The sequence below is a fragment of the Flavivirga aquimarina genome, assembly GCF_030540835.1.
Lineage (GTDB): Bacteria > Bacteroidota > Bacteroidia > Flavobacteriales > Flavobacteriaceae > Flavivirga > Flavivirga aquimarina.
In genome coordinates this window covers 1-52,862 of record NZ_JAUOEK010000148.1, presented here as the reverse complement: position 1 = coordinate 52,862, position 52,862 = coordinate 1, and the positions used below count along the sequence as shown (strand labels likewise).

At 33.4% G+C, this 52,862-nt stretch carries 54 protein-coding genes; 41 read left to right on the top strand and 13 right to left on the bottom strand.

Annotation, left to right across the window (positions count from 1 at the left end):
* Positions 1-189: 189 nt before the first annotated feature.
* The 5 genes from Q4Q35_RS15810 to Q4Q35_RS15790 all read right to left on the bottom strand — a co-directional run bounded on the left by Q4Q35_RS15810 (position 190) and on the right by Q4Q35_RS15790 (position 11,841).
* Positions 190-1,605 carry a RagB/SusD family nutrient uptake outer membrane protein gene (locus Q4Q35_RS15810; protein ID WP_303278972.1) on the bottom strand — a complete coding sequence of 472 codons (1,416 nt, stop codon included), beginning with the start codon at positions 1,603-1,605 and terminating at the stop codon, positions 190-192.
* Between the two features lie 10 nt (positions 1,606-1,615).
* Positions 1,616-4,768 carry a SusC/RagA family TonB-linked outer membrane protein gene (locus Q4Q35_RS15805; RefSeq protein ID WP_303278971.1) on the bottom strand — a complete coding sequence of 1,051 codons (3,153 nt, stop codon included), beginning with the start codon at positions 4,766-4,768 and terminating at the stop codon, positions 1,616-1,618.
* Positions 4,769-5,058: 290 nt separating this feature from the next.
* A complete protein-coding gene (locus tag Q4Q35_RS15800; RefSeq protein ID WP_303278970.1) occupies positions 5,059-6,624 on the bottom strand; it encodes a RagB/SusD family nutrient uptake outer membrane protein in 1,566 nt (521 codons plus the stop codon).
* A 10-nt stretch (positions 6,625-6,634) separates the two neighbouring features.
* Positions 6,635-9,712, bottom strand: coding sequence for a SusC/RagA family TonB-linked outer membrane protein (locus Q4Q35_RS15795; protein WP_303278968.1), 3,078 nt, complete (start codon positions 9,710-9,712; stop codon positions 6,635-6,637).
* Positions 9,713-10,149: 437 nt separating this feature from the next.
* On the bottom strand, positions 10,150-11,841 hold the full coding sequence (locus Q4Q35_RS15790) for a POTRA domain-containing protein (RefSeq protein ID WP_303278967.1): 1,692 nt from the start codon (positions 11,839-11,841) through the stop codon (positions 10,150-10,152).
* A 306-nt stretch (positions 11,842-12,147) separates the two neighbouring features.
* Between Q4Q35_RS15790 and rpsL the strand changes: the two genes are divergently transcribed.
* From rpsL to ctlX, 37 genes are all read left to right on the top strand, one after another.
* Positions 12,148-12,522: a 30S ribosomal protein S12 gene (rpsL, locus tag Q4Q35_RS15785; RefSeq protein ID WP_102756994.1), complete on the top strand. Its 375-nt coding sequence runs from the start codon at positions 12,148-12,150 to the stop codon at positions 12,520-12,522.
* Positions 12,523-12,544: 22 nt separating this feature from the next.
* Positions 12,545-13,021 carry a 30S ribosomal protein S7 gene (gene rpsG / locus Q4Q35_RS15780; protein WP_135877589.1) on the top strand — a complete coding sequence of 159 codons (477 nt, stop codon included), beginning with the start codon at positions 12,545-12,547 and terminating at the stop codon, positions 13,019-13,021.
* Positions 13,022-13,027: 6 nt separating this feature from the next.
* The gene (gene fusA / locus Q4Q35_RS15775) at positions 13,028-15,154 is read left to right on the top strand and encodes an elongation factor G (protein WP_303278965.1); all 2,127 of its coding nucleotides are present in this window, start codon (positions 13,028-13,030) and stop codon (positions 15,152-15,154) included.
* A gap of 11 nt (positions 15,155-15,165) precedes the next feature.
* Positions 15,166-15,471 (top strand): 30S ribosomal protein S10, encoded by a 306-nt coding sequence (gene rpsJ, locus Q4Q35_RS15770; RefSeq protein ID WP_007650482.1) that lies wholly within the window; start codon positions 15,166-15,168, stop codon positions 15,469-15,471.
* 231 nt (positions 15,472-15,702) lie between these two features.
* Positions 15,703-16,320 (top strand): 50S ribosomal protein L3, encoded by a 618-nt coding sequence (rplC, locus tag Q4Q35_RS15765; protein WP_303278964.1) that lies wholly within the window; start codon positions 15,703-15,705, stop codon positions 16,318-16,320.
* Positions 16,320-16,949 carry a 50S ribosomal protein L4 gene (gene rplD, locus Q4Q35_RS15760; RefSeq protein WP_303278963.1) on the top strand — a complete coding sequence of 210 codons (630 nt, stop codon included), beginning with the start codon at positions 16,320-16,322 and terminating at the stop codon, positions 16,947-16,949. Before rplC ends, rplD begins: the two co-directional genes overlap by 1 nt.
* A 7-nt stretch (positions 16,950-16,956) precedes the next feature.
* The gene (rplW, locus tag Q4Q35_RS15755; protein WP_303278962.1) at positions 16,957-17,247 is read left to right on the top strand and encodes a 50S ribosomal protein L23; all 291 of its coding nucleotides are present in this window, start codon (positions 16,957-16,959) and stop codon (positions 17,245-17,247) included.
* Positions 17,248-17,257: 10 nt separating this feature from the next.
* On the top strand, positions 17,258-18,085 hold the full coding sequence (rplB, locus tag Q4Q35_RS15750; RefSeq protein WP_303278961.1) for a 50S ribosomal protein L2: 828 nt from the start codon (positions 17,258-17,260) through the stop codon (positions 18,083-18,085).
* 3 nt (positions 18,086-18,088) lie between these two features.
* Complete coding sequence (rpsS, locus tag Q4Q35_RS15745) at positions 18,089-18,367, top strand: 30S ribosomal protein S19 (RefSeq protein WP_303278960.1); 279 nt, start codon at positions 18,089-18,091, stop codon at positions 18,365-18,367.
* A gap of 6 nt (positions 18,368-18,373) precedes the next feature.
* The gene (rplV, locus tag Q4Q35_RS15740) at positions 18,374-18,781 is read left to right on the top strand and encodes a 50S ribosomal protein L22 (protein WP_303278959.1); all 408 of its coding nucleotides are present in this window, start codon (positions 18,374-18,376) and stop codon (positions 18,779-18,781) included.
* Between the two features lie 8 nt (positions 18,782-18,789).
* Positions 18,790-19,518 (top strand): 30S ribosomal protein S3, encoded by a 729-nt coding sequence (gene rpsC / locus Q4Q35_RS15735; RefSeq protein ID WP_303278957.1) that lies wholly within the window; start codon positions 18,790-18,792, stop codon positions 19,516-19,518.
* A gap of 21 nt (positions 19,519-19,539) precedes the next feature.
* Positions 19,540-19,959: a 50S ribosomal protein L16 gene (gene rplP / locus Q4Q35_RS15730; RefSeq protein WP_303278956.1), complete on the top strand. Its 420-nt coding sequence runs from the start codon at positions 19,540-19,542 to the stop codon at positions 19,957-19,959.
* 99 nt (positions 19,960-20,058) lie between these two features.
* Entirely contained in the window at positions 20,059-20,250 is a 192-nt protein-coding gene (gene rpmC, locus Q4Q35_RS15725) for a 50S ribosomal protein L29 (RefSeq protein ID WP_303278955.1), read from the top strand.
* A gap of 12 nt (positions 20,251-20,262) precedes the next feature.
* Positions 20,263-20,520: a 30S ribosomal protein S17 gene (rpsQ, locus tag Q4Q35_RS15720; protein ID WP_139001948.1), complete on the top strand. Its 258-nt coding sequence runs from the start codon at positions 20,263-20,265 to the stop codon at positions 20,518-20,520.
* Positions 20,521-20,522: 2 nt separating this feature from the next.
* Positions 20,523-20,891 carry a 50S ribosomal protein L14 gene (gene rplN / locus Q4Q35_RS15715; RefSeq protein ID WP_019386277.1) on the top strand — a complete coding sequence of 123 codons (369 nt, stop codon included), beginning with the start codon at positions 20,523-20,525 and terminating at the stop codon, positions 20,889-20,891.
* A gap of 14 nt (positions 20,892-20,905) precedes the next feature.
* Positions 20,906-21,217, top strand: coding sequence for a 50S ribosomal protein L24 (gene rplX, locus Q4Q35_RS15710; protein WP_303278954.1), 312 nt, complete (start codon positions 20,906-20,908; stop codon positions 21,215-21,217).
* 2 nt (positions 21,218-21,219) lie between these two features.
* Entirely contained in the window at positions 21,220-21,771 is a 552-nt protein-coding gene (rplE, locus tag Q4Q35_RS15705; RefSeq protein WP_303278953.1) for a 50S ribosomal protein L5, read from the top strand.
* A 3-nt stretch (positions 21,772-21,774) separates the two neighbouring features.
* On the top strand, positions 21,775-22,044 hold the full coding sequence (gene rpsN / locus Q4Q35_RS15700; protein ID WP_042499141.1) for a 30S ribosomal protein S14: 270 nt from the start codon (positions 21,775-21,777) through the stop codon (positions 22,042-22,044).
* Positions 22,045-22,112: 68 nt separating this feature from the next.
* Positions 22,113-22,511: a 30S ribosomal protein S8 gene (gene rpsH, locus Q4Q35_RS15695; RefSeq protein WP_102757008.1), complete on the top strand. Its 399-nt coding sequence runs from the start codon at positions 22,113-22,115 to the stop codon at positions 22,509-22,511.
* Positions 22,512-22,528: 17 nt separating this feature from the next.
* Positions 22,529-23,071 carry a 50S ribosomal protein L6 gene (gene rplF / locus Q4Q35_RS15690; protein ID WP_303278952.1) on the top strand — a complete coding sequence of 181 codons (543 nt, stop codon included), beginning with the start codon at positions 22,529-22,531 and terminating at the stop codon, positions 23,069-23,071.
* Between the two features lie 10 nt (positions 23,072-23,081).
* Entirely contained in the window at positions 23,082-23,438 is a 357-nt protein-coding gene (gene rplR / locus Q4Q35_RS15685; RefSeq protein ID WP_303278951.1) for a 50S ribosomal protein L18, read from the top strand.
* A 6-nt stretch (positions 23,439-23,444) separates the two neighbouring features.
* A complete protein-coding gene (rpsE, locus tag Q4Q35_RS15680) occupies positions 23,445-23,969 on the top strand; it encodes a 30S ribosomal protein S5 (RefSeq protein ID WP_303278950.1) in 525 nt (174 codons plus the stop codon).
* A gap of 11 nt (positions 23,970-23,980) precedes the next feature.
* Positions 23,981-24,163: a 50S ribosomal protein L30 gene (rpmD, locus tag Q4Q35_RS15675; RefSeq protein WP_274184822.1), complete on the top strand. Its 183-nt coding sequence runs from the start codon at positions 23,981-23,983 to the stop codon at positions 24,161-24,163.
* A 13-nt stretch (positions 24,164-24,176) separates the two neighbouring features.
* Positions 24,177-24,629 carry a 50S ribosomal protein L15 gene (gene rplO, locus Q4Q35_RS15670; RefSeq protein ID WP_303278948.1) on the top strand — a complete coding sequence of 151 codons (453 nt, stop codon included), beginning with the start codon at positions 24,177-24,179 and terminating at the stop codon, positions 24,627-24,629.
* A 15-nt stretch (positions 24,630-24,644) separates the two neighbouring features.
* The gene (secY, locus tag Q4Q35_RS15665; RefSeq protein ID WP_303278947.1) at positions 24,645-25,997 is read left to right on the top strand and encodes a preprotein translocase subunit SecY; all 1,353 of its coding nucleotides are present in this window, start codon (positions 24,645-24,647) and stop codon (positions 25,995-25,997) included.
* Between the two features lie 12 nt (positions 25,998-26,009).
* Positions 26,010-26,225: a translation initiation factor IF-1 gene (gene infA, locus Q4Q35_RS15660; protein WP_007094967.1), complete on the top strand. Its 216-nt coding sequence runs from the start codon at positions 26,010-26,012 to the stop codon at positions 26,223-26,225.
* A gap of 4 nt (positions 26,226-26,229) precedes the next feature.
* Positions 26,230-26,346 carry a type B 50S ribosomal protein L36 gene (gene ykgO / locus Q4Q35_RS15655; RefSeq protein ID WP_010181906.1) on the top strand — a complete coding sequence of 39 codons (117 nt, stop codon included), beginning with the start codon at positions 26,230-26,232 and terminating at the stop codon, positions 26,344-26,346.
* Positions 26,347-26,348: 2 nt separating this feature from the next.
* On the top strand, positions 26,349-26,723 hold the full coding sequence (gene rpsM, locus Q4Q35_RS15650; protein ID WP_303278943.1) for a 30S ribosomal protein S13: 375 nt from the start codon (positions 26,349-26,351) through the stop codon (positions 26,721-26,723).
* Between the two features lie 135 nt (positions 26,724-26,858).
* Entirely contained in the window at positions 26,859-27,242 is a 384-nt protein-coding gene (gene rpsK / locus Q4Q35_RS15645; protein ID WP_135877609.1) for a 30S ribosomal protein S11, read from the top strand.
* Between the two features lie 175 nt (positions 27,243-27,417).
* A complete protein-coding gene (gene rpsD, locus Q4Q35_RS15640) occupies positions 27,418-28,023 on the top strand; it encodes a 30S ribosomal protein S4 (RefSeq protein ID WP_303278942.1) in 606 nt (201 codons plus the stop codon).
* A gap of 94 nt (positions 28,024-28,117) precedes the next feature.
* Positions 28,118-29,110 carry a DNA-directed RNA polymerase subunit alpha gene (locus Q4Q35_RS15635; protein WP_303278941.1) on the top strand — a complete coding sequence of 331 codons (993 nt, stop codon included), beginning with the start codon at positions 28,118-28,120 and terminating at the stop codon, positions 29,108-29,110.
* Between the two features lie 165 nt (positions 29,111-29,275).
* Entirely contained in the window at positions 29,276-29,752 is a 477-nt protein-coding gene (gene rplQ, locus Q4Q35_RS15630) for a 50S ribosomal protein L17 (RefSeq protein ID WP_303278940.1), read from the top strand.
* Between the two features lie 84 nt (positions 29,753-29,836).
* Positions 29,837-30,940, top strand: coding sequence for a glutamine-hydrolyzing carbamoyl-phosphate synthase small subunit (gene carA / locus Q4Q35_RS15625; RefSeq protein WP_303278939.1), 1,104 nt, complete (start codon positions 29,837-29,839; stop codon positions 30,938-30,940).
* A 305-nt stretch (positions 30,941-31,245) separates the two neighbouring features.
* A complete protein-coding gene (gene eno / locus Q4Q35_RS15620) occupies positions 31,246-32,538 on the top strand; it encodes a phosphopyruvate hydratase (protein WP_303278938.1) in 1,293 nt (430 codons plus the stop codon).
* 174 nt (positions 32,539-32,712) lie between these two features.
* A complete protein-coding gene (locus tag Q4Q35_RS15615; RefSeq protein ID WP_303278937.1) occupies positions 32,713-33,999 on the top strand; it encodes a citrate synthase in 1,287 nt (428 codons plus the stop codon).
* A gap of 137 nt (positions 34,000-34,136) precedes the next feature.
* Positions 34,137-35,051 (top strand): dimethylarginine dimethylaminohydrolase family protein, encoded by a 915-nt coding sequence (locus Q4Q35_RS15610; RefSeq protein ID WP_303278936.1) that lies wholly within the window; start codon positions 34,137-34,139, stop codon positions 35,049-35,051.
* Positions 35,052-35,143: 92 nt separating this feature from the next.
* Positions 35,144-36,079 carry a citrulline utilization hydrolase CtlX gene (gene ctlX / locus Q4Q35_RS15605; RefSeq protein ID WP_303278935.1) on the top strand — a complete coding sequence of 312 codons (936 nt, stop codon included), beginning with the start codon at positions 35,144-35,146 and terminating at the stop codon, positions 36,077-36,079.
* On the opposite strand, the gene Q4Q35_RS15600 is transcribed toward ctlX, so the two are convergent.
* The gene (locus Q4Q35_RS15600) at positions 36,076-38,148 is read right to left on the bottom strand and encodes a tetratricopeptide repeat-containing sensor histidine kinase (protein ID WP_303278934.1); all 2,073 of its coding nucleotides are present in this window, start codon (positions 38,146-38,148) and stop codon (positions 36,076-36,078) included. The two genes, ctlX and Q4Q35_RS15600, sit on opposite strands and share 4 nt — an antisense overlap.
* Positions 38,149-38,629: 481 nt before the next feature.
* Between Q4Q35_RS15600 and argS the strand changes: the two genes are divergently transcribed.
* Positions 38,630-40,414 carry an arginine--tRNA ligase gene (argS, locus tag Q4Q35_RS15595; protein WP_303278933.1) on the top strand — a complete coding sequence of 595 codons (1,785 nt, stop codon included), beginning with the start codon at positions 38,630-38,632 and terminating at the stop codon, positions 40,412-40,414.
* Between the two features lie 192 nt (positions 40,415-40,606).
* Here argS and Q4Q35_RS15590 read toward each other — a convergent pair whose 3' ends face one another.
* The 7 genes from Q4Q35_RS15590 to Q4Q35_RS15560 all read right to left on the bottom strand — a co-directional run bounded on the left by Q4Q35_RS15590 (position 40,607) and on the right by Q4Q35_RS15560 (position 47,940).
* Entirely contained in the window at positions 40,607-41,890 is a 1,284-nt protein-coding gene (locus Q4Q35_RS15590; RefSeq protein ID WP_303278932.1) for an Lcl C-terminal domain-containing protein, read from the bottom strand.
* A gap of 12 nt (positions 41,891-41,902) precedes the next feature.
* A complete protein-coding gene (locus tag Q4Q35_RS15585; RefSeq protein ID WP_303278931.1) occupies positions 41,903-43,168 on the bottom strand; it encodes an Lcl C-terminal domain-containing protein in 1,266 nt (421 codons plus the stop codon).
* A 133-nt stretch (positions 43,169-43,301) separates the two neighbouring features.
* Positions 43,302-43,478, bottom strand: a complete 177-nt coding sequence (locus Q4Q35_RS15580; protein ID WP_303278930.1) for a hypothetical protein — start codon at positions 43,476-43,478, stop codon at positions 43,302-43,304.
* A gap of 96 nt (positions 43,479-43,574) precedes the next feature.
* The gene (locus Q4Q35_RS15575; RefSeq protein WP_303278929.1) at positions 43,575-43,952 is read right to left on the bottom strand and encodes a hypothetical protein; all 378 of its coding nucleotides are present in this window, start codon (positions 43,950-43,952) and stop codon (positions 43,575-43,577) included.
* A 62-nt stretch (positions 43,953-44,014) separates the two neighbouring features.
* A complete protein-coding gene (locus Q4Q35_RS15570) occupies positions 44,015-46,321 on the bottom strand; it encodes a TonB-dependent receptor plug domain-containing protein (RefSeq protein ID WP_303278928.1) in 2,307 nt (768 codons plus the stop codon).
* Positions 46,322-46,358: 37 nt separating this feature from the next.
* On the bottom strand, positions 46,359-47,270 hold the full coding sequence (locus Q4Q35_RS15565; RefSeq protein WP_303278927.1) for a FecR family protein: 912 nt from the start codon (positions 47,268-47,270) through the stop codon (positions 46,359-46,361).
* Positions 47,271-47,424: 154 nt separating this feature from the next.
* Positions 47,425-47,940, bottom strand: a complete 516-nt coding sequence (locus tag Q4Q35_RS15560; protein ID WP_303278926.1) for an RNA polymerase sigma factor — start codon at positions 47,938-47,940, stop codon at positions 47,425-47,427.
* A gap of 148 nt (positions 47,941-48,088) precedes the next feature.
* Between Q4Q35_RS15560 and Q4Q35_RS15555 the strand changes: the two genes are divergently transcribed.
* The 3 genes from Q4Q35_RS15555 to Q4Q35_RS15545 all read left to right on the top strand — a co-directional run bounded on the left by Q4Q35_RS15555 (position 48,089) and on the right by Q4Q35_RS15545 (position 52,619).
* Positions 48,089-49,843, top strand: coding sequence for a hypothetical protein (locus tag Q4Q35_RS15555; RefSeq protein WP_303278925.1), 1,755 nt, complete (start codon positions 48,089-48,091; stop codon positions 49,841-49,843).
* A gap of 359 nt (positions 49,844-50,202) precedes the next feature.
* On the top strand, positions 50,203-51,531 hold the full coding sequence (ffh, locus tag Q4Q35_RS15550; protein ID WP_303278924.1) for a signal recognition particle protein: 1,329 nt from the start codon (positions 50,203-50,205) through the stop codon (positions 51,529-51,531).
* A 209-nt stretch (positions 51,532-51,740) separates the two neighbouring features.
* Positions 51,741-52,619, top strand: coding sequence for a bifunctional 5,10-methylenetetrahydrofolate dehydrogenase/5,10-methenyltetrahydrofolate cyclohydrolase (locus Q4Q35_RS15545; protein WP_303278923.1), 879 nt, complete (start codon positions 51,741-51,743; stop codon positions 52,617-52,619).
* The last annotated feature ends 243 nt before the right edge of the window (positions 52,620-52,862 follow it).

The window sequence follows — 52,862 nt, the reverse complement described above, 5'->3', positions numbered from 1 at the left end:
TTTTGAAGCATTTTTTAACTTCATATATAAGCCCATATCAAAAAATTACACAAAACATAAAAGCGATTAAGAAATATTACCTTTTTCTTAATCGCTTTTAAAATTACATTTGAAAAAGAACTACCTTTTTCAGTGGCCTCGAAAATCTCAGCCTCTTTTAAATTAAATATGTCTTAAAAAAGAATACTTTTATCTACCGTCATTAACACTTTCGTCAATATTATCATTAGCATCGATTTCTTTCTGAGGGACCTTTAAAAAGAATTTTTTATCATCAGGCTCTAGATCAGAATTTATAAGTCTATGATTAGCTGTTCTTGGAATACCTCTTCTTAATCTTTTTGCATCAAACCATTCTACTCCAAGTTCTGCATAAAGCTCTTTTCTTCTTTCAACAAGTATTTCTTCGTACAGGTCGTTACCGGTATTTGTTGATTTTACAGCATTTACATCTCTGTTAGATTGCAATTCAAATAACAGATCATGAGCTGTAGGGTCTCCTTGTTTAAATTTAGCTTCAGCTTCTATTAGTATCATTTCAGCAGTACGCATTAAAGGCATATCTGAATCAAATTTGAAGGTGAATTTGGTTGTTGTTAAATGAAACCAATCATTTGGCCCTCCTCCATAGGTATTGTCAAATAGGTTTCTTACATCATCATCAGAAAATAATTCTGCAAATTCTCTATTTACATAAGTTCCAAAATAGCCGTCATTAAAATGGTCAGTAAAAGCATGCGGTGCTATGTAGAAAAAATTTGATTGATCGTTAGTTTGTGGGCTACCCCAAATCCACTCGATATTAGAAATATCATCAAAACCATCATCATAGGTACTGGCATCTAAGACAGAAGAAACATCTCCACCGTATGCAGCTCTTGCTGCAGCTTCTGCTCCTGGCCAATTTTCTATTACTTGATATACTCGTGCTAAAATACCATTAGCTACTTGTTGGTTAACATAAGATTTTCCTAATCTGGAATCTCCTAATCCTGCAACTGCATCTGTTAAATCTGAAACTATTTGATCATAGATCTGCTCAAGGGTACTCATTGGTTTCCCTTCTAAAGACAACTCTGTATAAATAGGAGGTGCAGGTAAAGAAGAATCATATGTGTAAGTGTGTTGAAACTCCATAGCAAGCTGAAAATAGAAAAACCCTCTTAATGCCTTACCTTGCGCAATTAATTCCGTTTTGTCAATATCAGATAATGAGCTAGCTTCAACACCGTTAATTAGAGTATTAGCCTGATTAATTAAATAATAAGGAAACTCCCAGTTAAAAATAGTTCTAGTATAGTTTGGTTCTCTATTGTCATTGTCATAATCAAAATTATACCAAGAATTTTGAATAAAGTCATTACCTTTTACGGTACGTGCAAAATATAAACTGTAAACACCTCCAGCATCTGTTCTTGTAAATTGTCTTCTAAAATTTCTTTGTATTCCAGATAATAAAGCTTCTGCTCCAGCTCTGGAACCAAAAATCACAACATCTGCAACAGAAGCAGTAGGCTGAGGATCGTCTAAAAAGTCTTTTTCACAGCTAATGAACATTAAGGCCACTAGCAATAAAATTTTGAATTTGAATATATTAGTTTTCATAGTTTTTTTTTTAAAAATCTAAATTAACACCGAAAGAAATTATTCTTTGGTTATAAGATCTGTTATTGGTAGTTCCTGCAAAACTTTGCTCAGGATCAATTCCTTCGTGAGATTGGAAAGTAAGTAAATTATCTCCTTGTATGAAACATCTTAATCTGGAAACGCCAAATTTTTCTAAAGTTTCAGTTGGGAAACTATAACCTAGTGTAAGTGCTTTTAACCTTACATAATCATTTTTGAAAAGAAATCTATCAGATCGACTAGAAAAATCATTTTGATTTTGTAATAATAATGGAACATCTGTAATGTCACCAGGTTGTTGCCATCTGTTTGCTAAATCAACAGTCCCAGGTCCTCCCGCAGTTTCAAATGCACCAAATAACCCAGCATAAATCGAATCATAGACATAAGCACCAAAGCTAAAGTTAAATAAAAAGTTAAAATCAAAATCACCAAAAGTAAAACTATTGTTGAATCCACCAATAACATCAGGTAACGATGATTTATTGACATAATTTCTAGAAGCATCGGCATATTCTTGTGTAGTTGTTTGTTCTCCAGTAGGATTTCCTTCGGTATCTAATACATCTACGTACCACTGAGCATAACCAGTATCTGGATTTACACCAGCCCACTCAGCCATATAAAATTCATATAGAGATCTGCCAACTTCCCATCTTTTAGTACCATTGATAAAAGATTCTTGAGTTAGTTCTGTAATTTCATTTTTATCGAAAGAGAAGTTTACACTAGAATTCCATTTAAATTTCTCATTATTAATGATATTTGCTCTTAAGGATACTTCTATACCATAATTTTTTAATGCTCCTACATTAGTTTTTATAGATTCGTTTCCTGTTGAAACAGCTAGAGGTTGATCGTATATTAAGTCAACAGATTCTTTGCTATAATAATCAACAGAACCAGAGATAATATTTTTAAATAATCCAAAATCTAATCCAACATTTATGGATTCTGTTTTTTCCCATGTTAAAAATCTATCAGCAACAGAACCTAAAAGAACTCCTGTATTGGTTAGTTCATTTTGCCCTGTCTCAAATAACGATAAATAAGGGAAATATGATGCAACTAATGTGCCAGTACCATCATCAACTAACGTTCTATTATTTCCTAACTCACCATAGGAACCTCTTAATTTTAAGAAATTTAAAACATTATTATCTCTTAGGAAATTCTCTTCCGAAACTATCCAACTACCACCAATTGAGTAAAAATTACCCCATCTAACTTCTCGAGCAAATCTACTTGAGCCATCTGTTCTAAATGAACCTTCTAAAAAATAACGTTCTTTGAAATTGTAAGAAACTCTACCTAGATAAGATTCTAATGTCTCATCGGTAAAAGCGCCACTTATGTTTTCAGGTGTAGTACTTCCGTTAAGTACTTTAACATTAGGTAAAAAACCAACACCTTGAGCTCCTAACTCATCATTATTTCTTTCAAAAGCTTCATGAATGGCATCAATATTAAATGTATGATCACCAAATGTCTTTTTATAATTTAATGAATTAATAATGTTTTTAGTTGTAGTAAAGTCTCTGTCTTGATCTACTCTACCACTAACACTTGCAGCAACACCAAACTCATTATGGTTATATTCGTAAGTGTCTAAAGTGTATTTTTCGTAAGATAGTTGAGTTTTAAAACTTAGATCCTCAAGTATTTGTACTTGTGCATAACCATTTGCTGTAAAGTTGTCTCTTTTGTTTCTAACTTCATACAAGTATAGGGAACCAACGATATTTTCTCCTTGAAATTGAGGACGGGCAGCATTTACTGGTTGCCCACCACTTGTGTTTCCGTAATCATATACTTTTTCACCATTAGAGTTAAGATCTAAAGCTCCATTGGCATCTCTTCTATAGAGAGGGTAGAAAGAAGAAAGATTATTTATCCATTGAATTGTACTTGTAAATGATGTACCGCTTTGATCTGGTACATTTTGTTTAGATGTAGAATAAAATGCACTTAATCCTGCTTTGAACCAACTGTTTACTTTTGTGTCAATACTTAATCTAGTAGTGATCCTTTCAAAATCAGATGTTTTTATAGTACCCTCTTGGTCTAAATAATTTCCAGAAAAATAGTATGAAGTATTCTCACTACCTCCAGATACTGCTAAAGTATGTTCTTTTCTAATAGCAGCTTCATTTATTAATAGATCTGCCCAATCTGTATCCCATGCTTTATTTGTAGATACTAACTTTCCATCAGTTCCAACTGGGTTAGCTATACCATAAGGGTTATACCCCAAAGTAGGAATTAAGTTGTTTGTTGCTGAGGTAGCTGCAACTTCAGCAGTATTACCGTCCTCGTATTGTGATGCATTTCTTAAGGCCTCCCAAGTATATTCTGTGAAGGTATCTGTATCTGTTAACTTATGTCTGTCAACTGCTTGATTTGCAAATCCTATAGTCGATCTAAAACTAACAGTGGTAGGCGTATTAAATTTACCTTTTTTAGTAGTTATTAAAATTACACCATTGGCACCACGAGAGCCATAAAGAGAAGTAGAAGAGGCATCTTTTAATACATTTATACTTTCTATTTGATCGGCGCTAATTGTATTGATGTTTCCATTGAAAGGTGCTCCATCTAAAATAATTAAAGGATCTGCAGAAGCATTAATCGAAGAAGTACCTCTGATACGGATTGTAGGACTATTTCCTGGTTGGCCACCACCTGATATAATATTAACCCCAGGAACACTTCCTTGTAATGCGGAAGTCACAGATATGGTTTGTTGATTTTCAATTATATCTGAAGAAACAACTGTTAAAGCACCTACAATTGATTTTTTTGTTTGAGAACCATAGGCAACTACAACAACCTCTTCCAAGGATTCTGTGTCTTCTTGTAACGTAATATTAATTGTATTGGAAGCGCCTACTGAAACTTCGGTTGTCGTATACCCTACGAAACTAAAAACAATTGTTGCACCTTGAGAAGCACTAATTGAATATTTACCATCGAAATCTGAAGATGTACCAGAACTGGTACCTTTAACTAAGACAGTTGCTCCAGGCAACGGTAAGCCAGAATCATCTGAAACTGTACCTGAAATTGTCTTTTCTTGTGCAAACGCAAGTTGCACTACCAACGCTAGTAATAGCGTTAGAATTCCACTAAACTTTGTTTTCATTTTATAATTATTTGAATTAGTCAATGCCAAAAATCCTAATAAAAAGTTAATAAAACAATAAATATTGGTTAAAATTTGCTTTTTTATGAGGTATTTTGAAAAAATGAAGGTAAAACATAACAGGCTTTGACACAGGTTTCTTGGTGTCTTTGGAGAAAAATAGGCAGTAGTATTTATAGCTCCAATGACTGCTCTAATACCAAAATTTTGTGTTTGATCTTGTATGAGGTACAAGGTATAAAAAAACCATCCTAAAAAAGGATGGTTTTAAACTAATAAATAGATTTTTTTTAATTAAAAGTTGGTATGTTTGTGTCGTCAGCTCTAGCAGGTGCAGCACTAATATCAAAATGTGGTACAACACCGGTTGGATCTGCAGTTACACCTCCCAATGTATATAATTCCTCTTGAATTACCTGCAACTCTGTAGCGGGTACAGGGAAGTGTCTAAAAGTTCCAACTTGTAATTGATTGGTTCTTCTTCTGTCAAAGAATCCAGATCCACAACCTGAATTGAATAATTCTACATAACGCTCGTAAAAAATAGCATCCATTATTTCTGTTTTGGAAGCTCCGCCTGCTAAAGGAGGTAATTCACCTCTAGTCACTCTAGAGCTTTCATTAACAGTGCTCACAGCTCCTCCAAGATCATCTAATCTGGCTTGTGCTTCAGCTAATAATAATCTATTGTCCTCAAGCATAAATGATTTAAGTTGCTTAGAATCTGCCCCGTCTGAAAAGTTATCATCATTAGCATAACGCATACTAATATAGTGGGAAAAATGAAACTGACCTCTATCAGGGAAGAAGACAATATTTGATCTAAATTCAAAATCCTTGCCATCTCCAACTCTAGCATCAGGTGTGGTCATTTCTGGGTTATCTAAAACATCACCAGGTGTGGCTGGATAGAATTCTGGTTGACTAGGATCCAGTAAATTAACAACTCTCATGTCTAATCGTCCTCCAAAAGTTCCAAAACCATTTGGAGATTCGCTAAAAACAAAAACATTACTCCACCAAATTACTCCGTTATCTCCTGTTGGCCCAAAATCTTGGGTTATACCATTTTCGACAAGGGTCTTTATAGTGTTCCAGTCAATAGCATTAGTCTCATCAAGATTTCTAGCTGATTGTACAATAAACCGTGCTTTAAAAGAATTAGAGATCTTTATTAATTCTGCACTTGTTGGCATAATGCCATTTATAAAGTTGTCAGTAATTGTAAAGTCGTTACTATTTGCTATAGCGATTGCTGCGTCTAAATCTGTTATGGCTTGTGCAATTAACTCTTGGTAACCAACAAATGGCAATTTTAGTGAAAGGTCAGTATTCTCATCAACAATAAAACCTTTTTCAAAAAGTAATCCCAAATAACCATAGGCAAGACCTCTTAAAAAATGTGCAGAAGCCTCAACCTGAGGTGTTCTGTCTACATCGCCTTCAATCCATTCAATACCGTCGTTATTTATGGCTCCTAAAACATCGTTTGCAGACGAGATAGATGCATAATTACCTTGCCATGGTTGTTCAACAACGTTTGCATCTGCCCAAGAAGCAGCATTAAGTATCGGGTTTCTTGGCTCCCATGATAAAGATCTCATCCCATAGTTCCCCCAAGAAGCAGTTCCATGATCAGCGGCCACCGCCAAAGCTGCATATGTGTCTCTATTATTGGCTTGCCACCAGGTTGTATAGCCGCCTCCTACAACTGCATTTAAATCAGAACCGACAGATAGTACCTGCTGAGTATCTGGATTGTTAAGGTTTTTAACCGCATCCATTTCATCAGCACATGATATAAACATGAGTATAAAACCCATGTACATGATATTGTTAAATTTTAATATTTTCATTTTGTTTTTTTTAAAAGTTTAATTGTATAGAAAAGCTATACGATCTGGTAGTAGGATAAGGAAAGTTATCTACCTTAAATACATTAGGGTCACCCCCAGGTGTATTTGCATCATTACCAAGACCATTAGTATCTCTACTAGTTAAGTCTGATCTACTTGCTTCAGCTTGATTTGTAATTTCAGGGTCGAAACCAGTATAGTCAGTCCAAGTAATTAAGTTTCTTCCTATGAATCCTATTCTCATACTCTCTATAAAGTTACCAATGTTCCCCATACTTTCACCGTAAAGTGTGTAGTAAAGAGAAAGTTCTCTCAGTTTTACAAACGAACCATCTTCTATAAAGCCAGAACTTGGATTCCCCGTATTATAAAGTCCTGCATAGAAACTAGCTGGAACTTGTGAATTTGCAGAAACTGCATGTCTTGTATCACGATACAGCCATTGATTGGTTCTATTATAAATGTCACCACCTTGTTTCCAATCAAACAGTGTGTATAATGAGAAATTTTTATATTTTAAAGTGGTATTTATACCCATTCTAAAATCTGGAGTAATATCACCAATCACAAAAAATGCGTTACCTTCATCATCAACTCTTGCCACAGGGGTCGATCCAGTTGCCGCATCAACTACATAACCCTCAGCATTTACTTGGTAATCATTAGCATCAAGACCAGCTGGCAAATCTGATAAAGATTGAATAAAATCAGTACCATACATAATACCAAAGTTTTGGCCTTCTTCTACTCTAAAGAAGGTTGTGTTCTGAGTCCCTGGTCCAGTGAGGTATGCTGGTACATCTAGACGAGTAATTTTTTGCTTAGATTTATCCCAAACTATGCCCAAATTCCATGAGAAGTTATCATTTCTAATAATATCATAGTTTAAAGAAGCTTCAAACGTTGTACCTTCTATTTCTCCAGCATTTCGCCACTGAGAACCAAAACCTGTAGCCGCTGATAATGGCACATTAAGAATTTGATCATCAGTTATAGCTTTAACATAGTTAAATTCAAAATTAAAACGATCTAAGAAATCTATATTAATACCTAATTCCATCTCACCTGTTTTTGCAGGTTTTAATTTATTATTACCTATAGTAGACTTACTAGCTGCTCCATTTCTTAATGAAAATGTTTCAAAACGCATTTCATAAGTTGGTCTAATACCAGCCGTACCGTAAGATGCTCTTAGTTTTAATTCTTGAATACCTGGAATTTCGAAGTCCTCAGTTAATCTGTAAGCTAAACTTGCTCTAAAGTAATTAGCCCATCTGGTGTCAGGTCCAAATAAAGAAGATCCTTCTCGTCTTACAACCCCACTAAAAATATATTTCTTTTTGTAATCAATATCAGCAATTGCAAAATAACTATCAGAAATGATAGTCTGAGATTCAGAAGCTAAAGCAGGCCTGTCTTTAATATTGTCTAATGAACGAATACCAGACACTGACAAATTATACCCTTCTGAATTATTAAAAGCACTATTATACCTTTCATTTAAGTAACTTAATCTTAAGTTTAAATTAAAAGCGTCATCTTCACCAAATCCCTTAGAAAATAACGCATTGAATCTTATATTTTGTGCACGGCCGTTGAAATTGGACCTTTGAATAAATCCTATATTTTGAGCCTGCCCATCAGGACTATCAGATAAAAAGCCTTTTGGTATATAGTTTTCAAAGGCATTGTTTTCGTAGTCGTAAGAATATGAGCCGTTTAAAGTTAGCCATGGCATAACTTCATAATCTAACGCCACATTACCTAAAACTCTATTTCTTCGTTCTTCCCTGTCATTATTAGCCAAAGAATAAAGTGGGTTTCTGTTATTACCATCAATAGTATCAAAATCATAATTGTAAGGCGAGCCATCTTCTTCATTAGGAGCTAACATATCATGTATTGGCTCTGTCATTAATGTAGCGAAAAGAGCATTTAATGTAGAGCCAGAATTAATTCCAGCATCTCTTCTTGAATTACCATAAAAAAGCGACGTTTTCAAGTTTAGTTTCTCAGATATTTTGCTGTCTAAGTTTAACCTGAAGTTATCTCTTCTATACTTATCAACCTCTTTAATAATTCCTTCATCATCAAGTCTTGAATAAGAGAATAAATATCTAGCATTTTCACTTCCTCCATTTATAGAAGCAAAATGACTGTTGAAATGACCAGTTTGAAAGATTCTATCTTGATTATCATATAAGGTGCTACTAGTTGGATATGGATTATCAGCAAACCCATCTGGATCAAGTTGTCTTGAACCTGTTGATAAATCAAAATCAGAACCATCAGGAAGCATTAAGAACTTATGTGTTGTCGCCAAGTCATATTCAGAATTCACATTTCTCCAACCAAGTTCAGATCTATACGTAACGTTAACTTTATCACTGTATTTACCGCGTTTAGAAAATATTTGGATAACACCATTTGCTGCTCGAGATCCATATAGTGAAGCTCCCGCTGCACCTTTAGCTACCTCAATACGGTCAATGTCTTCCGTGTTGATGTCTGCAAGTCCTCCTTCTAAGATTACTCCATCTAATATAATTAGAGGGTTTTGACCTGTAGCTATTGAATTAGCCGTTCTTAATTGGATACTGACATCACTACCTGGCTGTCCTCCAGAAGGAGAAATCGTTAGACCTGATATTTTACCTTGAAGCGCTTGACCCGCCGATGTGGCTGGAACATTATCCAAAAGCTCATTGTTTACTTGCCCTAAAGCAAAACTCAATTCTTTAATGGATCTACCTTTTGCGGTACCCGTAACAATTACTTCCTCTAAAGATTCTGCACTTTCTGGCAATGTAACATTAACTGTGTTGGAAGCACCAACAGTAACCTCAGTAGTAGTATACCCTACAAAGCTAAATACAAGAACACTACCTTGGCTAGCTTGAATTGAGTAATTACCATCAAAATCTGAAGATGTACCTGATGAAGTGCCTTTAACTAAGACCGTAGCTCCAGGTAACGGTAAGCCAGAATCGTCTGAAACAGTACCTGAAATTGTCTTTTCTTGTGCAAACGCAAGCTGCACTACTAACACTAGTAATAGTGTTAGAATTCCACTAAACTTTGTTTTCATTTTATAATTATTTGAATTAGTCAATGCCAAAAATCATAATAAAAAGTTAATAAAACAATAAATAATGGTTAAAATTTGCCTTTTAACGGGGAAATCTAAGAAAAAATGCAAAAATAACGGGGTTTTATTGGAATATTGACTTTTAAATAAAAAGAAGCTGCCTTTTTTAAACAGTTCTAAAATTTGTTTTCATTTTATATTTATTTTGAATTAGTCAATTATAAAAGTTGGATATAAAATTTGGCTTAAAAGTGTAATGAATTTTTTTTCAATGTGTTGTATGTGTTTTTTTAGTGAATGTTTTAAACAAGATAGGTTAATTTGAAAAACAACTTGTAGGACAGCCGTAAAATGACATAAAAAGGATGCTTAATTAAGTTGCTAAAATGGTGTTATTTATGATTTCAATTTAAAAATATGAAAATACACAGTGAAAGTTAAAAATTAGCTATCAGGCTTAAGTGTATTTTAGAATTGGAGAGTTTGAATTTTTGATTTTCATTTTTTCCATTAGCGTAGTTAAATTTAAATAACCCGGCTTGAGTAAGAATACCAAAGCCTAAACCGTATCCAAAAAGTTTTTCCTTGGTATTTAAAATTTTATTTTCAAAATAGGCAGCATCTATAATTGAATGAATATAAATTGAGTTGTTAAGTTGATACCTGTATTCTGTATTGATTAAACCAAATAAAGAAGAAAATAGGCTGTTTTCTTCAAACCCTCTAATGGAATTGATACCTCCAAATCGGAATAATTCATTTTCGAAATAAGTATTAGAATTTAAAGAAGCGCCGTTCAGTCTTAAAAATAGGCTGTTTTTTCTGTTTAAGTTAAAGATTTTAAATGCGTCCATATAGAACTGAGATTGTTTTTCTTGGGTGTTATTTGCTTTTCTTTCTCCAAAATTTGCTTCCAGATATAGTTTAGAATGTATTGAGAAAAGAAGATTGTAAGGTTGTGACTTTATATACTCGTAAGCAAGTGTGTAGTATTGTGTTTTATAATCTAAAATAGATAATGTGCCTTCTGTTAATAGATTATTTGACTCAGTAAAAAGAAGCCCAGCATATAATTTATGTTTTGGATTTATTTGATAATGTAGTTTTAATGACTGATTTACAGTTGTGAATGATGAATCTTTTTTAAAAATCTGTAATTGTAAATCGACACCTATTGGAGAATTAAATAAATAAGGTAAGGTTAAATCAGTTTGAAAGGTGTCTTGATCGTTCTCATCACTTTTGTAAAGGAGTTTAAATGACTCACCAAAATTTAAGTTATTGGTTAAATTTAAGTTTAAATAGCCATCAAAGTCCAGTTTATTTGTTTCTTCATTGGTACCAAAACCTAAGAAACCATCAAAAGAATTACTTTTTGCTTTTTCAAGATATAAATACAACGTTGTCGAGTCTTTAGAAAATAAAACTTCGGGAGATTTTATTTCGTTGGCAAATTTTAAATTGGTTAATTGGTTGGTCTTGTTTTCAATTTTAGCTAAATCGAAAACTTGAGATGGTTTAATTTTTAAATAATGTTTTAGGTAGGAGCGTGGAAATTTTTCATAACCTTTAATGATGATATTATTAATAACTCTTTTGCTTTTTTTCGATTCAATTATCAAATGTGCAGATAAATTGAAGTTGTCCTTAATTTTAATATTAGACAAACGTAGTTTAGAAAAAGGTAGTCCTTCCTCTGAAATTTTAGAATTAATAAAGTTTAAAGCCTTTTCAATGTTTATAAATTCTAATTCAAAATAATCATCAAAAACGTTTTTTGAAATGACTTCTAAAAAAGAACGTTTAACCTCTGTTTTGTCATAGTATATATATATGGTGTTAAATTTCTTTTTTAAATGAACTTGAGTTTTAAATGACGAATCATTTATTTTAATGATTTCTTTAAAGCCGTTTTCAATGTATCCCATTTTAAAAAGCCTTTTTTGCACTGAGTCTGCCTCATGTTTAATTGAAGCATAATCCTTATGAGCTTTTAAATAGTTTAAAGAATCTATAACATCGGTTTCAAATTCGGTATGGCCATTAATTTTAAGATATAAATTTTGGCAAAACAGTTCCGAAGAAAAAAGTATATATATAATAAAGAATAAAAAAGAAGTTTTTTGCACTTTATAACTAGCTGTTTATTGTGTAAATCTAACGGAAAACGTAGACTTATAATATAGAGGATGAGATAATTTTTAAATTCTATGTAAAATAACTCAGGTATTTTATGAAAAAAGGACAAGTAATCTATGTCATTTTAAAGACGAAATTAGACAAATAGATGGAGAAATGAGGGAGTTCCTCATTACATAAAAAACAAAAAATCATTACGATATGAAAATTAATGATTTAGGGTTTGAATTATTCATTTTAATTTCTACCTTTGCAGCCCTCTTAAAAGAGGATTTTAAAATTTATATATATTATATATGCCAACAATTTCACAATTAGTAAGAACAGGAAGAGCCAAAATAACCAAGAAGAGTAAATCGGCTGCTTTAGATTCTTGTCCGCAAAGACGTGGTGTGTGTACTCGTGTTTACACGACAACTCCTAAAAAACCAAACTCAGCGATGCGTAAGGTAGCAAGGGTTCGTTTAACAAACGGTAACGAGGTGAATGCATACATTGGTGGAGAAGGACATAATCTACAAGAGCACTCGATAGTATTGGTTAGAGGTGGAAGGGTAAAAGATTTGCCAGGAGTTAGATATCATATCGTTCGTGGAGCTTTAGACACAGCAGGTGTTTCAGGTAGAACACAACGTAGATCTAAGTATGGTGCAAAACGCCCTAAGAAGTAATTTAAAACTTTAAGAAGAAGACATGAGAAAAAGAGCAGCAAAAAAAAGACCGCTTTTACCAGATCCACGTTTTAACGATCAGTTAGTAACTCGTTTCGTTAACATGATGATGTGGGATGGAAAGAAGTCTGTCGCTTTTAAAGTATTCTACGATGCAATTGATATTGTAGATTCGAAAAAAACTGACGAAGAAAAAACAGCATTAGAAACTTGGAAAGATGCTTTGTCAAATGTGATGCCTCACGTAGAAGTACGTAGTCGTCGTGTTGGAGGTGCAACATTCCAAATCCCAATGCAGATTCGTCCAGATCGTAAAGTTTCTACGGCAATGAAATGGCTAATTAGCTACGCAAGAAAGAGAAACGAAAAATCTATGGCTAATCGTTTAGCTTCAGAAATTTTAGCAGCAGCTAAAGAAGAAGGAGCAGCAGTTAAGAAAAGAGTTGATACTCATAAAATGGCGGAAGCTAATAAAGCATTCTCTCACTTTAGATTTTAATACGACATGGCAAGAGATTTAAAATTCACTAGAAATATAGGTATTGCTGCGCACATTGACGCAGGAAAAACTACTACTACAGAGCGTATTCTTTATTATACAGGCGTATCTCATAAAATTGGAGAAGTACATGATGGTGCTGCAACAATGGACTGGATGGAGCAAGAGCAAGAAAGAGGTATTACAATTACTTCTGCTGCGACTACTTGTGAGTGGAAATTCCCAATTGAAAATGGGCAACCAACTTCTGAAACAAAAGGATATCACTTTAATATAATTGACACACCCGGTCACGTAGATTTTACAGTTGAAGTAAATCGTTCATTACGTGTACTTGATGGTTTAGTATTCTTATTTAGTGCGGTTGATGGTGTTGAGCCACAATCTGAAACTAACTGGAGACTAGCAGATAACTATAAAGTGCCTAGAATTGGTTTCGTTAATAAAATGGACCGTCAAGGGTCAAACTTTTTAGGTGTTTGTCAACAAGTAAAAGATATGTTAAAGTCTAACGCCGTGCCAATCGTTTTAAACATTGGTGATGAGGCAGACTTTAAAGGGATTATCGATTTAGTAAAAAACCGTGCTATTGTATGGCATGACGAAACTCAAGGGGCAACTTTTGATGTGATTGATATTCCAGAAGATATGAAAGAAGAAGCTCGTAAGTACCGTGCACTTTTAATTGAAGAAGTTGCGACTTACGATGAGAACCTTTTAGAGAAATTCATGGAAGATGAAGATTCTATTACAGAAGAAGAAGTGCATGCTGCACTTAGAGCTGCTGTAATGGATATGGCTATCATTCCTATGATTTGTGGTTCTGCTTTCAAAAATAAAGGGGTGCAGTTCTTATTAGATGCTGTTTGTCGTTACTTACCTTCTCCAACAGATAGGGATAACATTGTAGGGACAGACCCAAGAACAGGAGATGAAGCTATACGTAAGCCAGATGTTAAAGATCCATTTGCGGCTTTAGCGTTTAAAATTGCTACAGATCCTTTCGTTGGTCGTTTAGCATTTTTTAGAGCTTACTCTGGTCGTTTAGACGCAGGTTCTTATATATTGAACAACCGTTCAGGTAAAAAAGAACGTATCTCACGTATCTACCAAATGCACTCTAACAAACAAAATGCTATCGATTATATCGAAGCAGGAGATATTGGAGCAGCAGTTGGATTTAAGGATATCAAGACAGGAGATACTATGTCTGATGAAAAGAATCCTATTGTTTTAGAATCTATGGACTTCCCAGATCCAGTAATTGGTATCGCAGTTGAGCCTAAAACTAAAGCAGATGTTGATAAATTAGGAATGTCTTTAGCTAAATTAGCAGAAGAAGATCCAACATTTACAGCGAGAACAGATGAAGCTTCAGGACAGACTATTATTTCTGGAATGGGTGAGCTTCACTTAGATATTATTGTAGACCGTCTTAAACGTGAGTTTAAGGTTGAAGTAAATCAAGGTCAACCACAAGTTGAGTACAAAGAAGCTATTACACAACGTGCAGAACACAGAGAAGTTTATAAGAAACAATCTGGTGGACGTGGTAAATTCGCAGATATTGTATTTACACTTGAGCCTGCTGAAGAAGGAAAAGTAGGATTAGAGTTTATTTCTGAAATCAAAGGTGGTAACGTTCCTAAAGAATTTATTCCATCTATTGAAAAAGGATTCAAAATGGCTATGCAAAATGGTCCATTGGCAGGATACGAAGTTGATGCTATGAAAGTAACATTAACGGATGGTTCTTACCATGATGTGGATTCAGATCAATTATCATTCGAATTGGCTGCGAAACTTGGATTTAAAAACTCTGCAAAAGCTGCAAAAGCGGTGATTATGGAGCCTATCATGAAACTTGAGGTAATTACACCTGAAGAAAACATGGGTGATATTGTTGGAGATTTAAATAGAAGAAGAGGGCAAGTAAGTGATATGGGTGATAGAGCTGGTGCGAAAACTGTAAAAGCTACTGTGCCATTATCTGAAATGTTTGGTTATGTAACAACATTAAGAACATTATCATCAGGTCGTGCAACGTCAACAATGGAATTTTCACATTATGCTGAAACACCTTCAAATATATCTGAAGAAGTGATCAAGGCAGCAAAAGGTGTTGAAGCTTAAAATCTAAGAAAATGAGTCAAAAAATCAGAATAAAATTAAAATCTTACGATCACAACTTAGTAGACAAATCTGCTGATAAGATTGTAAAAACAGTAAAAAGTACTGGAGCTGTTGTAACTGGACCAATTCCATTACCAACGCACAAGAAAATTTTCACTGTATTACGTTCACCACACGTAAACAAGAAATCAAGAGAACAATTTCAATTAAGCTCTTATAAGAGGTTATTAGATATCTACTCTTCGTCATCAAAAACAATTGATGCGTTAATGAAGCTTGAGTTACCAAGTGGAGTTGAGGTGGAAATTAAAGTTTAATTTCCATTCCCACGAAGGTGGAAATCTCATTAAAAGTAAGAGATTAGAAGTATAAGATTTCCGTTTTTACGGAAATGAAAATGTCCCACCGATGCGGTCGCGGGAAAAACGGAAAAATACATTTCAGGGACGAAAAGTATTTTGTCCCTGAATTTTTTTAAATAAGTAAATTAATAACAAAGATTGAAGATTTTAAATTTAAAAATCAACAATCGTAAATCGTAAATTAAAATGTCTGGGTTAATTGGAAAAAAAATCGGTATGACCAGCATCTTTGATGACAACGGGAAGAACATTCCTTGTACAGTTATCCAAGCTGGACCATGTATCGTTACCCAAGTCAGAACCGAAGAAATTGATGGCTATGAAGCTGTTCAATTAGGTTTCGATGACGCGACAGAAAAAAGTGCTACTAAAGCAGACTTAGGTCATGCAAAAAAAGCAGGTACTTCTGTAAAGCGTAAAATCGTCGAATTCAAAGGTTTTGAGGAGGAGTACAAATTAGGTGATGCAATCACTGTAGAGCACTTTGAAGAAGGTGAATTTGTTGATGTTTCAGGAACATCAAAAGGAAAAGGATTCCAAGGGGTTGTAAAACGTCATGGTTTTGGTGGTGTAGGTCAAGCGACTCACGGTCAACACAATCGTTTAAGAGCACCTGGTTCTATTGGAGCAGCTTCTTACCCTGCAAGAGTTTTTAAAGGAATGAAGATGGCAGGAAGAATGGGTGGAGACACAGTAAAAGTTCAAAATTTAAGAGTTTTAAAAGTAGTTGCTGAAAAGAATCTACTTGTTGTTAAAGGATGTGTTCCTGGACATAAAAGCGCTTATGTAATTATTAGAAAATAATGAAAGTAGCAGTTTTAGATATAAACGGAAAAGACACAGGTAGAAAGGCAGACCTTTCTAAAGATGTGTTCGCTATTGAGCCTAATAATCACGCTGTATATTTGGATGTTAAACAGTATTTAGCAAATCAAAGACAAGGAACTCACAAATCTAAAGAAAGAGGTGAGATTACTGGAAGTACGCGTAAAATTAAAAAGCAAAAAGGAACTGGTACCGCAAGAGCAGGTAGTATTAAGTCAGGTATATTTAAAGGAGGAGGCCGTATGTTTGGCCCAAGACCAAGAAATTATAGCTTCAAACTTAATAAAAATGTTAAGCGTTTAGCACGTAAATCTGCATTAAGTATTAAAGCAGGAGAAAAGTCAATTACAGTTTTAGAAGACTTTAATTTTGATGCTCCAAAAACTAAAAACTTTACAGCAGTTTTAAAAGCATTAGAGCTTGAAAACAAAAAGTCTTTGTTTGTGTTGGGTGGGTCAAATAATAATGTATATTTGTCATCGCGTAATTTAAAAGGTTCTGAAGTTATAACGTCTTCAGAATTAAGTACTTACAAAATTCTAAATGCAAATCAAATAGTGCTTTTAGAAGGTGCCTTAGAAGGAATTGAAACAAACTTAAGTAAATAAGAAACAGATGAGTATCTTAATTAAACCTATAATCACAGAAAAAGCGACTGCAGATAGCGAGTTAAGAAACTGCTATACTTTCGCGGTGAATACAAAGGCGAACAAGGTAGAAATCAAAAAGGCAGTGGAAGCTGCTTATGGTGTTTCTGTTGAAAAAGTTCGTACTATAAATGTCCGTCCAGATCGTAGTACCAAGTATACAAAAACTGGTATTCAACATGGTAAAACAAATGCTGTTAAAAAAGCAATTGTACAACTGGCGGAAGGTGAAATGATTGATTTATACAGTAACATGTAATTAGACAACAATGTCAGTAAGAAAATTAAAACCAATCACACCAGGACAGCGATTTAGAGTAGTAAATGGATTTGACGCCATAACTACTGATAAGCCGGAAAAGAGTTTACTCGTTCCGAATAAAAGGTCTGGTGGTAGAAACAGTCAAGGAAAAATGACCATGCGCTACAAAGGCGGAGGTCATAAAAGAAAGTATCGTATTATCGATTTTAAACGTGACAAAACCGGTATTCCGGCAGAAGTTAAGTCAATTGAATACGATCCAAACAGAACAGCTTTTATCGCTTTATTGAATTATCAAGATGGCGAAAAAAGATACATCATTGCTCAAAATGGTTTACAAGTTGGGCAAAATGTTGTTTCAGGTGCATCAAGTGTTGCTCCAGAAATCGGAAATGCAATGCCGTTAAGTGAAATTCCATTAGGAACTATCATTTCTTGTGTAGAGTTACGTCCAGGTCAAGGTGCGGTAATGGCACGTAGTGCTGGAGCTTTTGCTCAGTTAATGGCAAGAGATGGTAAATTCGCAACTATTAAATTACCTTCAGGAGAAACAAGATTAATTCTTGTTAATTGTATGGCAACGATAGGTGTTGTGTCTAACTCAGATCATCAATTATTGGTGTCTGGTAAGGCAGGTAGAACAAGATGGTTAGGAAGAAGACCACGTACTAGACCAGTAGTAATGAATCCGGTTGATCACCCAATGGGAGGTGGTGAAGGTAAATCTTCAGGAGGACACCCGCGTTCTAGAAATGGTATACCGGCTAAAGGTTATAGAACTCGTTCTAAGACTAAAGCAAGTAATAAATATATTGTAGAACGTAGAAAGAAATAAGATATGTCAAGATCATTAAAAAAAGGACCTTACGTTCATTATAAATTAGAGAAAAAAGTGGCTGCAAATCTTGAAGCTAACAAAAAAACAGTAATCAAAACTTGGTCTAGAGCCAGTATGATTACTCCAGATTTTGTTGGACAAACAATAGCAGTACATAATGGCCGTCAATTTGTACCAGTATATGTAACAGAAAACATGGTAGGTCATAAATTAGGAGAATTTTCACCAACACGTTCATTCCGTGGGCATGCAGGTGCTAAAAATAAAGGTAAAAAGTAGTAAGCTATGGGAAGTCGTAAAAAACAAATGGCAGACGCTATTAAGGAAGCAAAAAAGCAAGTTGCTTTTGCTAAACTTAATAATTGTCCTACATCACCGAGAAAAATGCGTTTAGTAGCCGATTTAGTAAGAGGTGAAAAAGTAGAACATGCACTTAATATTTTAAAGTTCAACCAAAAGGAAGCATCAGGTCGTTTAGAGAAATTGTTGTTGTCTGCAATTGCAAACTGGCAATCTAAAAACGAAAATGCTGATGTTGAAGCAGCTGAATTATTTGTAAAGGAGATTAAAGTTGACAGCGGATCTATGTTAAAAAGATTGCGTCCTGCTCCTCAAGGTCGTGCACACAGAATAAGAAAACGTTCTAACCACGTAACGATCGTAGTTGGAGCTAACAATAACACACAAAGCTAAGATAAGATATGGGACAAAAAACAAATCCAATCGGGAATCGCTTAGGTATTATCAGAGGATGGGAATCTAACTGGTACGGAGGTAATGATTATGGAGATAAGCTTGCCGAAGACGATAAAATTAGAAAATACGTTCACGCACGTCTATCTAAAGCTAGTGTAAGTAGAGTAATTATTGAAAGAACTTTAAAACTTGTAACCGTTACTATCACTACTGCCAGACCTGGTATCATTATTGGAAAAGGTGGACAAGAGGTAGACAAGTTAAAAGAAGAGCTTAAGAAAATTACTGGAAAAGAAGTTCAGATTAATATTTTTGAAATTAAAAGACCTGAACTTGATGCATTTTTAGTAGGATCTAGTATTGCTCGTCAAATTGAAAATAGAATTTCATACAGACGTGCAATAAAAATGGCTATTGCTGCTACAATGCGTATGAATGCTGAAGGAATTAAAATCCAAATTAGTGGGCGTTTAAATGGTGCTGAAATGGCACGTAGCGAACACTATAAAGAAGGACGTATTCCTTTATCAACCTTTAGAGCCGATATTGATTATGCTTTAGTTGAGGCACACACTACTTATGGTAGATTGGGTGTTAAAGTATGGATTATGAAAGGCGAAGTATATGGTAAAAGAGAACTTTCTCCGCTTGTTGGATTATCCAAAAAGCAAGGAAAAGGTGGAGCCGGAGGACATGGTGGAAATAGAGATAACAAATCTCGTCGTAGAAAGTAATTTTTTATAAAGTAAAAAAAAATGTTACAGCCTAAAAGAACAAAATTTCGTAAGCAACAAAAAGGACGTATGAAAGGTCTTTCTCAAAGAGGAAACCAACTTTCAAGCGGAACTTTTGGAATTAAAGCACTGGATTCTAAGTTTATAACATCACGTCAAATAGAAGCTGCACGTATTGCCGCTACACGTTATATGAAAAGAGAAGGGCAACTTTGGATTAAAATATTTCCAGACAAGCCAATCACAAAGAAACCTCTTGAAGTACGTATGGGTAAAGGTAAAGGTGCCGTTGAATATTGGGTAGCTGTTGTGAAACCAGGACGCGTTTTATTTGAAATAGGTGGTGTGCCATTAGACGTAGCTAAAGAAGCATTACGTTTAGCAGCACAAAAACTACCTGTAAAAACTAAGTTTTTAATTGCTCGCGATTACGAAGCATAATTTATTTGATATTATGAAATGAGCTGTTAATAATTTTCATATTAACGAAAAGTATAAATAGCGAATTACATCTGACAAATTAAAAAATAAGAATCACAGATGAAACAATCAGAAATTAAAGAATTATCAATAGCTGAGTTACAAGAGAAACTTAGTGAGACTAAAAAAAGTTATTCGGACCTAAAAATGGCTCATGCAATATCTCCTTTAGAGAATCCAATTCAATTACGTTCTATAAGAAGAACAGTAGCTAGAATTGCGACTGAATTAACTAAAAGAGAATTACAATAATTCAGCTGAAAGATGGAAACAAGAAATTTAAGAAAAGAACGTATAGGAGTTGTTACAAGTAACAAAATGCAGAAATCTATTGTGGTTTCTGAGGTTAAAAAAGTGAAACATCCTATGTATGGTAAGTTCGTGTTAAAAACAAAAAAATATGTTGCACACGACGAGCAAAATGACTGCAACGAAGGAGATACTGTAAGAATCATGGAAACAAGACCTTTAAGTAAATCTAAATGTTGGAGATTAGTTGAAATCATAGAAAGAGCTAAATAATTATGGTACAGCAAGAATCAAGATTAAAGGTAGCAGATAACACTGGAGCAAAAGAAGTATTAACAATACGTGTTCTAGGTGGTACTAAAAGAAGATACGCTTCTGTAGGAGACAAAATAGTTGTTTCTGTTAAAGATGCAACACCTAATGGAAACATTAAAAAAGGTGCTGTTTCTACTGCAGTTGTTGTTCGTACTAAAAAAGAAGTAAGAAGACCAGACGGATCTTATATAAGATTTGATGATAACGCTTGTGTTTTATTAAACCCAACGGGTGAGATGAGAGGAACACGTGTATTTGGTCCTGTTGCAAGAGAACTTCGTGATAAACAATTCATGAAAATTGTATCATTAGCACCAGAGGTGCTTTAATACATTAATTTAAGATGACAAAGCTTAAAATAAAAACTGGAGATACTGTAAAAGTAATTGCTGGAGACCATAAAGGGTCTGAAGGGAAAGTACAAAAGGTATTTATAGGAAAGAACAAAGCGATCGTTGAGGGTATAAACATGGTGAAGAAACACATGAAACCAAGTGCTCAAAACCCACAAGGAGGAATCGTAGAAAAAGAAGCAGCTATACATATTTCTAACTTATCATTGTTAACTTCAAAAGGAGAAACGACAAGAGTTGGATTTAAAATAGAAGGCGATAAAAAAGTAAGGTTTTCAAAAAAATCTAATGAAGTAATATAGTTATGGCATATTCACCTAGACTTAAAGAAGAGTATAAAAGCAGAGTAATTGCAGCTCTTACAGACGAATTTGGATATAAGAATGTAATGCAAGTTCCTAAACTTACTAAGATAGTGATATCTAAAGGTGTTGGAGCGGCAGTTGCAGACAAAAAGCTAATCGACTACGCTGTAGACGAGTTAACAGCTATATCTGGACAAAAAGCGATATCTACATTATCTAAAAAAGATGTTGCATCATTTAAATTGCGTAAAGGTATGCCAATTGGGGCTAAAGTTACTTTACGTGGTGAAAGAATGTATGAGTTTTTAGATCGTTTAGTTACTTCAGCACTTCCACGTGTTAGAGATTTTAGCGGAATTAAAGCGACTGGATTTGATGGACGTGGTAATTATAATTTAGGAATTACAGAACAAATTATATTTCCAGAAATAGATATTGATAAAGTAAATAAAATTTCTGGTATGGATGTTACATTTGTAACAACTGCAGAAACAGATAAGGAAGCAAAATCATTATTAACCGAATTAGGATTACCTTTTAAAAAGAACTAAGATATGGCTAAAGAATCAATGAAAGCCCGTGAGGTAAAAAGATCTAAAACAGTAGCTAAGTATGCTGAAAAACGTAAAGCTTTAAAAGAAGCTGGAGATTATGAAGCATTACAAAAGTTACCTAAAAATGCATCTCCTATTCGTCAGCATAATAGATGTAAATTAACAGGAAGACCAAAAGGTTATATGAGAACTTTTGGAATTTCTCGTGTAACTTTTAGAGAGATGGCCAATCAAGGTCTTATCCCTGGAGTAAGAAAAGCTAGTTGGTAATATTATTTAAATAATCGGGTTTAAGGTTCGAAATAGTTCGAAAACCAAGACCACAAAATCAATTCATTATGTACTCAGATCCAATTGCGGATTATTTGACAAGAATTAGAAATGCAGTGCGTGCTAACCACAGAGTCGTGGAGATACCTGCATCTAATTTGAAAAAAGATATCACTAAAATATTATTCGAACAAGGATATATTTTAAGTTATAAATTTGATGATTCGACTGTACAAGGCACTATTAAAATAGCGCTTAAGTACAACAAAGAAACAAAAGAACCAGTAATTAAAAAACTTCAAAGAATTAGTACACCAGGTTTACGTAAGTATGCCGGAGCTAACGATTTACCTAGAATCCTTAATGGTCTTGGTATTGCTATTGTTTCAACTTCTCATGGAGTTATGACAGGTAAGCAAGCTAAAAGAGACAATGTAGGAGGCGAAGTTTTATGTTATGTTTACTAATTTAAAGCCGAAAAGAAATGTCAAGAATAGGAAATAATCCAGTAGCCATTCCAGAAGGTGTAACAGTAGATGTTAAAGATAACGTTGTAACTGTAAAAGGAAAATTAGGAGAGTTAACACAAAATTACGATTCTATAGAGATAAAAGTAGAGGAAGGAAATGTTTTAGTAACACGTTCTTCTGATACTAAAGACCAAAAAGCAAAACATGGTTTATACAGATCATTAATGTATAACATGATTGAAGGTGTGTCTAAAGGGTGGACTAAAGAATTAGAATTGGTAGGTGTAGGTTATAGAGCATCAAACCAAGGTCAAAAATTAGATTTAGCCTTAGGGTTTTCTCATAATATTGTTTTAAATATTGCTCCAGAAGTAAAAGTTGAAACAATTTCAGAAAAAGGGAAAAATCCAATAGTAAAGTTAACATCATTCGATAAACAACTTGTTGGTCAAGTAGCTGCGAAAATTCGCGGATTTAGAAAACCAGAGCCTTACAAAGGAAAAGGGGTTAAGTTTGTTGGTGAGGAAATAAGAAGAAAAGCAGGTAAATCAGCTTAATAATTAAGTTATGGCATTAACAAAGACTGAAAGAAGACTAAGAATAAAAAACAGAATCCGTAAGGTAGTTTCTGGTACAGAAGCAAGACCAAGATTAGCTGTTTTTAGAAGTAATAAGGAAATTTATGCTCAATTGGTTGATGATGTGACTGGTAAGACTATCAGTGCAGCATCTTCAAGAGATAAAGACATTAGTGCTGCGAAAGCAACTAAATCAGAAGTAGCTAAATTAGTAGGTAAGTCACTTGCTGAAAAAGCTGTAAAAGCTGGTGTAGAAACCATTACTTTTGATAGAGGTGGTTATTTATACCATGGAAGAGTAAAATCATTAGCTGAAGGAGCTAGAGAAGCAGGACTTAAATTCTAAGAAATTATGTTTAAAAAATATAAAAGTGCAGAATTAGTAAAACCAGGTGGATTAGATCTTAAAGATCGTTTGGTTGGCGTACAAAGAGTTACTAAAGTAACAAAAGGAGGTAGAGCATTTGGTTTTTCAGCAATTGTAGTAGTTGGTGATGAAGCAGGTGTTGTAGGACAAGGTTTAGGAAAGTCTAAAGATGTTGCCAGTGCGATAGCAAAAGCAATAGAAGATGCTAAGAAAAACCTGGTAAGAATTCCTATTAGAAAAGGGACTTTACCTCACGAACAAAAAGGTAAATATGGAGGCGCAAGAGTAAATATTATTCCTGCCGCTCCTGGTACAGGAGTTATTGCTGGTGGTGCAGTTAGAACTGTACTTGAGGCTGTTGGTGTACATGATGTATTATCAAAATCTCAAGGATCGTCTAACCCTCATAATGTGGTAAAAGCAACGTTTGATGCTTTATTACAATTAAGAGATGCTAACGCAATTGCTAGAGATAGAGGTATTTCACTTGAACAAGTTTTTAACGCTTAATACAGACAGAGATGGCAAAGATTAAAGTAACAAAAGTTAAAAGCGCAATCAATCGTACACAAAGACAAAAAAGAACATTAGAAGCTTTAGGTCTTAAAAAGATTGGTCAAGTAAAAGAGCACGAAGCTACACCTAATATATTAGGTATGGTTGCTAAAGTTTCACATTTAGTTTCTGTTGAAGAGGCAAAATAATATAAAACTGAAAATGGATTTAAGTAATTTAAAACCTGCAGAAGGTTCAGTAAAAAATCAAGGAAAAAGAATAGGAAGAGGACAAGGTTCTGGTAAAGGTGGTACGGCTACACGTGGTCACAAAGGAGCTAAATCTCGTTCAGGATATTCTAAGAAACTAGGATTTGAAGGAGGGCAAATGCCACTTCAAAGACGTGTTCCTAAATTTGGTTTTACTAACATTAACCGTGTTGAATACCAAGGTATCAATTTAGATACTTTACAACAATTGGTTGATGATAAGAAAATAAAAGATACGGTAGATTTTGAAACGTTATTCTCAAACCGTTTAGCTGGAAAGAATGATCTGGTTAAGATTTTAGGTAGAGGAGAGTTAAAAGCAAAATTAAAAGTATCTGCACATAAATTTACTGCTACTGCAAAAGCCGCTATTGAGGCAGCAGGAGGAGAAGCAATAACATTATAAGACCATATTATACGTATGAAGTTTATAGAATCGTTAAAAAATGTTTGGAAAATTGAGGAACTAAGAAACAGAATCATAGTAACACTAGGTCTGTTATTAGTATATCGTTTCGGTACTCAGGTTACTTTGCCAGGTGTTGATGCCGCGCAATTAGCAGCCTTAGGAGACAAAACTAGTCAGGGGTTATTAGGATTACTTAGCCAGTTTACTGGAGGAGCTTTTTCTAGAGCATCTGTATTTGCCTTAGGTATTATGCCTTACATTTCTGCTTCTATTGTAGTACAATTAATGGGTATAGCTATTCCTTATTTACAGAAATTGCAAAAAGAAGGAGCGAGTGGACAGAAAAAAGTGAATCAAATTACACGTTGGTTAACCATTGCTATTTGTTTATTACAAGCACCAGGTTATTTAGCAAGTTTACCTGCTTTAGGTGTGCCACAAAGTGCCTTTTTATTAGGCACTGGACCTTTATTCTATTTTTCATCAGTAACAATTTTAGTTACAGGCTGTATTTTTGCGATGTGGTTAGGTGAAAAAATAACAGACAAAGGTATAGGTAATGGAATTTCATTATTAATCATGGTTGGTATCATTGCTACATTACCACAGTCATTTATTCAAAATGCAGCAACTAGATTAGAAGGTAACAATGTGATGTTAATTCTTTTTGAACTGGTTATTTGGTTTGTTATTATTTTAGTTACAATCATGCTAGTTATGGCTGTTAGAAAAATAGCTGTACAATATGCAAGAAGAACTGCTTCTGGTGGGTATGAGAAAAGTGCTATGGCTGGTTCAAGACAGTATATTCCATTAAAGCTAAATGCTTCTGGAGTAATGCCTATTATATTTGCTCAAGCTATTATGTTTGTGCCCGGTATGATAGGAGGTACAGATTTGTTAAAAGATTCATCAGTAGGAGCATGGTTAGTAACCAACCTTGGTCCAGCAAGTATGTTTGGCTTTTGGTACAACGTAGTATTCGGTTTATTAATCATAGTATTCACGTATTTCTATACCGCTATCACCGTACCAACAAATAAAATGGCAGACGATTTAAAAAGAAGTGGTGGTTTTATTCCTGGTATTCGTCCAGGTACAGAAACAGCTGAATATCTTGATAAAATAATGTCTCAGATAACCTTACCAGGATCTATATTTTTAGCACTTATAGCTGTGTTCCCAGCATTTATAGTTAAACTTATGGATGTACAACAAGGATGGGCATTATTTTTTGGAGGAACTTCATTATTAATCATGGTTGGAGTTGCAATTGATACGATGCAACAAGTAAATTCATACTTGTTAAATAGACATTATGATGGCTTGATGAAAACTGGTAAAAATAGAAAAGCTAGCGCTTAATATATATCTACTATGGCAAAACAGGCAGCAATAGAACAAGACGGAACCATTATAGAAGCATTATCAAATGCTATGTTTCGTGTTGAATTAGAAAATGGTCATATTGTGACTGCACACATTTCTGGTAAAATGCGTATGCATTATATAAAATTATTACCAGGAGATAAAGTGAAATTAGAAATGAGTCCTTACGATTTAACAAAGGCTCGAATAACTTATAGATACTAATACGATGAAAGTAAGAGCATCACTTAAAAAGAGAAGTGCGGATTGTAAAATCGTACGAAGAAAAGGCAGACTTTACGTTATAAACAAAAAGAATCCTAGATTTAAACAAAGACAAGGGTAATTATGGCAAGAATTGCAGGTGTAGACATACCAAAAAACAAAAGAGGAGTAATCTCTTTAACTTATATCTATGGAATAGGTAGAAGTAGAGCAAAAGAAATTTTAGCAGCCGCTAAGGTTGACGAAAGCACAAAAGTTCAAGATTGGAACGATGATCAGATTAGTGGTATTCGTGAAGCTGTTGGAGCTTTTACAATCGAAGGTGAATTACGTTCTGAAACACAATTAAACATTAAGCGATTAATGGATATTGGATGTTACAGAGGTATTCGTCATAGATCGGGTCTTCCATTAAGAGGGCAACGTACTAAAAACAACTCTAGAACTAGAAAAGGTAGAAGAAAAACAGTTGCTAACAAGAAAAAAGCAACTAAATAATAATTAATCCCGATAGCTCCCGATAATTATCGGGAGGGGATAGTCTTTAGTATTTAGACGTTGGAAGGAATCTGTTTGAAATTATAAAGGTTTAGGATTCTAGCGACTATCACTAATAACTGAAAACTAGAAAATATGGCAAAAACAAGCACAAAAAAGCGTAAAGTTATTGTAGATTCTGTTGGAGAAGCACATGTTACAGCTTCTTTTAATAACATCATTATATCACTTACCAATAAAAAAGGAGACGTAATTTCATGGTCTTCTGCTGGTAAAATGGGATTTAGAGGTTCTAAGAAAAACACTCCTTACGCAGCTCAATTAGCGGCAGAAGATGCAGCAGCTGTAGCTCAAGAAGCTGGTTTAAAGAAAGTAAAGGTTTATGTAAAAGGGCCAGGAAATGGTAGAGAATCTGCTATTCGTTCAATTCATAATGCTGGTATAGAAGTAACAGAGATTATTGATGTTACACCATTACCACATAATGGATGTCGTCCTCCAAAACGTAGAAGAGTATAATTTATATATTTTATGAGAATTAATATCAATTGTTTTAACAGTTGATATTAATTTTTTATATGTAAATTTGCAAACTGAAAAAAAATAATAACAAGTATCAACGAGAGATAAAAAAGATTATCGAAGGATAAGATTAAGACCTTAATTCATAATCACTCTCACAAACAAATTTAAAATGGCAAGATATACTGGTCCTAAAACTAAAATAGCTCGTAAATTTGGAGAAGCTATTTTTGGAGACGATAAGTCTTTTGAAAAAAGAAACTACCCTCCAGGTCAACACGGAAATAACAGAAGACGTGGAAAAAAATCTGAATACGCAATCCAGTTAATGGAAAAACAAAAAGCTAAATATACCTATGGTATTTTAGAGCGTCAATTTAGAGGTTTATTTAAGAAAGCAAGAGCAGCACAAGGTATTACAGGTGAAGTTTTATTACAATTATGTGAGTCTAGATTAGACAACGTAGTGTATAGAATGGGAATCTCTCCTTCAAGAAGCGGAGCAAGACAATTAGTATCTCACAGACACATTACTGTAAATGGGGAGCTAGTAAATATTCCTTCTTACCAATTAAAAGCAGGAGACGTTGTGGCAGTAAGAGAAAAGTCAAAATCGCTTGAAGCTATTGAAAGATCTTTATCAAACTCAAATCACGTTTACGAATGGATTACTTGGAATGATGATACAAAGCAAGGAACTTATGTTTCTGTTCCTGCAAGAATTCAAATTCCAGAAAACATAAACGAACAATTCATAGTAGAATTATATTCTAAATAATAAATTAATCATATTGGTATTTGGCCAAAGGGTTTATTTGTCTTCTTCAAACTTATAAACCGCGCAACTAAATAACAATTAAAACGAAGAAAATATGGCAGTATTTAATTTTCAGAAGCCCGACAAAGTAATCATGATTGATTCAACAGATTTTGAAGGCAAATTCGAATTTCGCCCTTTAGAACCTGGTTACGGATTAACAGTAGGAAATGCATTAAGAAGAGTTTTACTTTCTTCATTAGAAGGATTTGCAATTACATCGGTTAGAATTGAAGGTGTAGATCATGAGTTTTCTGCAATTGCAGGAGTGGTTGAAGATGTTACAGAAATCATTTTAAATTTAAAACAGATACGTTTTAAAAGACAAATTGACGATATTGATAATGAATCAATTTCAATTTCAATTTCTGGTCAAGATAGAATCACTGCTGGGGATTTTCAAAAATTCATTTCAGGATTCCAAGTATTAAATACAGAATTGGTTATTTGTAATTTAGATCCTAAAGTTAATTTTAACTTGGAAATTACTATTGAAAAAGGTAGAGGTTATGTTCCTGCAGAAGAAAATAAGAAAGCTGCTGCACCAATAGGAACGATCTTTACAGATTCAATTTATACACCAATAAAAAATGTTAAGTATAGTATTGAAAACTATCGTGTAGAACAAAAAACAGATTACGAAAAATTAGTTTTTGAGGTTATTACAGATGGTTCAATTACACCACAAGACGCTTTAACAGAAGCAGCTAAGACATTAATTCACCACTTCATGTTATTCTCTGATGAGCGTATCACTTTAGAAGCTGATGAAATTGCACAAACTGAAACATATGATGAGGAATCATTACACATGAGACAGTTGCTTAAAACTAAGTTAATCGATATGGATTTATCTGTACGTGCACTTAACTGTTTAAAAGCTGCAGAAGTAGATACTTTAGGAGACTTAGTGTCATTCAATAAAAACGACTTAATGAAATTCAGAAACTTCGGTAAGAAATCTTTAACAGAGCTTGAAGAGCTTGTAAATGTTAAAGGTTTAAATTTCGGAATGGATTTAAGTAAATATAAATTAGATAAAGACTAATTAAAATCAAGATTTTAGATTTACGATTTTAGAATTGTTTAAAATTTATAGCAATCCAAAAATCGTAAGTCGTAAATCAAAAATCTAAAATAATGAATCATATTTTGCTCCTCATCCCGATAGCTATCGGGACGAGTTTGGTAGCAAGATGATAAAACAAAAGTCATGAGACACGGAAAAAAAATAAATCATTTAGGTAGAAAAACTGCTCACAGAAAATCAATGTTAGCTAATATGGCTTGTTCTTTAATAGAGCACAAACGTATTAACACAACTGTTGCAAAAGCAAAAGCTTTAAAGCAATTTGTTGAGCCAATGATTACAAAATCTAAGGAAGACACCACTCATAACAGACGTATAGTGATGGCTCGTCTTAGACAAAAAGAAGCAGTTGCCGAATTATTTAGAGATGTTGCAGCAAAAGTTGCAGATCGCCCAGGAGGTTACACAAGAATTATCAAACTTGGTAATCGTCTAGGAGATAATGCAGATATGGCTATGATCGAGCTTGTAGATTACAACGAAATTTACAATGCAGATAAGAAACCTAAGAAAACGACAAGAAGAAGTAGAAGAGGTGGTTCTAAACCAGCTGCGGCTCCGGTTGTTGAAACAAAAGCAACAAACGAAGAGGAAGAATAAATGTTAATAAGCATTTAAATAATTAAGGGCAAACTATTTTAGTTTGTCCTTTTTTTTATGCAATTTTGTAAAACTTTTTTTTTAATGAAATATCACAGACGACAAAAAGCCATTATTCTTCTAGCAGATGGCACTATTTTTTACGGTAAAGCAGTTGGAAACAAGCAAGGGACGTCTTTTGGCGAAGTGTGCTTTAACACGGGTATGACCGGGTACCAAGAAATTTTTACAGACCCATCCTATTATGGGCAACTTATGGTAGCGACCAATGCGCATATAGGTAATTATGGAACCAATGCAAATGAAGTAGAATCTGATTCAATTAAGATAGCTGGACTTATTGTTAAGAACTTTAGTTATGAATACTCACGTGTTGATTCTGAAGGTTCTTTAGAGGCGTTTTTAGAAAAAAATAACTTGCTGGCTATTTCAGATGTTGATACACGGGCTTTAGTGAGCTATATTAGAGATCATGGCGCAATGAATGCTGTTATTTCTACAGAAGTCGATAACATTGAAGGATTAAAGAAACAATTGGCTGAAGTGCCAAAGATGGAAGGCTTAGAATTAGCATCAAAAGTGTCTACCAAAGAACCTTATTATTTTGGAGATGAAAATGCTACTTACAAAGTAGCAGCTTTAGACATAGGAATAAAAAAGAATATATTACGAAATATTGCAAGTAGAGATGCTTATATAAAAGTTTTCCCGTACAATTCTAAGTTTGAAGATTTAGAAGCTTTTAAACCAGATGGGTACTTTTTATCAAATGGACCGGGAGACCCTGAGCCTTTAGTAGAAGCACAGAATTTAGCAAAAGAAATTATAAAAAGAGATTTACCCTTATTTGGTATATGTTTAGGGCATCAGGTAATTGCCAGAGCCAATGGTGTATCTACTTATAAAATGCATAATGGTCACAGAGGAATCAATCATCCGGTAAAAAATCTAGTAACAGGAAAAGGGGAGATCACTTCTCAGAACCATGGATTCGCTGTAAGTAGGGAAGAAGCTGAGTCGAATTCTGATTTACAAGTAACTCATGTTCATTTAAATGATGACACTGTAGCAGGATTGGCTATGAAAAATAAAAATTGTTTTTCAGTACAATACCACCCTGAAGCAAGTCCGGGGCCACATGATTCATCTTATCTTTTCGATCAATTCATTGAAAATATTAAGAAGTAAACCCAAAAAGGAAGGTGTTTAAAAAGTCTTGAAACTGTCATTTTGAGTACTTCGGCTACGCACAGTATAGGCACGTCGAAAAACCTCTAAATACGAATTACAAATGTATTACTAATGGAGAGACTCTTCGGTCGTTGAGATAGCTATCAAGACTCCGTCTGAAAGGCATTTTAAAAACTTTTTAAACACCCTATTTTTTACTAAAACGTTATAGATGTGGTTTTGAATATTTCTTTAAAAACATCTTAAAATAGATAATATTTAACCGTAAATTTGAAGTATTAAAAGTTTAAAAATAACTAATTATGAGTGTAATAATTAATATCCACGCAAGACAAATTCTAGATTCTAGAGGTAACCCTACAGTAGAAGTAGATGTAGTAACAGAAAACAATGTGTTAGGAAGAGCTGCTGTGCCGTCTGGAGCATCAACAGGAGAACATGAAGCCGTAGAATTACGTGATGGAGGCGATACCTATATGGGAAAAGGGGTATTAAAAGCCGTAGATAATGTTAATTCTATTATAGCTCAAGAACTCTTAGGGGTTTCAGTATTTGAACAAAACTTAATCGATCAAATTATGATTGATTTAGACGGAACACCTAACAAATCTAAATTAGGCGCTAATGCCATTTTAGGAGTTTCTTTAGCAGTAGCTAAAGCTGCAGCAAGTGAGCTTGGTTTGCCATTATATCGTTATGTAGGAGGTGTTTCTGCCAATACATTACCATTACCAATGATGAATATTATTAATGGAGGATCTCACAGTGATGCACCTATAGCATTTCAAGAGTTTATGATTATGCCTGTAAAAGCTAAAGACTTTACTCATGCCATGCAAATGGGAACCGAGATATTCCATAACCTTAAAAAAGTATTACACGATAGAAATTTAAGTACGGCAGTTGGAGATGAAGGTGGATTTGCACCAAACTTAGCAGGAGGAACTGAAGATGCTCTCGAAACTATTGCAAAAGCAGTTGAGAACGCTGGATATAAATTTGGTGATGAAGTGAAAATCGCTTTAGATTGTGCTTCAGCAGAATTTTATGAAAATGGACAATACGATTACAAAAAATTCGAAGGTGATGCAGGTGTTATAAGAACTAGTAAAGAACAAGCAGATTATTTAGCAGAATTAGTAGCTAAATATCCAATTATCTCCATCGAAGATGGTATGGATGAAAACGACTGGGATGGTTGGAAATATTTAACAGAACTAGTTGGTGATAAAGTACAATTAGTAGGAGATGATTTATTTGTAACGAATGTAGAACGTTTATCTCGTGGAATAGAAGAAGGGATTGCAAATTCAATTCTTATTAAGGTAAATCAAATAGGAACACTAACCGAGACAATCGCGGCCGTTAACATGGCACATAATGCAGGTTATACTTCTGTTATGTCTCACCGTTCTGGAGAAACTGAAGATAATACTATAGCAGATTTAGCAGTTGCACTAAATACAGGGCAAATTAAAACAGGTTCTGCATCTCGTAGTGACCGTATGGCTAAATACAATCAATTACTTCGTATTGAAGAAGAATTAGGTGAAGTTGCCTATTTTCCACAAGAAAAGGCATTCAAAATAAAATAAAGTAAATTATATTTTTTGCAAAAAAGCGATTGTTATTTTTAACAATCGCTTTTTTATTTAGTATCAATTTTGATAATATCTAAATTGCTTAAATCATTTGTCGTAAGCTTTAAAAATAGGCAGATATTTCGTAACTTAGCGTTCCGCATAAACTAAATAAATTTACTTGAACTTATGGCAAATACTGCTACCATAGAAATAAATGGTCAAAAACAAGAATTCCCTTTAATTGAAGGAACAGAAAAAGAAGTAGCAATCGATATTAAGGCGTTAAGAGCAGCCACAGGAGGTTTTATTACACTAGACCCAGGATATAAAAATACAGGGTCTTGCGAAAGCGGAATTACTTTTTTAGATGGAGAAAAAGGAATCTTAAGATACAGAGGATATACCATTGAAGAATTAGCTGAAAAAGCCGATTTTTTAGAAGTGGCTTTTCTTTTAATATTTGGAGAACTTCCTACTAAAGAGCAATTGGATAAATTTCATGAAGACATTAAGAAAAACTCTATTGTAGATGAAGATGTTAAGAAGATTTTAGATGCTTTTCCTAAAGCAGCACACCCTATGGGAGTTTTATCTTCATTAACTAGTGCATTAACAGCTTTTAACCCATCATCTGTAGATGTTGATTCTGAAGAAGATATGTATAATTCTGTGGTGCGTATTTTAGGCAAATTCCCAGTTTTAGTTGCTTGGGCTATGCGTAAAAAAAGCGGCATGCCTTTAGATTATGGTGATAAGAATTTAGGCTATGTAGAGAACATCTTAAAAATGATGTTTAAAAAGCCAAACGAAGAATATGTTCAAAACAAAATATTAGTAGATGCATTAGATAAACTTTTAATCTTACATGCCGATCATGAACAAAATTGTTCAACGTCAACAGTAAGAATAGTAGGGTCATCACATGCAGGACTCTTTGCTTCAATTTCTGCTGGAATTTCAGCACTTTGGGGACCACTACACGGAGGTGCAAATCAGGCAGTTTTAGAAATGTTAGAAGCTATTAAAGAAGATGGAGGAGATACCAAGAAGTATATGGCTAAGGCAAAAGATAAAGCAGATCCATTCCGTTTAATGGGCTTTGGTCATCGTGTTTATAAAAACTTTGATCCACGAGCAAAAATTATAAAGGTAGCAGCAGACGAAGTACTTGGTGATTTAGGTATTGAAGACCCTATTTTAAATATTGCTAAAGGACTTGAGCAAGAAGCTTTAAATGATGATTATTTTGTTAAACGTAAACTATATCCTAATGTAGATTTCTATTCAGGAATTATTTATAGAGCTATGGAGATTCCAACAGATATGTTTACAGTAATGTTTGCTTTAGGTCGATTACCAGGTTGGATAGCGCAGTGGCGCGAAATGCGTTTACGAAAAGAACCTATTGGTCGTCCAAGACAACTTTATACTGGTGCAACTAAAAGAGCGTTTGTTTCTATAAATAAGAGATAAAATACATACTTTTTGTATTATTTATAAGCTTCATGAGTTTTTCATGAAGCTTTTCTTTTTTTAAGAATAATACAAAAAGTGTATAATTATGATTAGTTTTGCCCTATCGATAATCAGATATGTTTTAGCTTTATAGTATGTTAGAATTGAATATTAAAAATGAGACGTCTCGGTTACGTGCTGTAGTTTTGGGTACAGCTAAAAGTAATGGACCTACTCCGAAAATAGAAGATTGCTACGATCCAAAAAGTATTCAACATGTGTTGGCAGGAACATATCCCAAGGAAGAGGATATGATTTTAGAGACAGAAGCAGTAGTTGCTGTTTTTAAAAAGTATGGTGTAGATGTTTATAGACCAGAAGTGATTACCAATTGTAATCAGATATTTTCCCGAGATATAGCATTTGTAATTGAAGACAAAATTATAAGAGCAAATATTCTTCCAAATAGAGAAGAAGAAGTTGAAGCAATAAGGCCTATTTGGAATAAAATAAAAAAAGAAAACCGAATTATTTTACCAGAAGCATGCCATGTAGAAGGTGGTGATGTAATGCCTTGGAATGATTATATTTTTATAGGCACATATTCTGGTGAAGATTATCCGGATTTAATAACTGCACGAACTAATATGAATGCAGTAAAGGCTATTCAAGAGTTGTTTCCAAATAAAACGGTAAAGGCATTCGAATTACGAAAATCAAATACAGACCCTAAAGAAAATGCTTTGCATTTAGACTGTTGTTTTCAGCCAATAGGTAATGATAAAGCCATTATTCATGAAAATGGGTTTTTAGTTGAGAGTGACTACGAATGGTTGATTAACTTTTTTGGAAAGGACAATGTATTCGAAATTACTAAAGAAGAAATGTCTAATATGAATAGTAACATATTTTCTATATCAGAAAATGTTATTATATCAGAAAGAAGCTTTACACGACTTAACAAATGGTTACGTCAAAAAGGTTTTACGGTTGAAGAAGTGCCATATGCAGAAATTGGTAAACAGGGCGGGTTATTAAGATGTACTACGATGCCTTTAATTAGGGATTAGATCATTCTAACCATAAGTTCACAATTCGTGATATACCTTTTTATATGTCGCAGAGCTTTTTTACGATCTTTATATAACTCAAAATAATCGGAATGCAGCAAACCACAAATACTATTTTAATGATTCGTCCTGTTAATTTTAGGATGAATGAGCAAACTGCTATAAATAACTATTATCAAAAAGCACTAGATAATATGTTACCTGAAGCAATTAATGCTAAAGCGCAAACTGAATTCGATACCTATGTCGAAAAGTTGCGAAGTATAGGGGTTAATGTTGTTGTGGTTAATGATACTTTAGAAACCAATACACCAGACTCCATTTTTCCGAATAATTGGGTGTCTTTTCATGAAAATGGCGATGTAGGTTTATACCCTATGTTTGCAGAAAACAGACGTTTAGAGCGCCGAGAAGATATTCTTAATACTTTGGAAGAAAACGGATTTCAAATTAATAATATTATTGATTATACAAGTGCTGAAGAAGAAAGTGTTTTTCTTGAAGGTACTGGAAGCATGATTTTAGATAGAGTAAATAGAAAAGCCTACTGTGCCTTGTCTCCAAGAGCAGACGAAGATTTGTTTATTGAGTTTTGTGAGGATTTTGAATATTTACCAGTTATATTTAACTCTAATCAAACAGTAAGTGGAGAGCGTAAAGCCATTTATCATACCAATGTCATGATGTGTCTGGGTGACACCTTTGCTGTTATTTGTTTAAGCAGTATTGATGATAAAAAAGAACGCAAAAATGTTATTAAACATTTAAAGGAAAATAACAAAGAGATTATTGATATTACCGAAGCACAGGTAAATAGTTTTGCAGGTAACATGTTGCAAGTAAAAGGAGCTAATGATGAACGTTATTTAATTATGAGTCAGGCAGCCTATGATTCTTTAACAACATCTCAAATAAAAAGGTTAGAAAAACATACTAAAATAGTATCAAGTTCTTTAAGTGTTATTGAAACATGTGGTGGTGGTAGCGCACGTTGTATGATGGCAGAAGTATTTTTGCCTAAAGCTTAATCACCATTAGGTCTAGATTTAGGTAACTGTACATAGAATGTACTACCTACTCCCAGTGTGCTTTCAACCCAAATTTTACCATTATTTAATTCTATAAGCTCTTTACAAATAGAGAGCCCTAAACCAGTCCCTTTTTCATTATTAGTTCCAACGGTGGTAAACGAGCTGTTATTTTTAAATAGTTTTTCCAAGTTCTGTTTAGAAATACCAACACCTGTATCTGCAATACTTACAATACAGCTTCCATTACTAATATGATTAGAAATAGTAATAGTATCTCCACTTTTACAGAATTTTAAAGCATTGGCAAGTAAGTTTTGAACAACAATTTCAAACATACTTCTGTCTGCATAAGCAAAGTCACGTAAAGAATGGTCGGTTAAAGTGATGCCTTTATTCTCCATACGTTGTTCAACAAGTTTAACTTTATCTTCAAAAACTTCCTGAACATCAAATAAACTAGGTTTTGGTTCTAGCGATTGCATTTGAGATTTAGACCAGTTTAATAAATTAAACAACAATAATGATGCATTGTTTGCATTTTCACTTAATTCTGGAATTAAATTATCAAACTCTTCTCTAGATAGTGAACCGTCTTTAAGTAAATCTATAAAGCCATTAATAGAAGAAAGTGAGTCTTTCAAATCATGAGAAACAATAGAAAATAATTTATCTTTTACATTATTCACATTTTCAAGATGTTTGGTTTGCTCTTGAAATGCTACATTTTGCAATTCAATTTTAATGTTTTTTTCTTCTAATTCCTGAGTGTATTTCATATTGGTATTACGCTTTAGGTATATTAGAACCAAAAAGGTAGATACAATAGCAAGTGCCGCTAATAAGGCATAAAAAATCAGCTTAAACTTGTTAAGTTTATCTTTAGATTCGGTTATTTCTATTTTTGGTGTAGTCTCTATTTTTTCATCTACAGTCGGCTTATCAAAATCTGGATCTAGTTCTAGTTTTACAGGACTGTCATTTTCCGAATCTATTTTTACTTCATTAATATTAAGCTTGTTTTTTAAATCGTAATATTGACGTTGCCAAGCAAAAGCTCTGTCAAATCGCTCTTTTGTAGAATCTAACGATTTCATCAATTTGTAATGCTTAAGTAATTCCGTTTTATTATCTATATTTTTAGCGATGTCACCAGCTTCAAGCAACTGTTTTTCAGCTAAGATTAATTTACCTTGTTGTAAATTTAAATCGCCAAGGTTATTTAAAGCACTTAATAAACCATCTTTATAACGACCGCGTCTATTAAGTCTTAAACCTCTTACCAGATAATCGGCCGCATTATCATAATCATTAAACATCAAATATTCGCCACCTAATTTAGAGTAAATACTTCCGCGAACAGAATCGTTGCTTGTTTCTTTGTTTGCTAATACTTTTTCGTAATACTCGATTGCTTTTCTATGTTCCTTTTTAAAAGAATATAATTCTGCTAATTGACTGTTTGAACGATTGGTGCCTTTAATGTCATTTAATTGTTCTTGTACATCCAGTGCTTTTAAATAAAATTCAATAGCTTTATCGTATGCATTGATATTATAATAAGCATCAGCTAAGTTGCTGTAAGCTAATTGTAGATCATGTACTAAATGCCTTTTTTCTAATTCTTTAATAGCAGCAAGTGAGAACTGTAACCCTTTGCCGTAATTTCCTCTTTTAATCTCTATTAACCCAATGCTGTTATTTACTTTGGCAACTCCAAGAGTATCCTTTAATTGAAAAAATAAAGCTTTAGATTTTTCGTAACCACTAACAGCGTTTATATAATCATCTTTTTTAGCATAAATTAGTGCTTTATAATAAGTGATTTCTGCAATACCTTTATTGTATTTTATATTATTAGAAAGTTTTTCACTTTCAATAATATATTTTAAAGCTCTATCATAATCGTTTATATCGTAAAGCGACTTAATAAGCTTTATAGATGTTTCTATTTTAAGGGTATCTTGAGTTTGATAAGCTAATTCTAGAGCGAGACTATCCACATCGTTAGTTTGACTGTAGCCAATCGATACGGATAAAAATATAATTAAAGTAATTATTCTCCTCATATAACATTTAAATTACAACTATAAATAAAAGCAATAATTAAAAAGTCTTAAACTCGAGGGAAAGTAAGATTACTTTATTTGGTTGTAATGTTTTTGTTAGTGTTAAAATTTCCAAACAAATGGATTTACTAATAGCTTTACTGGACAAAAGTTGGAAAAAGCCTTATTAAAATCTAATTTCTGCGTTTTAATGCGAATAAATTAGATAAAATGACACTCAAAAATTAACACAAAAATCGACGAATAGACGAACGGCAAAAATCATAGAAAAAGAACACTTTTATCGATGAAATGCATGTTTTTTTTCGACACTTTTTTTTATTTTTTTTATAACCTATTGTTAATACGTTATTTGTTTATTTTTATTTCAAATAGTATGTCGTTTTTCTTTTTATGAGCTAACGATTTATTAAGAACTAATTTTTACGAGTAAGCTTTAATAAAAGTTTTATCTTTGCTCACTTAAAAATTAACCATATAAATGAGCCTTAAAGAGACTTTATCCAATCAAGTAAAGCAAGCTGTAAAATCCAGTTTTAATATCGTATTGGAAACAGTAGAGTTTCAAGCAACCAGAAAAGAGTTTGCAGGAGATATTACTGTTGTTATTTTTCCAATGTTACGTTTTATTAAAGGTAATCCTGTTCAAATAGGAGAGACCATTGGTAACTATTTAGTAGAAAATATAGCTAATGTAAAGGCCTTTAATGTGGTGAAAGGATTTTTAAATGTTGAAATAAACGATTCGTATTACATCGATTTTTTTAATACTGCAAAGGATAATGACACTTATGGTTTTGTTTCACCTAAGGAGGAAGAAAAAGCGGTTATGGTAGAATATTCTTCTCCAAATACTAACAAACCATTGCATTTAGGGCATGTACGAAATAATCTTTTAGGATATAGTGTTTCCGAAATTTTAAAAGCAGCCGGTACAAAAGTTTACAAAACTCAAATTATAAACGATCGAGGAATTCATATTTGTAAAAGTATGTTGGCTTGGAAACGTTTTGGGAATGGGGAAACTCCAGATAGTTCAGGTTTAAAGGGTGATAAGCTAGTAGGAAATTATTATGTGAAATTCGACCAGGAATATAAAAAAGAAATAGAAAAATTAGTAGCTACAGGTGAAACTCAAGATGAAGCTAAAAAGAAAGCTCCTATTTTATTAGAAGCTCAAGATATGCTTTTAAAATGGGAAGCTGGAGACGAAGAAACAGTGACACTTTGGAAACAAATGAACGGTTGGGTTTATGACGGATTCGATATCACATATGAAAATTTAGGTGTTGATTTTGACACATTGTATTATGAAAGTAACACTTATTTATTAGGTAAAGAGTTTGTTGCTGAAGGCTTGAAATCGGGTGTTTTTATTACTGAAGAAGATGGATCTGTTTGGTGTGATTTAACTGAAGATGGTTTAGATAAAAAAATAGTACAGCGTGCCGATGGTACTGCGGTTTATATGACACAAGATATAGGCACAGCCATACAACGTATTAAAGATTTTCCCGATGTTGGAGGTATGGTTTATACCGTAGGTAACGAGCAGGATTATCATTTTCAAGTTCTGTTTTTAATTCTGAAAAAACTTGGGTTTGATTGGGCTAAAAATTTATATCACCTAAGTTACGGCATGGTAGATTTACCTAGCGGAAAAATGAAGAGTAGAGAAGGAACGGTAGTTGATGCAGACGATTTAATTGATGAAATGGCTGCAACAGCTGGAGAGATTTCGGAAGAATTAGGGAAACTAGATGGTTATTCTGAATCAGAAAAACAAATGCTTTATAAAACCATAGGTTTAGGTGCTCTAAAATATTATATTTTAAAAGTAGACCCTGCAAAGCGTATTTTATTCGACCCCAAAGAGTCTATCGATTTTCAAGGAAATACGGGGCCTTTTATTCAATATACCTATGCCAGAATTCAATCTATATTAAGAAAAGCTGCTTCGACTAAGTTTAGTAACCAGGATATAAGTGGAATTGAGCTTCATGAGAAAGAAAAAGAACTTCTAAAACAAATTCAATTGTTTCCAGAGGTGATACAAAATGCAGCTATGCAACATAGTCCGGCTTTAATTGCTAATTATACTTACGATTTGGTCAAGGAATTTAATTCCTTTTATCAAAATGTATCTATTTTAGGGGCAGATAATGATAATGAAAAAGCATTTAGAGTACAACTTTCAAATATGGTTGCTAATACGATTAAAAATGCTTTTAGCGTTTTAGGAATTCAGGTTCCTGAACGGATGTAATTAATTAGTTAAGAGCTTTGTTTTACTTCATATTCAACTAAACTACTTTGTAGCATATATTCTTATTATTAGAAATAGTTTCAATTACAATTAACATAGTTTCTAAATTATCTGCATTATAAAAACAATTCCTAAAACACATTTAGTATTTTAGGAATTGGGAATCAAGATTCATTTATAATAAGAGATTAATCAATTTACATTTCTAACCAAGCGTACATAATTATACGAACGTTCACCGCCTTCTCCTAAAGCACCACCTTTGTATTTGGTATCGAAACGTACGCCCCCTGCTCCATGAAAATCTTTGCCTTCACGATTTACAGCCATTCCGAAAGCTACATACCAGGCATAAAAGTGAGGCTGACCCCTAGTGAAATTTGCCGATGTATTAGTCCAATAATAACCATAATCATTATTGCCAGCTTCATTAATTATTGGAGTACATGAAAATAAAGGATTGATAGCTGGGCCTACTTTAGAAGCCTTAGTAGCACTAGGCGAATAGGAATAATCTATAATACCTTGTAGTTCTTTTACATTTGGCAAACGCCAATCGCTATAATCGGCAAGTTTACTTTGCTTAGCATAAACTAGTGCATCTTGCCAATCCAAACCCTTACCGTTGTCATTTTTAGCCCACATTAAACCAGAAGCGTTATCGGTAATAGTATTGTCTCCATTATCTACAAAATTATTAATACCATAATTAGCTCCACGAACAGCTCGCACTTGTTTTGCAGCTGGGTTACCTCTTGGTGGTCCAGATTGACCATTTGATGGTCCGCCTTGTCTTGGCGGAGGTTGATTTTCGGCTTTTGATGGAGGAGAAGTCTCATTCCTTTCAGGTTTACCTTTGCCATTTGGACTTGAAGCCGGATATGCTTTTATATGACCTGTAACATGATTGACTCCAAAAGCGGAATTATCGCCACCTCTTCCCGTAGACCCAACATATTTATTACTAGACCAATATTGTTCATCTTTTACAATTTTACCAGATGCTAACGCAAAATATGTAGTATCTAAATATGGCCATCCAGAACTGAAATCGCTAATAGAAAACAACTCTTTAGCACTCGGTATTCTCCAATCGTCATAACCAGCTAATTTTAAATTTTCACAATAATCGACAGCTTCTTGCCAAGTAAAACCATCGGGAACAGGAATTTTTTGCCACATAAGACCAGTGTTTAAATCTGATACAGTTCCATCTTCATTATCTTTATAAGCCATTTTTTCACCCTTTTGATAATTCGCATCTTGGCCATAAAGACTATCTGTTTTAGTGAGTGATACAATTACCTTTCCATCGTTATTATACAAATTCGTTTGACCTGTTGCAATTTGTATATAGTTATTTATTATAGGTTTTTCTTTAGATATACTAGTATTTTGATTGCTTTTGCAACTTATAGTGATGTTTGCAATAGGAAGTATTACAAAGATTACTATTCTATAAATCACTTTTTTCATTTGTTATTTAAATTAATCTGTATCTCGAACTAATCTCACATAGTTATATATTCTAATAGAATCCCCTTGAGGGCCATGCCCATCAGTAAATTCATCTGGATTCCCATCTTTTGGGTCACTACGTTGTGCGCCTGCTCCATGAACATCTGTCCAAGTGGTCGTTCCCATATTGCCCATGCATCGTCCAAAAGCAACATAAGCAGCCCAACCTCCTTCATTCTCGTCTGAGCTTGTTGCATGTGTTGTACTACTCCAGTACCAAGGGTAATCGATTTCACCTGCTTCATTTTGAATTTGGGTGCAGTTAAATATTGGATCAATTGCCGGAGAATTGGTTGTAGCTGGCGACCTTGTGTAATCTACAATACTTTGCAGTTCTTTTGCATCAGGTAAACGCCAATCTGTATACCCTGCATATTCTTTTCCTTCAGCATAGGCTAGAGCACTTTGCCATGGTATAGCTTCAGCATTGTCATCCTGAGTCCACATTAGTCCAGTAGCAGTATCGGTAATGGTACCATCACCATTATCTGTAAAGCTATTTTCTCCGTAAGTCTCATTACCGCGAACGAGTAAGTAATTGAATGCTTTTGATCTTCCCATTTGTTCCATTCCGTACCCCTTGATTCTACCATCGGCAAAATTCACACCAAATACCATGTTTTCAACCTCAGTACTAACATACACATTGGTGGTGGCACATTGAACATCTATCAACCGTTCATTGTTGTCAAGGTCTCCATAGTTAAATTCAAAATAATCCGTATTCATAAATGGAGTTAAGCCCTCTGTTGATGTTCCTTGATAACTGCTAATGTCACGTCCGCTAAACATTATGAGAGAATATTGTTCTTTAATACTAGGAACTCTCCAATCTGTATACCCTCCTGTTGTTACAGTACTCGGAACAGTTAAAATTTCATCGTAAGTTAGTTTGTCATCATAATCAATACTACCGTCACCATTATGGTCAAATGAACTTTGCCACATTAAACCAGTTACCATATCGGTAACTGTACCATCTTCATTATCTATATAATTGGGAACATTGCCTAGATAGTTTGCATTTTGTCCATAAAAATCATCTCCATCATTTTGAGTTGATGTATTTGTTAAATTATTGAAGAAAGTCGTTTGATTTGTTCCAACAATAGGAAAACCGGTTATATCCGGTAAGTTTTCTTCTGGGGTCTCTTCGGTTGTGCTATCATTGTTACAAGACATAATTAGAATTGCACTCATCATTGTTACTAATTGAATAAATTTAATCGCATTCATTTTATTAATTTTTTAGGTTTAATTCATTTAATAAAACTCTGCTATACCTGACTTTTATTTTTAGATGCCTTTTTAGAAAAAACATTGCTCTACTTTAAATAAAAATTGAAAATATTTTCTGAATGTACTTTCATTAAAAGAGTTCTTTGATATCTTCACTTTCTACATCTTCTTCTTTTTTGTCAATTTGTTCAATGTTGAACTTTGGGAGATTGTCTTTGCTTTGAAACGTTATGGGCACTGGTAAAACGGAGGCCAAAGCTATCATGAATATTAAAGCCAATAGCCTTAATAGTTTTTTTGTCTTCATAAATATAAGCGTGTTTAACATCAAGTGTATTTGATGTTATTAAACATTAAGTTGTGTTGTGATTTTGCCAAAAGCGCGGCAAATAGAAACGAGAAATTATTTTATGAAGGCAGGTTCAGGATCTCCTGAAAATGTTTGAGCTATAAGATTTTGCTCTAATATATTATAATTGGTAAACAATAATTCGATTGTTTTTTGAGATTTAAAACGAAAGGTAAGATCAAAATCGAATGTATTTAAAAAACATTTAAAATTAAAAACAATGTATTGATTGAAAATTGTTTTTTTAGGGCAATAACGACTTATATTCAGATAATTTACGGTATCATTATCTGTGATATTCTTTGTAAATAAAAGTTCGGTTTGGGCCGAATGACTATTCGCAGTTACAGGGCTAAATCCAGAAAAACTTATTAGAGTAATTAATAAAAGAAACCCTGATAAAATTTTATGTATGTGCTTTATAAACTGCATATTACAAATGTAATAATATTAGTTGAAATGTAGCCTCTAAGGTCGATTAAAGTATTAAAAGCCTAAAAATGAATTCTTAAACTTACATTGGGCGTAATACCAAGAGATTCATTTTCAATTTTGTTTACCACATTATCATCATCTAAAGTATAATATGTATTTAGAATATTTTTTTTGTTTAAAACATTCCAAACCGATATACCAATAGATGATCGAGTCGTGTCAGAAATATTAAAAGCATAAGTAGCAGAGCAATCTGCACGTAGATAATCTTCTAAATTAGCACTATTAGGAGCTGTGTAAATTATAGTATTTTCATCACGAGGGTCATTTGTGGTTGGAGGTGTTGTAGGTCTACCAGAATGCCAATTTAGTCCCAATGCTAATTTAATATTGTTTTGCGTAAAAGTACCACCAAAAGAAAACGTATGCTTTATATCGGCGTTATTAGGGAATTTATTACCATTGTTTAAAGCAGCGAATATATAATTATTATCACTGTAAGAATACGAAATCCAAGTGCTTACAATATTTTTAAACTGTTTGTTTAATAAGAAATCTAATCCTTTAACTTCATAGCTTCCTACACTGTTTATAAATTGATATTGGTTTTGAAACCCTTGGCTTCTAGTAGTAATCCCATCTACTTTTTTTAGGTACCCTTCGACACTAATTAGTAATTTATTTTTATTATAATGAACGCCCGTAGATAGTTGTTTGCTTTTTACTACAGGAACTGGGTAGAACGTTTTATTATTAATAACGATATTTTCACTATTATTATTAGATAATACCCATCGGCGATTTTCAATACCTAAAAAATCGTTTTGTAAATCGATAATTTGAGAAGTTGTTTGATGTTTAAATTCACCCAATACTTCGAATCTGAAATTATTAAGAAAGCGTTGACTAAATCTTAATCTGGGTTCTGCCAAAAATAATTTAAACTTATTTATATAATTTAAACGTACTCCTATTTTTAAATTTGTTTTGGCATTATTAGATAAAAGTGCTGTTTCTGCGTAAGCAGCATGGCTTCTAATAACATCTCTAACATAACTTCTAAAAATAGGGTTGTTAACGTCTTCTAAATTGCTAATACCAACTTCGGTGAATTGGTAACCACCATCTATTTTTAATTGGCGATTGTGTTTGTAATTAATATCAAGTTTTGCAGAACCATCAAACACTTCGTTTTCTTGAATGAGGCGTTGATTATTAATAATGTCAATATTTGTAGCATCCAAATCATAATTAGAAACATAGATTTGCGATGTTGTTGAAAGCCTGTTAGTCCAATCTCTGGTATAGGTAATTCCAATAGCAGAATTTTGTTGTGATAAATTACTGTTTAAAGCTTCATCTCTATCATTGATAGTTGATTGTTCTTCATAATTTAATTTGTTAGTTACATTTAAAAAATGAAATCTAATTTTGTCTTTTTTAGAAATATCGTATAAGAACTTTGCAGCAATATCATAAAAATAGAACGTTTCATTTTGAGAAACAGAATTGTTACTGGATTTATTAAAATCTGAATCTTGAAAAACACGTTTTAGATATTGATCGTAAGTAGGTGTAACAATTAAATCGGTAACAGATCGGCGGGTTGATAATTGCAGTTCTGCTTTTTTTGATAATAATGGGATTTTTGCATGCCCATCAGCGTTAATTAAATTGAAACCGATACCACCATTAAATTCATTGTCAATGTCGTCTGGTAATTCTATATCTATAATACTCGAAATACCATCACCATATTTAGCACTAGTGCCATTTTTATAGATGTTAACGCGTTTGGCTGTATGCGGATTAAAAGCGGAAATGAGTCCGAAAAAATGTCCAGATTGATACATTTTTATACCATCCCATAATAACAAATTTTGATCGTGAGTACCGCCTCTAATGTTTATGTTCGATACAGTTTCGTCTGCACTTAAAATACCGGGAAGAGCTTGAATAGTTTGCAAAACATCAGGTTCTATTAAACCGGGAAGAATACCAAAAGCCTCAGGTTTTATAGTAATTGAGCCATCGTTTAATTTTGTGATACCATTAGTAAGGTAATTGGTTACTATAACTTCTTCAAGCTTTTGTATTCTGTAATTGTTTTTTTCTTTTTTTAAAAGCTTAATGGCAACAAAACGATCATTTAATAATTCGAAATCCAAGTTGGTTTCATCTTTAAGAAATTCTAGAATAACTTCTAGAGTTAAGTCTTCATTGGGTAGGATAATTGTTTTGTCTTTAATTGTTTCGTCTGCATAAGAAAAACGGATGTTATAACGTTCTTCAAGAATCGTTAAAACAGACAAAAGTGGTTGCTTTTCTTTTTGAATGGTTTGGGCACTTGGGTTTGCAACATTCAAAAAAAACAAGAATAAAAAAATGTAAAAGGTATTTTTCCTATTCACGTTTTAATGTTATAGTATTGTTTGTTTTACTATAAGTTACACGTAAAGGTAGGGTAATTGATTTTAAAGCGACATCTATATTGTCGTGTGCAAAACTACCTGTAAACAGTTGCTCAGAATCAATATTCATTAAAGTAATATGAACGCCATATTGTCTTTCAAATTCGGCAATAACAGTTTTATAAGGTAAACTTTTAAAAGTACTTTCGTTATTTAACCACGAAGGCGAAGAGCGGTTTTCTTTTTCTTTAGCAATTATTTTCCCATCGATAATTAAAAAACTGTTGCCAGGTTTTAATTTTGTTTCTTGAGAATTGTAAGTGACGCCAACTAAACCTTCGTAGCAAATAACCTCAAAATAATGATCCCAATGTTTCACATTAAATTGAGTTCCGTAAACAGTTATAGTACCTGTATTTGTTTTTACTTTAAATGATGAGCCTTTAGCAACTTTAAAAAAGCCCTCACCATTAAGTTCTACTTCTCTATTATGTTTCCAATCTTTTTTATTGAATGTTAATAATGATTTAGCATTTAAAGAAACGCTGGAAGCATCGGGTAGCTCTATGGTTGTTTTTTGAGCAAACTCGGTAGTTATAGTAGTATCTAAAGTAGTTGTATAATAATATAAGCTAAAACAAACAGCAAGTATAGCTGCAACACGCATTAGTGGCTTAAACCATTGCATTGTTTGTTTTTTACTGCCCCCGATAGCTGTCGGGGTAATGGTAGATAATACATTGTCAAGCTCTTTTGAGGTGTCATAATCTGATGCCTTAAAAGCCTGTATGCTTGTATCTAACTTTACTAAATCATCATAGTCTTCAAGCATTTTAAACGCTTCAAGTTCCTGATCGTTTAGATCGTTATTTAACCATTTCGATATTAAAATTTCTCGTTTCATAATCTTATTACAACTATATAACAGTTAACTTTTATTTTTTCCTACCCTGTATTTAAATTTTTTTTTCAAAATTTAAATTTCAGTGTTCAGTGTTCATTTTTTGATAAGAAATAAAATCTACGAAATTCCAAAAGTTCAATTTCCTAACTCTTTCTTATAACTCCTTAATATCTTTCCTCAATTTTTCCAAAGCACCATATATACGTTTTTCAACTGCTTTGGTAGAAATGTCTAAAATTTCAGCGATCTCTTTAAAGCGTTTCCCTTCAACCCGGTTCATCATAAATGCAACTCGTTGTGCTTCGGTTAAATTACTGAGTGCTTTTTGTAATTTAGCATGATATTCACTTTCCTGCATTAAAAATTCAGGATTCTCGTTAGTTGATGTTTTGGGTTTAATTTGTTGATGCTTTAATACGACCTTTTGATGTGCTACTTCATTCAACATTAAATTATTGGCTGTAGTAAACACAAAACTCTTTGCTTTATCTGGAGCTATTTTTGCACAGTTTTGCCATAACTTAATAAAAGCTTCCTGCACTTTATCTTTTGGGTTTAATAGTTCACCAAACTTATAGTATAAAAAATTGTGTAAATCTTTGGCGTGTTTATTAAATAAGGAAGAAAAAATATGTTCTTCACAAATATTTTCATGTAGTTGTTTCCTCATTATTATTTGGTGGTTAGTGGCACTAAATTAAGGTTTTTTAGAAGTTGTTTTTTGGAATTTAGAATTTTTTTTTCAATTCGGGGTAGGAATTTTTAAAGTTATCCTGTTTTATATTCAAAATGCTATGTTTAACCCAAAAAATTATATCATGAAATTTAAAATGAGAACATTATTACTAATACCTTTTTTTGCTCTTTTATTATTCACTTCTTGTCAAGATGAAGTAATAGATATTACACCTCCCGATGAAAGTGAAGCACTTGTTGCAGATTCTGAATTAACAAGTTTTATTAGCTCTACATCTGCCAAGGACGGATCTGCAGATAACATTATTGATAAAGCTAGTTGTTTATCTGTTGAATTACCAGTTACTGTTGTTGTTAATGGTTTGGAAATTATTGTTGATTCTGAAGACGATTTTGATGTCATTGAGACTATCTTAAAAGAATTTGATGACGATGAAGATAATCTTGAAATGGTATTTCCTATCACAATTATTTTATCTGATTACACAGAGATTGTACTTAATAATCGTGAAGAGTTAGAAGTATTAATTGCTGAGTGTGGAGACGAAAATGAAGAAGATGACGATATAGAATGTATCGATTTTCAATACCCTATATCCTTCTCAATCTATGATACAGATTTTCGAGTTATAGATGTCATTGAAATTGAAAACGATAGAGCGTTACACAAATTTATTAAACGTGTAAAAAACGCTGAGGTTTTTGCAAGTCTTGATTTTCCTGTAACTATGGTTTTAGCAGATGGAACTGAAATAGTTGTAAACAATAATGAGGAATTAGAAAGCACTATTAGAGAAGCAAAAGATGCTTGTGATGAAGATGACGATAATGATTATGGTGATGACGATTTCACAAAAGAACGTTTAGATGAGTATTTACAAATTTGCCCTTGGGTTGTATATGAATTTGAGAGAAATAATCAGGATAATACTGCCGAGTACAAAGAATATGCTTTAAACTTTAAAGAAGATGGTGTTGTTGTAATGCGTGCTAGAGAGGGAGATATTTTAACAGGTACATGGAGTACTCGTGTAACCGATAGAGGTGCACTTTTAAAATTAGAGTTTGATAATTTAGCAGACTTTACTCTAGAATGGATTGTTTATGATATTGAATACGGTGTAATCAAGCTTTACGAAGTTGGTGGTAACAGAATTATCATGAAGAAAAACTGTGATGTGGTTATCGATATCACCAAAGAAAGAATAGAAAGCTATTTACAAGAGTGTTTATGGAGAGTAGCACGTTTAAATGTTAATGGTGCAGATAATGAAAAAGATTATATAGGTACACCTTTAAAATTCTATGAAAACAATGTTGTAAAAATTAGAGTTAATGGTGAGTTAGTTGAAGGTACGTATGAAATTGGAGTAAGAAATACTGGCTTTATTTTACAGATTACCTTAGAAGGAAGACCAGATTTACAATTAGAATGGTTAATAACATTCTTAGAGTCAGGATTGATTAAACTAGAAAATGTTAATAATCAAATGATTTTGAAGAGACATTGTGAAGGTGTTGACGAAGATGTAAACTACATTAACGACGTAATTCTTAGCAGCGTATGGGATGTAGCATTATATGAAGATGGAGATGTTAATAAAACTGAGAACTATTTTGGTTATACTATAGATTTTCTTGATTCTGGTAGAATTAAAGTAACAGATCCTAATGATGGTACTATAGTTGGTTCTTGGTTAGCATATAGAAATGAGGGGCTATTCCTTGGTATGCTTTTCGAAGATGTAGAACCATTTTATGCATTAACTCACAGATGGCAAATCAAAGAAATTACTCAAAATAGAATTGAATTAAAAGATTACAATGCTAATGGAGAAATAGAAAGAATACTTGTTCTTGAACAAGTAGAACTGTAATTGAATTGTTATAGTTTATAAAAAGGAAACTTATCTTTTCGGTTTGTTAGGTTAATTAGTTAAGTAAGTCTTCTTATATATGGGCTGTCAAATTATAAAATTTGACAGCCTTTTTTTATTCCATTTTTATAATGAACTTGTTTAAACTTTTTGGATTTAAGCGAAAATTAGAAGTTTTTAGTTCTGTTGAAGGCTTTTTTGAGTTGCATAGCAGAGCTACGGAAGGAAAAAAAGACAAAAACAGAGTTGGAAACAGCAATTTTTTAGCAAATTGAAAAAGTTTAAACAAGTTCAATAAGCCACTTTATTAATACGCTTCAAATCATTAACTTTGCCACTCCTAAAATTAAAAGTAAATTATGTTTAATAATTTAAGCGATAAATTAGATAAAGCCTTACATGTTTTAAAAGGACATGGAAGCATCACAGAGGTTAATGTAGCAGAAACTTTAAAGGAAGTTCGTCGCGCATTACTAGATGCCGATGTCAATTTTAAAATAGCCAAAGAGTTTACAAATAAAGTTAAGGAAAAAGCACTTGGTCAAAATGTTTTAACAACATTACAACCGGGGCAGTTAATGGTTAAAATCGTAAAAGATGAGTTAACCGAGCTTATGGGAGGCGATGCAGAAGGTGTTAATCTTTCCGAACCCCCAAGTGTTATTTTAATGTCTGGTTTGCAAGGTTCTGGTAAGACTACTTTTTCTGGTAAGCTTGCTAATTATCTTAAAAATAAGAAAACTAAAAAACCACTATTGGTAGCCTGTGATGTGTACCGTCCGGCAGCGATAGATCAATTACATGTTGTTGGAGATCAAATAGGCGTTGAGGTTTTTAGTGATAGAGGAAATAATGATCCGGTAGCCATTTCTAAAGCTGGTATTGCCCATGCAAAAGCAAATGGACATAATGTTGTTATCATTGATACCGCGGGACGTTTAGCTGTTGATGAGGTTATGATGACCGAAATATCAAATATTCACAAAGCGATAAAACCACAAGAAACGTTATTTGTTGTAGATTCCATGACCGGACAAGATGCGGTTAATACGGCAAAAGCTTTTAATGATGTATTAAATTTTGACGGTGTTATACTTACCAAGCTTGATGGTGATACACGTGGTGGAGCAGCTATTTCTATAAAATCTGTAGTAAATAAACCAATCAAGTTTATAGGTACAGGTGAAAAAATGGAAGCTATTGATGTGTTCTATCCATCTCGTATGGCAGATCGTATTTTGGGAATGGGAGATGTCGTGTCTTTAGTTGAACGTGCGCAAGAGCAGTTTGACGAAGTAGAAGCGCGTAAACTCCAAAAGAAAATAGCTAAAAACCAATTTGGGTTTGACGATTTCTTAAAGCAGATTCAGCAAATTAAGAAAATGGGAAATATGAAAGACCTTGTTGGTATGATTCCCGGTGCTGGAAAAATGATGAAAGATATCGATATTGATGATGATGCTTTTAAAGGTATAGAAGCCATTATTCATTCTATGACACCTAAAGAAAGAAGTAATCCAGCTATAATAAATTCAAGTAGAAAAATACGTATAGGGAAAGGATCGGGTACATCTGTTCAAGAAGTAAATCAATTATTAAAGCAATTTAACCAAATGAGTAAGATGATGAAGATGATGCAAGGTGGCGGAGGCAAAAAAATGATGCAAATGATGAAGGGGATGCGTTAAAATTTTAGTTGGTAGTCTTCAGTTTCCAGTTAAATGATATAGCAGAAGCTTATATAAAAGAAGATACCCTAATACTTTATAGCAATCTTACTGATATAGATAGAGAAAACTCAGAAACAAGTACCTAATTGAAATGAATTACAACACGCAGATTTAGAGCAGCAGAGTAAGAAACTGTGACTGCAACTGCGACCGAAAACTATATAATAATGACAATTTTAGACGGAAAAAAAGTTAGCAACGATATTAAGAATGAAATTGCGGCCGAAGTTCAGAAAATAAAAGATAAAGGAGAGAAAGTGCCTCATCTAGCAGCAATCATCGTGGGTAACGACGGAGCAAGTTTAACCTATGTTGGTAGTAAAGTAAAAGCGTGCGAACGTGTTGGTTTTGAGTCTACATTAGTACAGATGTCTAACACAACGAGTGAAATTGAATTGTTAGAAAAAATAAAAGAGCTTAATGAAAATCCCGAGATTGATGGATTTATAGTTCAGTTACCATTACCACCACAAATTAATGAGCAAAAAGTATTATTAGCTGTAAACCCAGATAAAGATGTAGATGGTTTTCACCCTACAAATTTTGGTAAAATGGCTTTAGATATGTCTACTTTTATTCCAGCAACACCATTTGGTATTTTAGAATTACTAGACCGTTATGGTGTAGAAACAAAAGGAAAACATACCGTTGTTATTGGACGTTCTCATATTGTAGGGAGACCGATGAGTATTTTAATGGGACGTAAAGGGTTTCCTGGAAACTCTACAGTAACCTTAACACATAGTCATACTAAAAATATCACTCAAATTACATCGCAAGCAGATATTATCATTTCGGCATTGGGAGTTCCTAATTTCTTAAAAGCTGAAATGGTTAAAGATGATGCTGTTATTGTAGATGTTGGGATTACAAGAGTTACAGACGAAACCAGACCAAGAGGTTATAGAATTGTTGGTGATGTAGATTTTGCAAATGTTAGTAAAAAAGCAAGTTATATTACGCCAGTTCCTGGAGGTGTTGGACCTATGACAATTGCTATGCTACTTAAAAACACATTACTTGCTCGAGAGAGACATACAAGATAAATATACATTTTTAAACAAATATTCTTAAAAAGTGCTCAGCTGTAAAGTTTGAGCATTTTTTTATGTCGATATTATACTTCAACAAATAATAATCAAAAGTGATTTTATTGGTCTCAAATGGAGTTAAAACTATGTACTTTAGTGTATGTCGCTTTCAGCTTCTAAAAACTTTTGACACGAACCAGCCTGCCGGCTGGCAGGTTTCACGAATTCACACGAATTCAGTTTTACCATATTTCACGA

Excerpts from the sequence above, each read along its gene's own strand:
- rpsQ (WP_139001948.1), top strand. The coding sequence starts at position 20,263 with ATGGAAACAAGAAATTTAAGAAAAGAACGTATAGGAGTTGTTACAAGT.
- rplF (WP_303278952.1), top strand. The coding sequence starts at position 22,529 with ATGTCAAGAATAGGAAATAATCCAGTAGCCATTCCAGAAGGTGTAACA.
- rpsK (WP_135877609.1), top strand. The coding sequence starts at position 26,859 with ATGGCAAAAACAAGCACAAAAAAGCGTAAAGTTATTGTAGATTCTGTT.
- Q4Q35_RS15565 (WP_303278927.1), bottom strand. The coding sequence starts at position 47,270 with ATGAAACGAGAAATTTTAATATCGAAATGGTTAAATAACGATCTAAAC.
- rplV (WP_303278959.1), top strand. The coding sequence starts at position 18,374 with ATGGGAAGTCGTAAAAAACAAATGGCAGACGCTATTAAGGAAGCAAAA.
- Q4Q35_RS15585 (WP_303278931.1), bottom strand. The coding sequence starts at position 43,168 with ATGAATGCGATTAAATTTATTCAATTAGTAACAATGATGAGTGCAATT.
- rpsH (WP_102757008.1), top strand. The coding sequence starts at position 22,113 with ATGTACTCAGATCCAATTGCGGATTATTTGACAAGAATTAGAAATGCA.
- Q4Q35_RS15555 (WP_303278925.1), top strand. The coding sequence starts at position 48,089 with ATGAAATTTAAAATGAGAACATTATTACTAATACCTTTTTTTGCTCTT.
- carA (WP_303278939.1), top strand. The coding sequence starts at position 29,837 with ATGAAATATCACAGACGACAAAAAGCCATTATTCTTCTAGCAGATGGC.
- rpmC (WP_303278955.1), top strand. The coding sequence starts at position 20,059 with ATGAAACAATCAGAAATTAAAGAATTATCAATAGCTGAGTTACAAGAG.
- Q4Q35_RS15545 (WP_303278923.1), top strand. The coding sequence starts at position 51,741 with ATGACAATTTTAGACGGAAAAAAAGTTAGCAACGATATTAAGAATGAA.
- rplN (WP_019386277.1), top strand. The coding sequence starts at position 20,523 with ATGGTACAGCAAGAATCAAGATTAAAGGTAGCAGATAACACTGGAGCA.
- rplP (WP_303278956.1), top strand. The coding sequence starts at position 19,540 with ATGTTACAGCCTAAAAGAACAAAATTTCGTAAGCAACAAAAAGGACGT.
- secY (WP_303278947.1), top strand. The coding sequence starts at position 24,645 with ATGAAGTTTATAGAATCGTTAAAAAATGTTTGGAAAATTGAGGAACTA.
- Q4Q35_RS15615 (WP_303278937.1), top strand. The coding sequence starts at position 32,713 with ATGGCAAATACTGCTACCATAGAAATAAATGGTCAAAAACAAGAATTC.
- rpsS (WP_303278960.1), top strand. The coding sequence starts at position 18,089 with ATGTCAAGATCATTAAAAAAAGGACCTTACGTTCATTATAAATTAGAG.
- Q4Q35_RS15600 (WP_303278934.1), bottom strand. The coding sequence starts at position 38,148 with ATGAGGAGAATAATTACTTTAATTATATTTTTATCCGTATCGATTGGC.
- Q4Q35_RS15810 (WP_303278972.1), bottom strand. The coding sequence starts at position 1,605 with ATGAAAACTAATATATTCAAATTCAAAATTTTATTGCTAGTGGCCTTA.
- ykgO (WP_010181906.1), top strand. The coding sequence starts at position 26,230 with ATGAAAGTAAGAGCATCACTTAAAAAGAGAAGTGCGGATTGTAAAATC.
- rplO (WP_303278948.1), top strand. The coding sequence starts at position 24,177 with ATGGATTTAAGTAATTTAAAACCTGCAGAAGGTTCAGTAAAAAATCAA.
- rpsJ (WP_007650482.1), top strand. The coding sequence starts at position 15,166 with ATGAGTCAAAAAATCAGAATAAAATTAAAATCTTACGATCACAACTTA.
- infA (WP_007094967.1), top strand. The coding sequence starts at position 26,010 with ATGGCAAAACAGGCAGCAATAGAACAAGACGGAACCATTATAGAAGCA.
- Q4Q35_RS15805 (WP_303278971.1), bottom strand. The coding sequence starts at position 4,768 with ATGAAAACAAAGTTTAGTGGAATTCTAACGCTATTACTAGCGTTGGTA.
- rplD (WP_303278963.1), top strand. The coding sequence starts at position 16,320 with ATGAAAGTAGCAGTTTTAGATATAAACGGAAAAGACACAGGTAGAAAG.
- Q4Q35_RS15610 (WP_303278936.1), top strand. The coding sequence starts at position 34,137 with ATGTTAGAATTGAATATTAAAAATGAGACGTCTCGGTTACGTGCTGTA.
- rpsE (WP_303278950.1), top strand. The coding sequence starts at position 23,445 with ATGTTTAAAAAATATAAAAGTGCAGAATTAGTAAAACCAGGTGGATTA.
- rplX (WP_303278954.1), top strand. The coding sequence starts at position 20,906 with ATGACAAAGCTTAAAATAAAAACTGGAGATACTGTAAAAGTAATTGCT.
- fusA (WP_303278965.1), top strand. The coding sequence starts at position 13,028 with ATGGCAAGAGATTTAAAATTCACTAGAAATATAGGTATTGCTGCGCAC.
- rplC (WP_303278964.1), top strand. The coding sequence starts at position 15,703 with ATGTCTGGGTTAATTGGAAAAAAAATCGGTATGACCAGCATCTTTGAT.
- eno (WP_303278938.1), top strand. The coding sequence starts at position 31,246 with ATGAGTGTAATAATTAATATCCACGCAAGACAAATTCTAGATTCTAGA.
- rplW (WP_303278962.1), top strand. The coding sequence starts at position 16,957 with ATGAGTATCTTAATTAAACCTATAATCACAGAAAAAGCGACTGCAGAT.
- rplQ (WP_303278940.1), top strand. The coding sequence starts at position 29,276 with ATGAGACACGGAAAAAAAATAAATCATTTAGGTAGAAAAACTGCTCAC.
- Q4Q35_RS15560 (WP_303278926.1), bottom strand. The coding sequence starts at position 47,940 with ATGAGGAAACAACTACATGAAAATATTTGTGAAGAACATATTTTTTCT.
- Q4Q35_RS15800 (WP_303278970.1), bottom strand. The coding sequence starts at position 6,624 with ATGAAAATATTAAAATTTAACAATATCATGTACATGGGTTTTATACTC.
- rpsN (WP_042499141.1), top strand. The coding sequence starts at position 21,775 with ATGGCTAAAGAATCAATGAAAGCCCGTGAGGTAAAAAGATCTAAAACA.
- rpsC (WP_303278957.1), top strand. The coding sequence starts at position 18,790 with ATGGGACAAAAAACAAATCCAATCGGGAATCGCTTAGGTATTATCAGA.
- Q4Q35_RS15795 (WP_303278968.1), bottom strand. The coding sequence starts at position 9,712 with ATGAAAACAAAGTTTAGTGGAATTCTAACACTATTACTAGTGTTAGTA.
- rpsM (WP_303278943.1), top strand. The coding sequence starts at position 26,349 with ATGGCAAGAATTGCAGGTGTAGACATACCAAAAAACAAAAGAGGAGTA.
- Q4Q35_RS15575 (WP_303278929.1), bottom strand. The coding sequence starts at position 43,952 with ATGCAGTTTATAAAGCACATACATAAAATTTTATCAGGGTTTCTTTTA.
- rplE (WP_303278953.1), top strand. The coding sequence starts at position 21,220 with ATGGCATATTCACCTAGACTTAAAGAAGAGTATAAAAGCAGAGTAATT.
- rpsL (WP_102756994.1), top strand. The coding sequence starts at position 12,148 with ATGCCAACAATTTCACAATTAGTAAGAACAGGAAGAGCCAAAATAACC.
- Q4Q35_RS15580 (WP_303278930.1), bottom strand. The coding sequence starts at position 43,478 with ATGAAGACAAAAAAACTATTAAGGCTATTGGCTTTAATATTCATGATA.
- rplR (WP_303278951.1), top strand. The coding sequence starts at position 23,082 with ATGGCATTAACAAAGACTGAAAGAAGACTAAGAATAAAAAACAGAATC.
- rpmD (WP_274184822.1), top strand. The coding sequence starts at position 23,981 with ATGGCAAAGATTAAAGTAACAAAAGTTAAAAGCGCAATCAATCGTACA.
- rpsG (WP_135877589.1), top strand. The coding sequence starts at position 12,545 with ATGAGAAAAAGAGCAGCAAAAAAAAGACCGCTTTTACCAGATCCACGT.
- ffh (WP_303278924.1), top strand. The coding sequence starts at position 50,203 with ATGTTTAATAATTTAAGCGATAAATTAGATAAAGCCTTACATGTTTTA.
- rpsD (WP_303278942.1), top strand. The coding sequence starts at position 27,418 with ATGGCAAGATATACTGGTCCTAAAACTAAAATAGCTCGTAAATTTGGA.
- rplB (WP_303278961.1), top strand. The coding sequence starts at position 17,258 with ATGTCAGTAAGAAAATTAAAACCAATCACACCAGGACAGCGATTTAGA.
- Q4Q35_RS15635 (WP_303278941.1), top strand. The coding sequence starts at position 28,118 with ATGGCAGTATTTAATTTTCAGAAGCCCGACAAAGTAATCATGATTGAT.
- Q4Q35_RS15590 (WP_303278932.1), bottom strand. The coding sequence starts at position 41,890 with ATGAAAAAAGTGATTTATAGAATAGTAATCTTTGTAATACTTCCTATT.
- argS (WP_303278933.1), top strand. The coding sequence starts at position 38,630 with ATGAGCCTTAAAGAGACTTTATCCAATCAAGTAAAGCAAGCTGTAAAA.
- ctlX (WP_303278935.1), top strand. The coding sequence starts at position 35,144 with ATGCAGCAAACCACAAATACTATTTTAATGATTCGTCCTGTTAATTTT.